The sequence below is a fragment of the Pseudomonas morbosilactucae genome (genome assembly GCF_023241665.1).
In the GTDB taxonomy this organism is placed as follows: Bacteria; Pseudomonadota; Gammaproteobacteria; order Pseudomonadales; family Pseudomonadaceae; genus Aquipseudomonas; species Aquipseudomonas morbosilactucae.
Genome location: NZ_JALQCX010000025.1, coordinates 1 through 57,671, shown reverse-complemented (window position 1 = coordinate 57,671; position 57,671 = coordinate 1). Strand labels below are relative to the sequence as shown.

Annotated in this window: 46 protein-coding genes and 3 pseudogenes (1 of these 49 running past the window's edge); 29 read left to right on the top strand and 20 right to left on the bottom strand. The window is 64.3% G+C overall.

Annotation, left to right across the window (positions count from 1 at the left end; all coding sequences use genetic code 11):
* A protein-coding gene (locus M1B35_RS14425) for a non-ribosomal peptide synthetase (protein ID WP_268262298.1) crosses the window boundary here: on the bottom strand, positions 1-10,420 show its 5' portion. The gene continues 662 nt to the left of window position 1, outside the view; 10,420 of the gene's 11,082 nt are visible here — the first part of the coding sequence; the start codon lies at positions 10,418-10,420; the stop codon falls past the left edge of the window.
* Positions 10,421-10,659: 239 nt separating this feature from the next.
* Here M1B35_RS14425 and M1B35_RS14420 point away from each other — a divergent pair, with 239 nt between their 5' ends.
* The 10 genes from M1B35_RS14420 (at position 10,660) to M1B35_RS14375 (ending at position 19,299) form a co-directional block, all read left to right on the top strand.
* Positions 10,660-11,598, top strand: a complete 939-nt coding sequence (locus tag M1B35_RS14420; RefSeq protein ID WP_268262297.1) for a siderophore-interacting protein — start codon at positions 10,660-10,662, stop codon at positions 11,596-11,598.
* Positions 11,599-11,830: 232 nt separating this feature from the next.
* Positions 11,831-13,039 carry a PepSY-associated TM helix domain-containing protein gene (locus tag M1B35_RS14415; RefSeq protein WP_268262296.1) on the top strand — a complete coding sequence of 403 codons (1,209 nt, stop codon included), beginning with the start codon at positions 11,831-11,833 and terminating at the stop codon, positions 13,037-13,039.
* Complete coding sequence (locus M1B35_RS14410; protein ID WP_268262295.1) at positions 13,036-13,578, top strand: thiamine pyrophosphate-binding protein; 543 nt, start codon at positions 13,036-13,038, stop codon at positions 13,576-13,578. Before M1B35_RS14415 ends, M1B35_RS14410 begins: the two co-directional genes overlap by 4 nt.
* Before the next feature lie 77 nt (positions 13,579-13,655).
* A complete protein-coding gene (locus tag M1B35_RS14405) occupies positions 13,656-13,922 on the top strand; it encodes a hypothetical protein (RefSeq protein ID WP_268262300.1) in 267 nt (88 codons plus the stop codon).
* Positions 13,919-14,494, top strand: a complete 576-nt coding sequence (locus M1B35_RS14400; protein WP_268262294.1) for a DUF6162 family protein — start codon at positions 13,919-13,921, stop codon at positions 14,492-14,494. Before M1B35_RS14405 ends, M1B35_RS14400 begins: the two co-directional genes overlap by 4 nt.
* 34 nt (positions 14,495-14,528) lie before the next feature.
* Positions 14,529-15,455: a metal ABC transporter substrate-binding protein gene (locus M1B35_RS14395; protein WP_268262293.1), complete on the top strand. Its 927-nt coding sequence runs from the start codon at positions 14,529-14,531 to the stop codon at positions 15,453-15,455.
* Positions 15,452-16,210 (top strand): metal ABC transporter ATP-binding protein, encoded by a 759-nt coding sequence (locus M1B35_RS14390; RefSeq protein WP_268262292.1) that lies wholly within the window; start codon positions 15,452-15,454, stop codon positions 16,208-16,210. Before M1B35_RS14395 ends, M1B35_RS14390 begins: the two co-directional genes overlap by 4 nt.
* On the top strand, positions 16,207-17,106 hold the full coding sequence (locus M1B35_RS14385; RefSeq protein WP_268262291.1) for a metal ABC transporter permease: 900 nt from the start codon (positions 16,207-16,209) through the stop codon (positions 17,104-17,106). Before M1B35_RS14390 ends, M1B35_RS14385 begins: the two co-directional genes overlap by 4 nt.
* Positions 17,107-18,009, top strand: coding sequence for a metal ABC transporter solute-binding protein, Zn/Mn family (locus M1B35_RS14380; RefSeq protein ID WP_268262290.1), 903 nt, complete (start codon positions 17,107-17,109; stop codon positions 18,007-18,009). It abuts the gene before it with no gap.
* Between the two features lie 156 nt (positions 18,010-18,165).
* Entirely contained in the window at positions 18,166-19,299 is a 1,134-nt protein-coding gene (locus M1B35_RS14375) for a cupin-like domain-containing protein (RefSeq protein ID WP_268262289.1), read from the top strand.
* A gap of 65 nt (positions 19,300-19,364) precedes the next feature.
* Here M1B35_RS14375 and M1B35_RS14370 read toward each other — a convergent pair whose 3' ends face one another.
* Together M1B35_RS14370 and M1B35_RS14365 are read right to left on the bottom strand one after the other, a co-directional pair.
* Positions 19,365-20,105, bottom strand: coding sequence for a thioesterase II family protein (locus M1B35_RS14370; RefSeq protein ID WP_268262288.1), 741 nt, complete (start codon positions 20,103-20,105; stop codon positions 19,365-19,367).
* A 54-nt stretch (positions 20,106-20,159) separates the two neighbouring features.
* Positions 20,160-21,353 (bottom strand): MFS transporter, encoded by a 1,194-nt coding sequence (locus M1B35_RS14365; protein WP_268262287.1) that lies wholly within the window; start codon positions 21,351-21,353, stop codon positions 20,160-20,162.
* Positions 21,354-21,491: 138 nt separating this feature from the next.
* Here M1B35_RS14365 and M1B35_RS14360 point away from each other — a divergent pair, with 138 nt between their 5' ends.
* The 6 genes from M1B35_RS14360 to M1B35_RS14335 all read left to right on the top strand — a co-directional run bounded on the left by M1B35_RS14360 (position 21,492) and on the right by M1B35_RS14335 (position 29,286).
* Positions 21,492-22,103, top strand: coding sequence for a TetR/AcrR family transcriptional regulator (locus M1B35_RS14360; protein WP_268262286.1), 612 nt, complete (start codon positions 21,492-21,494; stop codon positions 22,101-22,103).
* Between the two features lie 101 nt (positions 22,104-22,204).
* Positions 22,205-23,005 (top strand): glucose 1-dehydrogenase, encoded by an 801-nt coding sequence (locus tag M1B35_RS14355; RefSeq protein ID WP_268262285.1) that lies wholly within the window; start codon positions 22,205-22,207, stop codon positions 23,003-23,005.
* Positions 22,998-24,824 (top strand): glycoside hydrolase family 15 protein, encoded by a 1,827-nt coding sequence (locus M1B35_RS14350; RefSeq protein WP_268262284.1) that lies wholly within the window; start codon positions 22,998-23,000, stop codon positions 24,822-24,824. The genes M1B35_RS14355 and M1B35_RS14350 overlap by 8 nt, the downstream gene beginning before the upstream one ends.
* A gap of 105 nt (positions 24,825-24,929) precedes the next feature.
* Positions 24,930-25,403, top strand: coding sequence for a hypothetical protein (locus M1B35_RS14345; RefSeq protein ID WP_268262283.1), 474 nt, complete (start codon positions 24,930-24,932; stop codon positions 25,401-25,403).
* A 22-nt stretch (positions 25,404-25,425) separates the two neighbouring features.
* On the top strand, positions 25,426-26,838 hold the full coding sequence (locus M1B35_RS14340) for a TIGR01777 family oxidoreductase (protein WP_279653816.1): 1,413 nt from the start codon (positions 25,426-25,428) through the stop codon (positions 26,836-26,838).
* Between the two features lie 9 nt (positions 26,839-26,847).
* Entirely contained in the window at positions 26,848-29,286 is a 2,439-nt protein-coding gene (locus M1B35_RS14335; protein WP_268262281.1) for a PEP-utilizing enzyme, read from the top strand.
* A gap of 18 nt (positions 29,287-29,304) precedes the next feature.
* On the opposite strand, the pseudogene M1B35_RS14330 reads toward M1B35_RS14335, so the two are convergent.
* Positions 29,305-30,296, bottom strand: a pseudogene (locus M1B35_RS14330) (GlxA family transcriptional regulator).
* A gap of 114 nt (positions 30,297-30,410) precedes the next feature.
* On the opposite strand from M1B35_RS14330, the gene inhA reads away from it, so the two are divergent.
* On the top strand, positions 30,411-31,100 hold the full coding sequence (gene inhA / locus M1B35_RS14325; protein WP_123335072.1) for an isonitrile hydratase: 690 nt from the start codon (positions 30,411-30,413) through the stop codon (positions 31,098-31,100).
* A gap of 26 nt (positions 31,101-31,126) precedes the next feature.
* Here inhA and M1B35_RS14320 read toward each other — a convergent pair whose 3' ends face one another.
* Positions 31,127-31,471 carry an antibiotic biosynthesis monooxygenase family protein gene (locus M1B35_RS14320; RefSeq protein WP_268262280.1) on the bottom strand — a complete coding sequence of 115 codons (345 nt, stop codon included), beginning with the start codon at positions 31,469-31,471 and terminating at the stop codon, positions 31,127-31,129.
* A gap of 26 nt (positions 31,472-31,497) precedes the next feature.
* A complete protein-coding gene (locus M1B35_RS14315; protein WP_268262279.1) occupies positions 31,498-32,127 on the bottom strand; it encodes a LysE family translocator in 630 nt (209 codons plus the stop codon).
* Positions 32,128-32,215: 88 nt separating this feature from the next.
* Here M1B35_RS14315 and M1B35_RS14310 point away from each other — a divergent pair, with 88 nt between their 5' ends.
* Complete coding sequence (locus tag M1B35_RS14310; protein WP_268262278.1) at positions 32,216-33,541, top strand: aminotransferase-like domain-containing protein; 1,326 nt, start codon at positions 32,216-32,218, stop codon at positions 33,539-33,541.
* Between the two features lie 395 nt (positions 33,542-33,936).
* Here the strand turns inward: M1B35_RS14310 and M1B35_RS14305 are convergent, their stop codons facing one another.
* From M1B35_RS14305 to M1B35_RS14285, 5 genes are all read right to left on the bottom strand, one after another.
* Positions 33,937-34,236, bottom strand: coding sequence for an ArsR/SmtB family transcription factor (locus M1B35_RS14305; protein ID WP_259740433.1), 300 nt, complete (start codon positions 34,234-34,236; stop codon positions 33,937-33,939).
* Entirely contained in the window at positions 34,223-34,681 is a 459-nt protein-coding gene (locus M1B35_RS14300) for an SRPBCC family protein (RefSeq protein ID WP_123335065.1), read from the bottom strand. The genes M1B35_RS14305 and M1B35_RS14300 overlap by 14 nt, the downstream gene beginning before the upstream one ends.
* Positions 34,682-34,764: 83 nt before the next feature.
* Positions 34,765-37,257: a TonB-dependent siderophore receptor gene (locus M1B35_RS14295; protein WP_123335063.1), complete on the bottom strand. Its 2,493-nt coding sequence runs from the start codon at positions 37,255-37,257 to the stop codon at positions 34,765-34,767.
* 103 nt (positions 37,258-37,360) lie between these two features.
* Positions 37,361-38,293: a FecR domain-containing protein gene (locus M1B35_RS14290; RefSeq protein ID WP_123335061.1), complete on the bottom strand. Its 933-nt coding sequence runs from the start codon at positions 38,291-38,293 to the stop codon at positions 37,361-37,363.
* Positions 38,293-38,826 (bottom strand): sigma-70 family RNA polymerase sigma factor, encoded by a 534-nt coding sequence (locus M1B35_RS14285; RefSeq protein WP_123335059.1) that lies wholly within the window; start codon positions 38,824-38,826, stop codon positions 38,293-38,295. The genes M1B35_RS14290 and M1B35_RS14285 overlap by 1 nt, the downstream gene beginning before the upstream one ends.
* Positions 38,827-38,974: 148 nt before the next feature.
* On the opposite strand from M1B35_RS14285, the gene M1B35_RS14280 reads away from it, so the two are divergent.
* From M1B35_RS14280 to M1B35_RS14270, 3 genes are read left to right on the top strand one after another with little or no spacing between them, the layout of a single operon-like run.
* A complete protein-coding gene (locus M1B35_RS14280) occupies positions 38,975-39,895 on the top strand; it encodes an ADP-ribosylglycohydrolase family protein (RefSeq protein ID WP_268262277.1) in 921 nt (306 codons plus the stop codon).
* Positions 39,892-40,302: a GFA family protein gene (locus M1B35_RS14275; protein WP_268262276.1), complete on the top strand. Its 411-nt coding sequence runs from the start codon at positions 39,892-39,894 to the stop codon at positions 40,300-40,302. Before M1B35_RS14280 ends, M1B35_RS14275 begins: the two co-directional genes overlap by 4 nt.
* Before the next feature lie 46 nt (positions 40,303-40,348).
* On the top strand, positions 40,349-40,750 hold the full coding sequence (locus M1B35_RS14270; protein WP_268262275.1) for a lysozyme inhibitor LprI family protein: 402 nt from the start codon (positions 40,349-40,351) through the stop codon (positions 40,748-40,750).
* A gap of 84 nt (positions 40,751-40,834) precedes the next feature.
* Here the strand turns inward: M1B35_RS14270 and peaD are convergent, their stop codons facing one another.
* The 4 genes from peaD to peaA all read right to left on the bottom strand — a co-directional run bounded on the left by peaD (position 40,835) and on the right by peaA (position 45,428).
* Complete coding sequence (gene peaD / locus M1B35_RS14265) at positions 40,835-41,968, bottom strand: quinohemoprotein amine dehydrogenase subunit beta (RefSeq protein WP_268262274.1); 1,134 nt, start codon at positions 41,966-41,968, stop codon at positions 40,835-40,837.
* Between the two features lie 40 nt (positions 41,969-42,008).
* Positions 42,009-42,332, bottom strand: a complete 324-nt coding sequence (gene qhpC, locus M1B35_RS14260) for a quinohemoprotein amine dehydrogenase subunit gamma (protein ID WP_123335048.1) — start codon at positions 42,330-42,332, stop codon at positions 42,009-42,011.
* 1 nt (position 42,333) lies between these two features.
* Positions 42,334-43,764, bottom strand: coding sequence for a quinohemoprotein amine dehydrogenase maturation protein (gene peaB / locus M1B35_RS14255; protein WP_123335046.1), 1,431 nt, complete (start codon positions 43,762-43,764; stop codon positions 42,334-42,336).
* A gap of 80 nt (positions 43,765-43,844) precedes the next feature.
* Positions 43,845-45,428: a quinohemoprotein amine dehydrogenase subunit alpha gene (gene peaA, locus M1B35_RS14250; RefSeq protein WP_268262273.1), complete on the bottom strand. Its 1,584-nt coding sequence runs from the start codon at positions 45,426-45,428 to the stop codon at positions 43,845-43,847.
* Between the two features lie 453 nt (positions 45,429-45,881).
* On the opposite strand from peaA, the gene M1B35_RS14245 reads away from it, so the two are divergent.
* From M1B35_RS14245 to M1B35_RS14235, 3 genes are all read left to right on the top strand, one after another.
* Positions 45,882-47,015, top strand: coding sequence for a WG repeat-containing protein (locus tag M1B35_RS14245; RefSeq protein WP_268262272.1), 1,134 nt, complete (start codon positions 45,882-45,884; stop codon positions 47,013-47,015).
* 53 nt (positions 47,016-47,068) lie between these two features.
* Complete coding sequence (locus tag M1B35_RS14240) at positions 47,069-47,530, top strand: hypothetical protein (protein ID WP_268262271.1); 462 nt, start codon at positions 47,069-47,071, stop codon at positions 47,528-47,530.
* Positions 47,531-47,632: 102 nt separating this feature from the next.
* Entirely contained in the window at positions 47,633-48,301 is a 669-nt protein-coding gene (locus M1B35_RS14235; protein WP_268262270.1) for an HAD family hydrolase, read from the top strand.
* Positions 48,302-48,344: 43 nt separating this feature from the next.
* Here the strand turns inward: M1B35_RS14235 and M1B35_RS14230 are convergent, their stop codons facing one another.
* Positions 48,345-48,857, bottom strand: coding sequence for a DUF4265 domain-containing protein (locus M1B35_RS14230; RefSeq protein WP_268262269.1), 513 nt, complete (start codon positions 48,855-48,857; stop codon positions 48,345-48,347).
* A gap of 390 nt (positions 48,858-49,247) precedes the next feature.
* On the opposite strand from M1B35_RS14230, the gene M1B35_RS14225 reads away from it, so the two are divergent.
* The 4 genes and pseudogenes from M1B35_RS14225 to M1B35_RS32230 all read left to right on the top strand — a co-directional run.
* On the top strand, positions 49,248-50,372 hold the full coding sequence (locus M1B35_RS14225) for an alkene reductase (protein WP_268262268.1): 1,125 nt from the start codon (positions 49,248-49,250) through the stop codon (positions 50,370-50,372).
* 113 nt (positions 50,373-50,485) lie between these two features.
* Positions 50,486-50,791 (top strand): ArsR/SmtB family transcription factor, encoded by a 306-nt coding sequence (locus M1B35_RS14220; RefSeq protein ID WP_123335036.1) that lies wholly within the window; start codon positions 50,486-50,488, stop codon positions 50,789-50,791.
* Between the two features lie 301 nt (positions 50,792-51,092).
* A pseudogene (locus M1B35_RS32235) lies at positions 51,093-51,377 on the top strand (PAS domain-containing protein); the annotation flags it as partial.
* 351 nt (positions 51,378-51,728) lie between these two features.
* Positions 51,729-52,673 (top strand): annotated as a pseudogene (locus tag M1B35_RS32230) (methyl-accepting chemotaxis protein); the annotation flags it as partial.
* 69 nt (positions 52,674-52,742) lie between these two features.
* Here M1B35_RS32230 and M1B35_RS14210 read toward each other — a convergent pair.
* Positions 52,743-53,186, bottom strand: coding sequence for a hemerythrin domain-containing protein (locus M1B35_RS14210; RefSeq protein WP_123336067.1), 444 nt, complete (start codon positions 53,184-53,186; stop codon positions 52,743-52,745).
* 195 nt (positions 53,187-53,381) lie between these two features.
* On the opposite strand from M1B35_RS14210, the gene M1B35_RS14205 reads away from it, so the two are divergent.
* A complete protein-coding gene (locus M1B35_RS14205) occupies positions 53,382-54,149 on the top strand; it encodes an AraC family transcriptional regulator (protein ID WP_123335031.1) in 768 nt (255 codons plus the stop codon).
* A gap of 4 nt (positions 54,150-54,153) precedes the next feature.
* Here M1B35_RS14205 and M1B35_RS14200 read toward each other — a convergent pair whose 3' ends face one another.
* Genes M1B35_RS14200 through M1B35_RS14190 form a run of 3 tightly spaced genes read right to left on the bottom strand, consistent with a single transcriptional unit; the run spans position 54,154 to position 57,543 of the window.
* Positions 54,154-55,716, bottom strand: a complete 1,563-nt coding sequence (locus M1B35_RS14200; RefSeq protein WP_123335029.1) for a DHA2 family efflux MFS transporter permease subunit — start codon at positions 55,714-55,716, stop codon at positions 54,154-54,156.
* Positions 55,709-56,779 (bottom strand): HlyD family secretion protein, encoded by a 1,071-nt coding sequence (locus M1B35_RS14195; protein ID WP_268262266.1) that lies wholly within the window; start codon positions 56,777-56,779, stop codon positions 55,709-55,711. The genes M1B35_RS14200 and M1B35_RS14195 overlap by 8 nt, the downstream gene beginning before the upstream one ends.
* Positions 56,780-56,811: 32 nt before the next feature.
* Positions 56,812-57,543, bottom strand: coding sequence for a TolC family protein (locus M1B35_RS14190; RefSeq protein ID WP_268262265.1), 732 nt, complete (start codon positions 57,541-57,543; stop codon positions 56,812-56,814).
* Between the last annotated feature and the right edge of the window lie 128 nt (positions 57,544-57,671).

Sequence of the window (57,671 nt, the reverse complement as noted above, 5' to 3'; positions counted from 1 at the left end):
CCAGACTACCGTCGGCAAGACGCCGCACCAGGTCACCAGTGCGATACAACCTGGCACCTCGATTACTGAAAGGATCGGCGACAAAACGCTCGGCACTCAGCCCCGGTCGGTCGAGGTAGCCACGAGCCAAACCCGTGCCGCCCAGGTACAACTCGCCCGGCATGCCCTCCGGCAACAGATTCAGGTCGCTGCCCAGCACATAAGCCAGACGATCGCCCTCGCAACGACCAATCGGCGCGTAAGGCGTCGGACACGTATCCAAAGGGCCGGTTTTCCACAACAGCGGCGTAACCACACTTTCTGTCGGGCCGTATCCGTTGATCATGATCTGTGGACGCAGGGCCTGGCGCACCAGCTCGAAACTGGCCCGTGGCATGGCATCCCCGCCGAAGCTGTAGAGCCTGACGGGCGGAGGGTTGCCATCCTGCTGGGCCAGCTCGGCCAGCTGGTGCAGGTACAGCGGTGGGAAACCAGCCATGGTCACGCCATGCTGGCGGATCGCGTCATAGGTTTGCCGGGCGGTCCACAGCTGGTTGTCGCGGATCAGCAAGCGTCCCCCCTGGCTCAGGGTGGTCAACCAGCGCTCATGGGCGCCGTCAAAGGCGAACGACAGGAAGTGCAGCTCACAATCAGCCGCCGTCATTTCATAGCTCAGGGCTGTCGCACGGCAATGCATGGCCAGGGGACCATGGCTGACTGCAACGCCTTTAGGCTGGCCCGTGGAACCCGAGGTGTAGATGACATAAGCCAGGTTGTCGGCGTCCAGGACCGGAGCCGGGTTGCGACTGGAACCCTCGGCCAGACTGTCGAGCATCAGGGTCGGCAAGCCTTGGGGCAACTGCAGGCGAGGCAACACGGCTTGCTGGGTCAAGAGCAGCGCCATGCCGCTGTCGGCCATCATGTAGCTCAGGCGCTCTTCGGGATAATCCGGGTCCAGCGGCACATAGGTGCCACCGGCCTTGAGCACGGCCAGCAGGGCCACAATCACTTCCAGGCTGCGAGGGAAGGCCACACCTACACGGACGTCCGGGCCTACACCCTGCTCCATCAGGCGCTCGGCCAGGGAGTTGGCGCTGGCGTTGAGTTGACCGTAGGTCAAGTGCTCGCCGGCAAACAACAGCGCCACGGCCTCCGGTGCCTCGGCCACTCGACGCTCGATCAGCCGGTGCACCGGCTCCTCGGCCACGGCGGCAACGGCCACCGGGCTGCCGAGCAGGGCCAGGCGTTCGGAGGTGCCCAGCATGGCCAACTCGCCCAAGGCCGTGTGCGGCGCAGCGTGAGTCAGGCTCTCCAGCAGTTGGGCGAAATGACCACTGATCTGCTCGACGGCGGCGGCACTGAAATACTCGTGCCCGTAGCCGTAATGCAACTCCAGGGTCTCCCCCAGCGCCACTGCCAAGGTCAGTGGGTAATGGGTCTGTTCGTGGTTGACCACCGAGCTGAAGTGCAACGCCTCGGGCGCTCCCCGCTCCAGAGCCTCGGACATCGGGTAGTTCTCGAACACCAGGATGTTGTCGAACAGCGCTTCCCCGCCCTGCCCGGCCCAACGCTGGATTTCAAACAAGGGCGTGTGTTCATGCTCGCGCAAAGCCAGGTTCTGCGACTGCACCTGTTGCAGCCAGGCGCTGACCGACAGGACCGGATCAGGCGTGGCCACGATCGGCAGCGTGTTGATGAACAGCCCGATCTGTTGCTCGATGCCCTTCAGGTCGGCCGGACGTCCTGCCACGGTGGCGCCAAACGCCACGGTGGCTTGACCGGTGTAACGCTGCAACAGCAGCAGCCAGGCCGCCTGGACCAAGGTATTGACAGTGATTTTCTGCTCACGGGCGAACTCGGCAAAATGCCGGGTACGCTGGGCATCGAAGCCTTGATGAAGAACGCTGCGGCCTTCGTGATCAGATGCCGACGGCAGATGGGCCAGCGCCAGGGACAGCCGGGTCGGTGCCTCGAAGGTCGCCAGTTGCCCCTGCCAGAAGGCCTGGTCCGCTTGCTGATCCTGCCCCTGGAGCCAGGCTATATAGTCGCGATAGCGGCTGAGCTGGGCCGCCGGGCCGTGGCCGCTGTAACGCTGCAGCACTTCGCCCAGCAACTGCGAGTTGCTCCAGCCGTCCATCAGGATGTGATGGTTGGTGTAGATCAGGTGGTGGCTGTCGTCCCCGGTCTGGATCAGCACCAGCCGCAGCAGCGGCGCACGGGCCAGGTCGAAAGCGGTCTCGCGCTCAATGCGATCCTGCTGCTCCAAGGCTTGGGCCAGATCACTGCGATGGCGCCAGTCCATGACCTGAAACGGCAACTCGACCTGCTTGAACACCACTTGCACTGGCTGCTCCAGCGAGCCCTGCCAGATAAAACCGGTGCGCAAGATGTCGTGGGCGTCCAGGGTTGCCTGCCAGGCACCACGGAAACGCTCGACGTCCAGGCCGCTGACCTCCAGGCGCATCTGGTTGATGTAATCCCCGGTCGCCTGTTGGTAGAGGGAATGAAACAGCATGCCCTGCTGCATCGGCGACAGCGGGTAAAGGTCCGCCACATCCCGGGCGGCCAACGGCAGTTGGTCCAGTTGCGCCTGGTCCAGCGAGACCAACGGGAAATCGCTTGGGGTCAGGCTGGCGTTTTCCTCCCGGCAGCAATGCTCGATCAGCGCTTGCAACTCGGCACTGTAGTCATCCGCCAGACGCTGGACGGTGGCCACGTCGAAGCGCTCCAGGCTAAAGGTCCAGCCCAGGGTGAATACCTCATCGTAGACCTGGCCATTGAGGGTCAGCCAGTTGCCCAGGGGTGCTTGCGGGTCCTGGTTGGCGCCGGCACCCAGTCCGCTCGGCACGAACAGGCCCGACGGGGTGTTGTCGAAACTGCCATCGAACTGCCCGAGGTAGTTGAAGGTAATACGCGGTGCCGGCAGGGCCTTGAGGGCCTGCTGTACAGGGGTCTCCCCCAGATAACGCAAAACGCCGAAGCCCAGCCCTTTGTTGGGGATCGCACGCAACTGCTCCTTGACGGCCTTGATCGACGCCTCTGGGCTGGCGTTGGCGGTCAACTTGAGCGGGAACAGGCTGGTGAACCAACCCAGGGTCCGGGTCAGGTCGACGTTATCGAACAACTCTTCGCGACCATGGCCTTCCAGCTGGATCAGCACCGAATCATTACCCGACCAACGCGCGATCACTCGCGCCAGGGCCGTGAGCAACAGATCGTTGACCTGTGTGCGATAGGCCGCAGGCGCCTGCTGCAGCAGTTGACGGGTCAGGCTGCTGCTCAACTGCGACTGCACAGTCCGAGCGTGACAGTGCAGGTCCCGGTCCTGGGCACGATCACAGGGCAGTGAATCACTCACGTCCTGCAACTGCGCCATCCAGAAGTCCTGCTCCTGGGCCATCTGCGAACTGTGGGCATAACCTTCAAGCTGCTCGGCCCAGTGTTTGAAGGCACTGGTCTTGGCCGGCAGCGCCAGGGCTTGCCCTTGCTGCAATTGACGATAGGCGGTTTGCAGGTCTTCCAGCAGCACCCGCCAGGAGACGCCGTCCACCACCAAGTGATGGATAACCAGCAACACGTGCTGGCTGCCATCGGCCATCTGCGCCAGCACTGCACGCATCAACGGGCCATGCTTCAGGTCAAGGCTGCGTTGGGCCTCCTCACCCAGGGCCTCGAACTCCGCAGGATCGGCCACCTCCACCTGCCACAACAACGACGCGCCTGGCGACGCTGCGGGGGCCAGGAAAACCCCACGCCAGCTGTCGCCCTCAGGTTGAAAGCTCAGACGCAGGGCATCATGTTGCTGCACCACCGCCGACAAAGCTTTTTCCAGCAGTTCAGCCTCGACAGGAACCAGCGCCTTGAGCGCCACCGACTGGTTCCAGTGATGCCGTGCCACGCTGTTTTCCGCGAAGAACGCTTGCTGCACCGGCAACAGCGGCATGCTGCCACTGACCGGCCCCTGATCGATCTGCACCCCCTGCTCGCCTTCGCTGGCCACGCTCGCCAAGCCCTGCACGGTCTGATACTGGAACAGGTCCTTGGGGGTGAAGTGGATGCCTGCCTGCCGAGCGCGACTGACCACTTGAATGGAAATGATCGAGTCACCGCCCAGTTCGAAGAAGTTATCGGTGACGCCCACCTGCTCCAGTCGCAATACCTGCTGCCAGACCTGAGCGATACGCTGCTCCAGGTCCGAACGCGGCGCCACATAGGCCAGTTGCAGCTCACTGATGTCCGGCTCGGGCAAGGCCTTGCGATCCAACTTGCCATTGATGTTCAGCGGCAACTGCTCAAGGAACAGCAGGTGCGCGGGAACCATGTACGCCGGCAACCGCTGCTTGAGCTGCTGCTTGAGCGCTTCACGCAACGCGGCCTGGGCCTCTCGCTCGGGCAAGTAACGGGCGACCACATAGGCCACCAGTTGCAGGCCGGCGGCACCGGGCTGGGCCAGGACCACTGCTTCGACCACCTCAGGCAGGTCACGCAGGCAGGTTTCGACCTCACCCAACTCAATGCGGAACCCACGAATTTTCACCTGCTGGTCGATCCGCGCCAGGTACTCGACGCTGCCGTCTCGCCCATAACGACACAGGTCACCGGTGCGATACAGGCGGCCACCGACCTCGCCGAACGGGTCCGGCACAAAGCGCTGGGCGGTCAAGGCGGGTTGGTGCAGATAACCGCGCGCCAGGCCTTGCCCTCCCACCAACAACTCGCCGGACACACCCTCGGGTAGCGCTTCAAGAAAACTGTCCAGCACATACCCCTGGCGCTGACCAACCGGCCGGCCGATCGGCGCATAGCCGCTGCCGTCATCCGCCGTCGGGCACGGCCAGATCAACGGGCTGACCACTGCCTCGGTCGGGCCGTAGGCATTGAACAGCTGTGCAGGCCGAACCTGTTTCAAGTTGCGCAGCAGACTGCGGTCCCAGGCTTCGCCGCCCAGGATGCACACCCGCACCGAGATCGATCGTCCAAGGGCCTGCAAGGCCTGATCGACCTGGACCAGATAGGCCGGCGGCAGGTCAATCACGCTGACGGCGTGCTGTTCAAGCTGATCCAGCAACTGCTCCACCGACCATTTCGGTACATCACCCAACACCAGGCGAGCACCACGAATCAGTGGCAGGAACAGCTGTTCGGCGGCCGCATCGAAACTGCTGGAGGCGAACTGCAGCGAGCAATCGCTGGCCTGGATGCCATACAGGTCGGCAGCGGCCTGGCAATGCATGGCCAAGGCGCCGTGACTGACCGCCACCCCCTTGGGTGCGCCGGTGGAGCCGGAGGTGTAGATCACGTAAGCCAGGCCGGATGGCAGCGCCGGGCTGACGAACTCCGGCACCGAGCTGTCCGACACCTCGAGGTCGTCCACCAGAAGCACGTCCACCGTCGGTCCGCAAAGCTCGACCACCGATTGCCCGCGCTCGCTCAGCAACAACTGCAGGCCACTGTCTTCGATCATGTAGGCCAGACGCTCGGCAGGGTACTCAGGGTCCAACGGCACGTAGGCGGCGCCGCTCTTGAGAATCGCCAACACCCCGATCACCCATTCGAAGCCCCGCCCCAGGGCGACCCCCACCAGCCGCTCCGGTCCTGCACCCGCGTTTTGCAGACGCTGGGCCAACCGATTGGCGCGCTGCTCCAGCTCGGCATAGGTCAGTTGTTCACGTCCCAGCACCAAGGCCGGGGCCTGAGGCGTCAAACGGGCTTGAGCCTCGAAAAGACGGTGGACACAGGTATCGCCAGCGTCTGCGGCATACGCTGGATTGCGCGCGACCAGCACCCCATGCCGTTCGGCCACATCGAGCAACGGCAACTGGGCCACGGGCTGCCCGGGATCCTTGACGATGCCTTCGACCAGGTTCAACCAATGCCGCGCCATACGCTCGGCAGTGGCGGTTTCGAACAGCTCGGCCGAGTACATCAGCGAGACATTCAGCCCCTGATTGGTTTCCAGGGTTTCCAGGGTCAGGTCGAACTGCGCCGCGCCGCCCTCAAGAGGAATTTCCCGGGCTTGCAGGCCGGGCAGGCTGTCGCTGGTCACGGCCGTGCCGCGGGTCGACAAATGGTTGTACATGACCTGGAACAGCGGGCTCTGATTCAACGTGCGCTGAGGGTTGAGCACCTCCACCAGCTTGTCGAACGGCAGGTCCTGATGGGCCTGGGCCGCCAGTGCGGTGTCGCGCATCTGTTGCAACGCCTGGCGCACCGGCAGGTGACCGTCGACCTGCGCGCGGAACACCAGGGTGTTGACGAAAAAGCCGATCAGGCCTTCCAGCTCTTCACCGCTGCGGTTACTCACCGGGATCCCGACGCGGACATCGTCCTGGCCGCTGTAACGCGCCAGCCACAAGGAGAAACTGCCCAGGAAGAACTGGAACAGGGTCATGTTCTGCTGTTTGAGCAACGCCCTGACAGACTGTTCCAGGGCCGGTGGCAGGCTAAAGTCGATACGCCCTTCGCGGTGCGCCGCGTGAGCGGGTCGCGGCAGGTCGGTGGGCAGGCTCAGGACCGGGTGCTCATGGCCCAGTTGGCCGACCCAATAGTCGATCTGGCGCTGCATCTCTCCTTGCGCCAGGGTCTCGCGTTGCCATTGGGCATAGTCAGCGTACTGCACCGGCAAGGCACTCAGGGTCGGCGCCTGCCCGGCATTGAAACTGCGGTACAACGACACGAATTCGTGGGCCAGCACACCCATGGACCAGCCGTCGGAGACGATGTGGTGCAACGTCAGCACCAGCACATGCTCCTGCTCGGCCAGTTGCAGCAACTTGACCCTCAGCAGTGGGCCGTGGGTCAGGTCGAACAGTGCCTGGGTTTCCGCGTGTATCGCACCAGACAGGGCTGCCGAGGCAATGCTTTCAAGGGCCAGTGGCACGCGATGGGGCGGGTTGACCACCTGCAGCAGTGCATCCCCGGACTCGATAAAGGTGGTGCGCAGGGTTTCATGGCGCGCCACCAAGGCATCAAAGGTGCCCTGCAAGGCGGCCAGGTCCAGCGCGCCCAGCAAGCGCACGGCAATCGGCGTGTTATAGGCCGCGGTTTCCGGGTTCAACTTCCAAAACAGCCATTGCCGTTGCTGGGCATAAGAGGCCAGCAGCGGCTGGTCCCGGGGCAGGGATACAACGCCCAAGCCAAGGTTGCCGCGGTTTTGGGACTGGACATGGGCCGCCAGTTCTTCAAGGTTGCGGGTCTCGAACAGGCTGCGCAGTGCAATCTCCACAGACAGCAAGCGCCGGATACGAGAAATCACCTGGGTGGCCAGCAACGAATGACCACCGAGGGCAAAGAAATTGTCATCCAGACCGACCTGCTCCACCTGGAGCACCTCAGCCCAGATCTGCGCCAATTGCTGCTCGACGCTGCTGATCGGCGCGCGGTACTGTCGGCCACTGTCCGTCGCCTCTAGCGGCGGCAAGGCCCGCACATCGAGCTTGCCATTAAGGGTCAACGGCAGGCTTGGCAGCACCAGGAAGTGCGCCGGCACCATGTAGTCGGGCAAGCTGCGCGCCAGGTGCTCACGCAAGGCATTCAGGCTCTGCGCAGGCTCCTCGCCGGCGGCCAGCGCCACATAGGCCACCAGTTGCTTGTCGGTACCGGCGCTGTGGACCTGCACCGTGGCCTCGCGCACGCTGGCATGGGCCAGGAGGCTGGCGGTGATTTCCCCCAGCTCAATGCGATAACCGCGAATCTTGACCTGATGATCGATACGTCCGGCGAACTCGATCGCGCCGCTGTCCTGGTAACGACTCAGGTCGGCGGTGCGGTACATCCGTGACCCGGCCGGGCCAAAAGGGTTCGGCACAAAACGCTCGGCCGTCAGCCCCGGGCGCTGATGGTAACCCCGGGCAACACCGGCTCCAGCCAAGTGCAACTCGCCGTAATTACCCACCGCCACCGGTTGCATCGAAGCATCCAGGATGTAGGCGCTGACATTGCCCAGCGGACGGCCCAGGGGCACGCTCACACCGAAGCGGGCCGGACTGTCTATCACGTGCGCCAGGGCGCCGACGGTGGTTTCAGTGGGGCCATAGTGGTTGACCACGCGGCACTGGGGCGCGGCCTGCGCGATACGCCGCAGCAATTCACTGGAGCAGGCTTCGCCTCCCAGCACCAGGCAGCGCTTGGGCAGCACTTGCCCGGCCCACTCATCCGCCAGCAAGGCCTCGATATGGGAGGGGACGATTTTCAGCACATCGATCTCATGGCGATCCATGTACTGGCCGAAACGCGCCGCATCCAGTGAGGTATCCAGAGGCACCACGTGCAAAGTGCGCCCGGAACACAGCGCACCGAACAAGGTGGTGTGGCCGAGGTCGGCGGCGATGGTCGATACCACGACCATGCTGCGCGCGCCCTCCAATGGCAACCGCTCCAGCACCGCCTGCACGTAGTTGACCAGCGCTCCATGACTGATGGTCACGCCCTTGGCAGCCCCGGTTGAACCGGAGGTGTAGATCACATAGGCCAGGTTGTCCGGCGACAGGACCACGGGCTGCAGCAGAGGGCTGGGCGCCCGGCTGTCATCCAGGTACTCATCCAGCACCAAGGTCTGCACCGAAGCCATGGACGGCAGGCGCTGCAACAGGTGAGCCTGAGTCAGCAGCCAGGCGATGCCACTGTCTTGCGCCATGTACGCCAAGCGCTCAGGCGGGTATTCCGGGTCGAAGGGCACGTAGGCGCCACCGGCCTTGAGCACCGCCAACAGGCCGACCACCATTTCCAGGCTGCGCTCCACTGCGATGCCAACCAGCACGTCCGGACCGACGCCTTGTGCCTGCAGGACGGCTGCCAAGCGTTCGGCCCGCTCGTTCAACTGCTGGTAAGTCAACGACTGCTCGCCGAACACCAGAGCGGTGGTGAGCGGCGACTGCTCGCCCCAGGCTTCGATAAGACCGTGAATGCTGTCCTGATGGGGGTAACTCACCGCCCCCTGACTACCCTGCGAAATCACTTGCTGGCGCTCGCCCGCGTCAAGCATCTGCAGCTCGCCCAGACGCTGCCGAGGATCATCGACCAACCCGGCGAGCAGGTTCAGCCAATGGCCAGCCATGCGTTCGATGGTGGCTGCGCTGAACAACTCACTGGCGTAGGTAAAGGCGGCAAACAGGCGCCCCTCACGCTCGAAGGTGTCCAGCGTCAGGTCGAACTGTGCGTGCCGGGTGCGCCACTGCAGTGACGCCATACTCAGCCCGGAACGGGTCCGTAGATTGCTCACCTCGGCCACGCCGGACTGGTGGTTGTAGAGCACTTGGAACAGAGGATTGCGCCCCAGGTTGCGCTCGACTTGCAACGCCTCCACCAGGCGCTCGAACGGCAAGTCCTGATGGGCCTGGGCACCCAAGGTGGCTTCACGCACCGCCGCCAGCAACTGGCTGCCGGTGAGTTGCGGGTCGAGCTGGGTACGCATGACCTGGGTATTGACGAAGAAACCGATCAGGCCTTCGACTTCACGCCGGTTGCGGTTGGCGATCGGCACACCGATGCGCACATCGTCCTGGCCGCTGTAACGATGCAACAAGAGGGTGAAACCGGCGAGCAGCACCATGAACAGGCTGGCGCCCTGGCTGCGTGCAAACGCACGCAGGGACTCGACCCGACCCGCTTCCAGCTCGAACTCATGACGAACCCCTTCGTGGTTCGACACCGCCGGCCGCGGGTAATCCGTCGGCAAGGCCAGGACCGGATGCTCCTCGCCCAGTTGTGCCTGCCAGTAGTCCAACTGACGTTGTTGCTCGCCAGCCTCAAGCCAACTGCGCTGCCACAACGCGTAATCGCCGTACTGGATAGGCAAGGGTTGCAACGTCGCCAGCTCGCCCTGGCAATGGCCATCGTAAAAAGCACTGAACTCTTCGATCAGCACCCCCATCGACCAGCCATCGGAGACCATGTGGTGAAGGGTCAGCAACAGGACGTGCTCGGTCTCACCAAGCTTCAGCAGCCCGACCCGCAGCAGCGGCCCGGTGGAAAGATCGAAGGGACGACGAGCCTGGGCCTGAGCGGCCTCCCGCACCTGGGTTTCCCGCTGCTCGGCGGTCAGCGAGCAGAGGTCCTGGCGCTCGACGATCAGCGGCTGCTCTGCGGGCAGGCGGTACACATGGCCGTCTTCATCCTGGCGAAAAACCGTGCGCAAGGTTTCATGACGCGCGACCAGGCTAGCGAACGCCTGTTCCAGCGCCGCCTCGTCCAACGCTCCCTGCAGACGCACCGCGCTGGGCAGGTTGTAGGCGCCACTCTGGGGATCAAGCTGCCAGAGAAACCACATGCGTTGCTGGGCATAGGAAAGCGCTTGCCGATCAGTGCCTTCAACGCCGGACGGGATGGGAAACAGTGAAAAATCGACCCCTTCCTTCTCTAGAGCCTTCAAGAACAGCCGGCGCTTTTCCAGCGGCAATCCTATGAATCGGCGGGCGAGTTTCAAGGAATCTTCAGCATTCATCGTGTTTCATCCGTACATGTTGGCTATCGGGCATTACCCGGCTATCCCTACAAAACGGATGGAGCAACTGAAAAATTAACCCCCAGATCCCTGATTTACAGCGTCTCGGCACGCGGCTGGCAGGAGTGAAAAGACCGCCCGCACCCGGTTAATTTTCCCCCCAGGCGGCTCGTCTAACTCACAAGCCCATCTGCATGCAGGCCTCGCCCATGTCCGCTCTGTCACTTGCCCACTCTTTAATGACAAGCCTGAACAAACTGGTCACTCCCGGCTTGAAGAAACGCACGGCCTATCGCTTGTTCAACGTCGAGCTCAAGCAGCGCATCCCTCTCAGCCCCTCCATGACCCGACTGGTGTTCACCGGCCCAGACGTGCAGGAAATGAATACCCTGGCTGCCGACCAGCGGATCAAGCTGTTTTTCCCCAGCCCCGATGGTTCGGCCAGCGATCTGCCCGACTACGATTGGCACGCGGCGCGACGTGCACTGCCGGTGGAAAAACGGCCAGCCATGCGCACCTACACGATTCGCCAACTGCGCGCCGAACAGGCCGAAGTGGATGTGGACTTTGTCTTGCACGGAGTCAATGGCCCGGCGTCCGCCTGGGCAACCCAGGCCAGGGTTGGCGACCGGCTGCAATTGGTGGCGCCAGACCGCAACTACGCCGGCAGCACGGGCGGCTACGAGTGGCAGCCGCCGGAGGGCATGCGCCAGGTGCTGCTGATCGGCGACGAGACCGCCCTGCCTGCTATCGCCGGCATTCTTGAACAGCTTGCCGATCAGCCCGATCCACCGGAGGTGCAAGCCTTTATCGAAGTACCCCATGAAGCTGATTGCCTGCCGCTGCGCTGTGGTCCCACCACCCAACTGCACTGGTTGCCACGGGACCTGTTACGGCAGCACCACGGCGAAGGGATGCTGCATGCCGTCCGGGAGCTGGCCAAGCTGCCTGCGGCCACAGTCGGCAGCAAGAAAAACAAAGCCCTGGAGAACGTCGATATCGAGCGCGACATCCTCTGGGAGCGCGCCAGCCAGGCCAATGGCGAGTTCTATGTCTGGGTCGCCGGCGAGTCGGCGGCTGTGATCTCCATCCGCCGCCACCTGATCAACGAGCGCGGCCTGGACCGTCGCGCCATCACCCTCATGGGCTACTGGCGACTGGGGCGCTCGCTGGAGTGAGCCCCTGCTCGGACGCTGACCCGCAGGGAGCGACATCGGCGCATACCGAAACATTTACTATCAATTGAGTGTTCGGGTTTTTTGCATCTCATTCGTCTTTAGAAGTACACGTAGCTTTTTTTGCCTCCGGAAGGCGTGCTTCCCTCAAGACCATGGCCACCTCACGGTGCCTGTGGTCTTGGCATTTCGGCTGGTACGCGCCGTCTTCCCCCGAATTTAAAGACTCCAATCCATGTCAAAAAAGTCTCGCTCGAAACTCTGGTTCCTGGTCCATAGCTGGCTGGCACTGCCGATTTGGTTCTTTGTCCTGATTGTCTGTTTCACCGGCACCCTGGCGGTGGTCAGCCAGGAGATCGTATGGCTGGCCAACCCCGATGTCAGGGCGCCCAAGCCTTCGGATGACGCGCCCCTGCTCACGTTCGAAGAGGCGATTGCGGCGGTCCATAAGACCGACCCGAGCATTATCGTCAGGTCCATCAGCCGGCCCGACGAGTCGCACTTTGCCCTCGTGGCGCGCGTGGTCTACCCCGATGGCCGTTCGCCGTCGATTTATCTGAATCCCTACACCGGGGCGATCCAGGGTGTCAGCCCGCAATTCAGCTTCGAGGACTTCACCCGCGCCCTTCACGGCTGGTGGCTGGTGCCCTTTACCAATGGCTATAGCTGGGGCTGGTATCTGGTGTCCCTACTCGGCTTGCCGATGCTGGCGTCCCTGGTCACCGGCCTGGTGGTCTACAAACGTTTCTGGAAAGGCTTTTTCAAGCCGACCCTGCGCTTCAACCACGGCGCACGGATTTTCTGGGGCGACTTTCACCGTTTGAGCGGCATCTGGTCGATCTGGTTTATCGCGGTCATTTCCATCACCGGGACCTGGTTCCTGATCCAGGCAATACTCGCCGACAATCAGATCACCATCTCCACCGAGCCGGTCCTGACCTCGGTGGCCCGTGAGGAAGTGCCGTTGTCCGTCAATGGAGAGCCGGTCAAGACCGTCGGTATCGATGAGGCGATTCGCATTGCCACCCAGAAAGTACCGGGGCTGGAAGCCAGCTTCGTCAGCCTGCCCCTGAACGCTTACAGTCATCTGTCGGTGGGCGGGCGCGGCTGGTACCCGCTGATGTTCCAGACCGCCGACGTCAACCCCTACACCGGGAATATCGATGCCTCGCGGCTGTTGTCCGATCGCTCGACGCTGGAGTTCGTCACCGAGTCCATGCGCCCCCTGCACACCGGCGACTTCGGTGGCCTGTGGATCAAGCTGATCTGGGCATTTTTCGGCCTGGTGCTGAGCATGATGGTGCTCAGCGGCCTGCTGATCTGGAGCAAAAGGACCGCCCTCGCCACTTTGCACGCCCTCAAGCGTGACAACAAAAAGGCCGCAGCCAAGGCCGCCACCCAAGATCACGACCTGAGCGGAAAAGCGCTGGAGAGCAACTCATGAGCAAGGCCATCAGCCAACAACCTGCCTCTACGCTGAGCAAGCTTTGGTACAAATGGCGCTTCCACATCAACGTGCTGCTGTTGCTGATTCCCCTGGGGTTCATGCCCAAGTACCTGGCCGACGCGGCACTTTTTCGCGGTGAAAACGGCTTGGGCCAGCGTGACCTGGGTGAGTTGCAAGCCGGCCCCTGGAGCCTGCGCCTGGCCGAACTGCGCGATGAAAAACCGCGCCCCGATGGCCCGGCCGGCTTCTCGAAAACCTTCAACGCCAAGCTCTGCGATGCCTGCATCACTCAGGTGAAGGCGGTCTACCTGCGGATCGGCAAACCGCGCAGCCTGCGCGCCGCCGGAACCATCTTCTTCGGCGCACCCTACAAAATGAGCGCGTTTTTGCTTGTACCCGAACGCACCAAGCCCGATGCCGATCTATGGGTCACCCTGGAAGGCTGGGACGGTTCCATGCACCAGACGTCCATCCCCCTGACCCAGGCATCCCCCGCGACCATCGCCTGGCTCAAAGAAAAAGGAGGCAAGCCATGATTTCGCCCAAAAGTCCCAACTTCCTGCGCACTTGGGGTGCTGGCACCCTGCTGCTGGCTTGCGCCGGCTTCAGCCAGATGGCGCTGGCCCACAACCCGATGTGTGAGTGCAAGGAAATCGACGGCGAGCATATCCAGTGCAAGGGCGGTTTTTCCGATGGCAGTGGCGCACCGGGGGTGACCCTGGATGTTATCGGCTATGACGAAAGCATTCTGGTGCCGGGCAAGCTGGGGGCGGATTCGACCCTGACCTTCAAGAAGCCCAGCGCCGAGTTCTATGTACTGTTCGACGCCGGCCCCGGCCATGTCGTGGAAATCGACCAAGCCGATATCGAGGCCCCATGAGCCTGCCAACCACAACCCAAGTCATCCGCCCAGCCGGGGCCGGGCACGAAACCCTCTACGTTCTGCTGTTCTGCCTGCTGGTTCTGCTTGCCGCCGGTTCGGTGGTCGCCCTGCACGGCGAAACCCAAGAGGTAACCCCTGTCGAAAGTCATCAACTGGATGCCCGGCGTGACCTCAGCGCCGGGGAGCAAGGCATTTACGCCGACCTGCGAGTGACCCTGGACGAGATCCATCTGCTGCAGCAGGAACAACAAACCCTGCCCTCTCCTGAGCAACTTGCCGAAGAGGGTTTTGCGCCGTTCGCCCAGGACGCCAGTTCGGTCAGCCGGGGCAACCATCGCTGGCAATTGGTCGGGAGCACTGCCTACCTGGGCCTGAGCCAGGCCAATGCAACGGCGGGTTCATTTCTGATGCGAGTCACCGACGCCAACAGCGCGGTGGATATCTGGCTTAACCGCAGCGCGCCACTCGCCGCCCCACAAGACCTGACCGACGCGGTCCTGATCGCCGGCGGCTGGCAACAAGTGGTCGCGCAATTCGATGCCGGGGTGACTCGCCAGCATCGGCACTGAACCCCGGACTCACCCGAGAGAAGATCATTTAGCCATGTCTATTTCATCGTTGTTCACCCGACGCCGCCTTTTGCTGGCTGGCCTGCTGACCCTGCTGATCACCCCCATGGCCAGCGCTGACCAGGCCAAGCGCCTGCGCATCGGCATCACCCTGCACCCCTATTACAGCTACGTGAGCAATATTGTCGGCGACAAGGCCGAGGTGGTGCCGCTGATTCCCGCCGGCTTCAACCCGCACGCTTATGAACCACGCGCCGACGACATCAAGCGTATCGGCTCGCTGGATGTGATCGTGCTCAACGGCGTGGGCCATGACGACTTCGCCGACCGCATGATCGAAGCCAGTGAAACCCCCGATATCAAGGTCATCGAAGCCAACGAAAACGTGCCTCTGCTGGCGGCCACCGGGGTGGCTGCGCGAGGGGCCGGCAAAGTGGTCAACCCCCACACTTTCCTGTCTATCAGCGCCTCCATTGCCCAGGTCAACAACATCGCCCGCGAACTGGGCAAGCTCGACCCGGATAACGCCAAGACCTACACCGCCAATGCTCGTGCCTACGGTAAACGCCTGCGCCAGATACGCGCCGACGCCCTGGCCAAGCTGACCCAAGCGCCCAATGCCGACCTGCGAGTGGCCACGGTGCATGCCGCCTATGACTACCTGCTGCGGGAGTTCGGCCTAGAAGTGACCGCCGTGGTGGAGCCGGCCCACGGTATCGAACCCAGCCCCAGCCAGTTGAAGAAGACCATCGACCAGTTGCGCGAACTGGACGTGAAAGTGATCTTTTCCGAATTGGACTTCCCCTCCACTTACGTTGAAACCATCCAGCGCGAGTCTGGGGTGAAGCTCTACCCGCTGTCACACATTTCCTATGGCGAATACACTGCCGACAAATACGAAAAGGAAATGAACAACAACCTCAACACCGTAGTACGGGCCATCCAGGAGGCAGGTGCATGACCGTCGCAGAGAGCATCGCGGTCGCCGCCATTGGTCCGACCCTGGATTTCAATGCCGTCAGCCTGACACTGGGGCGTACCACCATTCTCGATCAAGTGACCTTCAAGGTCCGCCCGGGCCACGTGCACGCCTTGGTGGGGCCCAACGGCGGGGGCAAGAGTTCACTGATCAAGACCCTGCTCGGGCAAATGCCACACCAGGGTCGCCTGAGCCTGGAGTGGCCCGGCGCTCCCGGCGTTGTCGGCTACGTGCCCCAGGCACTGGAGTTCGACCGCGGATTGCCGATGACCGTTGACGACTTCATGGCCGCCATGTGCCAGCGTCGTCCAGCTTTTCTGGGCCTGTCGCGCCATTACGCCAAGGCCATCAGCGAAGCCCTGGAAAAGGTCGGCATGCAAGACAAGCGCAAGCGCCGCATGGGCGCGCTGTCCGGTGGCGAACGCCAACGAGTACTCCTGGCCCAAGGCTTGATTCCATCGCCTCAGTTGCTGGTACTAGACGAACCCATGTCGGCCCTCGACGAAGCCGGGATCCAGGTGTTCGAGCAGTTGCTGGGGGACTGGCAACGCAGCGGCATGACTGTGTTGTGGATCGAGCACGACCTTGAAGCGGTCAAGCGCCTGGCGGACCGGGTCACCGGCCTCAACCGCCGCGTACTGTTCGACGCCTCGCCCGCTGAAGCCCTCACACCGGAGCGCCTGCTGACGCTGTTCTCCACCCATCCGCGCAGTGCGACCGGGAGCGCCCAAGCATGACCTATGAAGCGTTTCGTCTGATGATCCAGGGCTGGGCCTCCTCCGGGTACCTGCCTTCAGCACTGGCCTACGGTTTTGTGGTCAATGCCTTGCTCGCCGGCCTGCTGATTGGCCCGGTGCTGGGCGGCCTGGGCACCTTGGTAGTGGTCAAGCGCTTTGCCTTCTTCTCCGAAGCCGTCGGTCACGCGGCCTTGACCGGGGTGGCGATCGGCATCCTGCTCGGCGAACCCTACACTGGCCCCTACGGTGCCCTGTTCGGCTACTGCCTGCTGTTCGGCGTGCTGCTCAACTACCTGCGCAACCGTACCGGCCTGGCACCGGACACCTTGATTGGCGTGTTCCTCTCGGTGTCCCTGGCCCTGGGTGCCAGCCTGCTGTTGGTGCTGGCGGGCAAGATCAACGTGCACATTCTCGAGAACGTGCTGTTTGGCTCGGTGCTGACCGTCAATGGCAATGACCTGCTGGTGCTGCTAGTGGTCGGCGCGCTGGTCATGGGCCTCAGCCTGCCGCTGTACAACCGCATCATGCTCGCCAGCTTCAACCCGCAACTGGCTGCGGTGCGGGGCGTGGCGGTGAAAACCCTCGATTACCTGTTCGTGGTCCTGGTGACCCTGATCACCGTCGCGGCAGTCAAGGTCATCGGCGCCATACTGGTCGGTGCACTGCTGGTGATCCCCGCCGCCGCCGCCCGCTTGCTGAGCCAATCGCTCAAGGGTTTCTTCTGGATATCGGTGGCCATTGCCACCGTCAGCACCCTGAGCGGCATCCTGCTACCGATCGTCTTCGACCTGCCGGTGCCGTCCGGCGCGGCGATCATTCTCATGGCCGGTATCGCCTTCGCCCTCGCGGCCGTCGCCCGCGGCACCGTGCCCAGCCTCAAAGGGAACATTGGATAAATGCCTACTGTACGTAGCTTGACCCTGGCCCTGGCCCTGACCGGCCTGTTCAGTGCCTCGTTGTCGGCGGCCGACGCGAACCCGCAAGTTCGCGTGCTGGCCAGCCTGCCAATCACCTATGGCCTGAGTGACATGCTGCTCAAGGGCAGCGACGTGAAGCTCGAGCGCGCGGCCGCAGCCAACCTGCCCGGCAGCCGCCAGAGCGCCTACTTCAGCGGACGCGGAGCCGAGGCCCTGCAAAAGCTGGCGGTCAACGCCGACGCGGTGGTCGGTCTGCGCTCCGTCTGGAGCGATGACCCGCTCTACCCCATGGCCCGGCGCAGCAATATACGCATCGTCGAAATCGATGCGGCACGCCCGGTAGACGGTGGCTTGCCGGGTATCGCCGTACAGCCCGGCAAAGTCGCCGACAGCCTCAACAGCCAGCCGTGGCTGGCGAGCAACAACATGGGGAGGATGGCGGATGTGATCGCCGCCGACCTGGTACGCCTGGCCCCCAAGGCCAAGCCCAGCATCGAGACCAACCTGGCACGTTTCAAACAGCGCTTGCTCAAGCTCAGCGCAGACAGCGAGGCACGCCTGGGCCAAGCGGACAACCTCAGCGTGGTCAGCTTGTCCGATCATTTCGCCTACTTGATTGGCGGCCTCAACCTGGAGCTGATCCAGGTCGATGCACGGGCGGACGACCAATGGACGCCAGAGGCACTGAAGCAACTGAGCCAGACCCTCAAGGACAGCGAAGTAAAACTGGTGCTCGACCATCGCCAACCGGCAGATAACGTCAAAGCCGCCATCGCCGAATCCGGTAGCACGCTGGTGGTCCTGGACACCGATGGCAGCGACCCGCTGGCGGGCCTGGAAGGCTCCATCAAGCAGATCCTCGACACTCTCGCCCCACTGTAAAAATCTTTGGCACCGGAGCGCCACCCTTGGCGCTCCCGGCCATCGCCCCTTGCACCCGACAGACCTTCGATGCCCAGACGTGGCCGATAACGGTAAATTTACCTCGCAAAAACTCGTTCCCTCTCCAGGCCTACACCACAATCAAGAGGGATCGCCGTGGACCTGCACACCATTCTGTCCAAGCTGTTTGCCAATGCCGGTGCGGTCGGCATCGAAGGTGTTTTTCAGTTCGTGTTCGCACCGCAGTTGGCCTTCTGGTCCGAGGTCAAGGCCGAAACCGTCACCGCGGCTGGCCGTCACGCCGCGCCCGATGTGACCATCTCGGTGGCTCAGCAGGATTTTCTCGGGATCATGACCGGCAGCGTCAACGTCGAAGAACTGTTTGCCAGCGGGCGACTGAAGATCGACGGCAACATGGGCCTGGCGACGCTCTTGCCGCAGATCATCGACAGCGCGCGCCGAGGCGGCGACAAGGTCGAAAAAGTCGACATGAACAAGCGCTACCCAACGCCGCCGCGCTTCAGTGAGCAGGTGTCCGCCGCCCAGCCGGCGCTGCACAGCGTCGAGCGGCGTTCACGCCAGAGCCTGTCCCTCAGCGAGTTCCGCGATCATTACCTGCCTGGCGGCATTCCCCTGGTCATCAGCGATGCGTTGCAGGACTGGCCGCTGTTCAACATGAGCCGTGAAGAATCTCTGGTGCATTTCGCCGAGCTGCAGGGCATCACCCGCCACGGCGACTACGTGAAGAAGACCTTTTCCACCGAGCGGGATTTCCGCTCCACGTCCATGGCGGACTTCATTGCGTCTCTGGAACAGCCGGCAGCGAAGAATGCGGACGGCTCGCCGCCGGCCTATATGGGCAACAACATCGTTCCCGCTCAGTTGCTGGAACAGATCCAGTTCCCACCCTATTTCGACCGTTCCCAGTTCATTTCGCCGCGGATCTGGATCGGCCCCAAGGGCACGCTGACCCCATTGCACCGTGATGACACCGACAATCTGTTCGCCCAGGTCTGGGGGCAAAAACGCTTCACCCTCGCCGCGCCCCATCACCGTGAAGCCCTGGGCACCTGGTCCACCGCGCCCAAGGGCGGCCTGGATGGCTGCGATGTCAATCCCGATGCCCCGGACTACCAGCGCTTCCCAGCCTCGCAGCACGTGCCGTTCGTGCGGGTGGTGCTGGAGGCTGGCGACTTGCTGTTCCTGCCTGAAGGCTGGTTCCACCAAGTGGAGTCGGTGTCCACCTCGCTGTCGGTGAATTTCTGGGTCGATTCCGGGCGCGGCTGGTAAGTCGCCAACACGCGGGCACAAAAAAACCAACGCTCGGCGTTGGTTTTTTCATTCCGGCAAAGGCGTCAGATCGCCAGTGCCGAAGGTCGAGCATGCCGCCGCCGATGAGGCTCCAGATGATCCTTGAGCATGCGCAGCACCTTGGCTTCGTGCTCATGGATGAAGAAATGCCCGCCGGCCAGCATGTCCACGGAGAAGCTGCCGCGGGTTTCCTGGCTCCAGGCGATCAGTTGCTCGGTGGTGGCGCGGTCGGCCTTGCCTCCCAACACGTGCACCGGGCAATTCAGCGGGGCGCGTTGCGCCGGGCGGAAGCCGCCGCACAGGAGGAAGTCGGCGCGCAGTACAGGCAGGGTCATGCTCATGAGTTCCTGGTTGGCCAGGATCTCTTCCGAGGTGCCGTTGAGGGTGCGCAGTTGTTCGATCAACTCGGCGTCGGTCTTGGGTTCGGCCAGGTCGCGGTCGTATTCGCTGCGCATGCTCGGAGCGGCGGTGCCGGAAGCGAACAGTGCCACCGGCTCGTGCTGGCCCAGTTGGCGCAGGGCATGGGCCATTTCACAGGCCAGCAAGGCCCCCAGGCTATGGCCGAACAAGGCGTAAGGCCCGCGTAGCGCTGGGGCGTGTTCGGCGGCCAGTTGCCGGGCCAGGGCGCGGATATCGGTCTGCAACGGCTCGCCAAAACGCGCCCCGCGCCCGGGCAGTTCCACCGGTTGCAATTTCAGCCACTCGGGCAGCTTGCGCCGCCAGCGGCTGTAGACCATGGCGCTGGCCCCGGAATAGGGCAGGCAAAGAAGTGTCAGTTGGGTCACTGCACTTACCTCAATCAGTTATGTGTATGGAGAACGGATTGCGACCAACGCAAATTAGTCGGGCTGCGCCGGGCGCCGGCTCAAGCGCCGACAACTCTGCACGGCCGTCCACAACACAACGGCACCCGCCGCCAATGCCACCCAGAAACCGCTGCGGGCGCCATGGTGGTCGGCGAGCCAGCCGGAGCTGGCGGCGCCGATGGCCACGCCGATGCTCAGGCCGGTGACCAGCCAGGTCAGGCCTTCGGTGAGTTTGGCCGGGGGCACGATGTTTTCCACCAGGGCCATGGCCACGATCAGGGTCGGGGCGAAGAACAGGCCGGCAACGAACACTGCCAGGGACAAGCCGAGGATGTTGCTCACGATCAGCAACGGCAAGGTGGTGACGGCGGTGGCGATGCCGCCGTACATAAACAGCCGGGGCAACGGGATGTTCGGTTTCCAAGCACCAAAGGCGATGCCAGCCAGGCATGAACCGATGGCGTACACCGAGAGCACAATGCTCGCCGCCGCCGGTTGGCCCTGCTGTTGGGCGAAGGCCACGCTGACCACATCCACCACACCAGCGGTGGTGCCCATGGCGACCATCAGCAACACCAATAGGCGCAGTTCCACCGAGCGAATGATTGAGCCCTGGTGCTGCGGCTCATGGGGATGCACCGCCGGTTCGGTGGCACGTTGCAGCACCAGGGCGGTGACGCCGATGGCCAGGGCGAGCAGTGCGACCAAGGGCCCGGCCTCGGGGAAGAACCCGACGCTCAGGCCCACCGAGAGCGGCGGGCCGATGATAAAGCACAGCTCATCGAGCACCGACTCCAGGGCATAGGCGGTCTGCAATTGCGGCTGGCCGCGGTAAACCTCGGTCCAGCGTGCGCGGACCATGGCCGACATGCTCGGCATGCAGCCAGCCAGAGCGGCGAACAGAAACAACGTCCAAATAGGTGCCTGCAACCGGGTGCACAACAGCAAGGCCAGCAACGCCCCGCCACCGACACCGGCGGCCAGCGGCAGCACCCGGCCCTGGCCAAAGCGGTCGACCATGCGCGAGACCTGGGGCGCACAAAACGCCGTGGCCAGGGCGAAGGTGGCCGCCACGGCACCGGCCAGGCCATAACCGCCCTTGAGCTGGGACAGCATGGTGATGATGCCGATACCGGTCATGGAGATCGGCATGCGCGCGATCATCCCGGCGATGACAAAGGCGCGAGTGCCCGGGGCGCGGAACAGCTCGCGATAAGGGTTAACCATGAAGTCTCAACCTCGGCAGGGGGCCTGCAACTTGCCATAAATAGCCGTTGCAGTAAAAATACATACGCGCGTATGTGAGAAATAATGCAAACATACGCGCCGTATGTCAATTCACCTCTGCCCTGATGAGAACCCGCCATGAGCTCACGCCCTCGCGCCGAAATGATCGAAGCCACCCGTGCCAAGTTGCTGGCCAGTGCGCGCCAGGCCTTTGGCAGCCTGGGTTATGCGCACACCTCGATGGACGACCTGACGGCCGAAGCCGGCCTGACGCGAGGGGCGCTTTATCACCATTTCGGTGACAAGAAAGGCTTGCTGGCGGCGGTGGTGGCGCAGATCGACGGCGAGATGGACCAACGCCTGATGGCGATTTCCAGCCAAGTGGCGGACCCCTGGGAGGCTTTCTGCCAACGCTGTCGTGCCTACCTGCACATGGCGCTGGAGCCGGAAATCCAGCGCATCGTGCTGCAGGATGCGCGGGCGGTACTCGCCGACAGCAAGGCGGGAGAAGAACAGTGCATCGAGACCCTGGGCGCCTTACTCAGCCAATTGATGCAGGCGCAGGTGGTCGAAGCCGCAGCGCCCATGGCCCTGGCACGCCTGATCAACGGCAGCCTGGTGGAGGCGGCGCTGTGGATCGCCAATGCCGAGCAGCCGGCGCAAAAACTCGAAGAGAGCCTGGGCGGCCTGCAACTGCTCCTGCGCGGGCTGCGCCGTGAAGATGCCCCGCCATCAACAGCCCGTCACTAAAACACCCATCCCTGAAAAACCTGCGGATTGACCCCGTCCGCTGAACTCCCGGCGCCCTTTATCAGTCAGCTAATCACGCTCCCTGATTTGAGGATCGCCCCATGCGTCTCTCTCTTGATCAACAAGTGGCCCTGGTCACCGGCGCCAGTTCCGGCATCGGTGAAGCCGCGGCCAAGGCTCTGGCCGCCGCAGGTGCCTCGGTGGTGCTCAACTACCACAGCCAGCCCGAACCTGCGGAAAAACTCGCCGCCGACATCAATGCCTGCGGTGGCCGGGCGATTGCCATCGGCGCCGACGTGTCCCAGGAAGAAGAGGTCGAGCGGCTGTTCGCCAAGACCTTGGAGGCCTTCGGCTTCCTCGACATCCTGGTGGCCAATTCCGGCCTGCAGAAAGACGCGCCGATCCTGGACATGACCCTGGAAGACTGGAGCCAGGTGATCAACGTCAACCTCACCGGCCAGTTCCTCTGCGCCCGGGCCGCCCTGCGCATCTTCACCGAGCAGGGCATCCGCAATGGCGTCTCCAAGGCGGCGGGCAAGATCATTCACATGAGCTCCGTGCACCAGTTGATTCCCTGGGCCGGGCACGTCAATTACGCGGCGTCCAAGGGCGGGGTGGAGATGCTGATGCGCAGCCTGGCCCAGGAAGTCAGCGGGCTGGGTATCCGGGTCAACGGCATTGCCCCGGGGGCGATCCGCACCGCCATCAACCGCGACGCCACCGAGGGCGATGCGGCACAGGCGTTGCTCAAGCTGATCCCCTATGGGCGCATCGGCGACGCCAAGGACGTGGCTAACGCCGTGGTCTGGCTGGCCTCCGACGCCTCCGACTACGTGGTCGGCAGCACCCTGTTCATCGACGGCGGCATGAGCCTCTACCCGGAGTTTCGCGACAATGGTTGAACGGCCTCAGGAACGTCAAAGCCCGATCGACGCCCACGGCATCATCGGCGACCTGCGCACCGCTGCCCTGGTCAATGACCAAGGCAGCGTGGACTTTTTCTGCTGGCCGGAATTCGACAGCCCGACAATTTTCGGCGCCCTGCTCGACACCCCCGAGGCCGGCATCTTCCAGCTCAAGCCGGACTTGCCCGACGCCCGCCGCCAGCAGATCTACCTGCCCGACAGCAACGTGCTGCAGACCCGCTGGCTGAGCGAACAGGCCGTGGTGGAAGTCACCGACCTGCTGCCCGTGGGTGACAGCGAAGACGACCTGCCGCTGCTGATCCGACGGCTGCGGGTGGTCAGTGGCAGCGCCTCCATTCACCTGCGTTGCGCGGTGCGCCACGACTACGCGCGCAGTGCCAGCCAGGCCCGCAGCGACCAGGGTTCGGTGTGTTTCGAGGCCGAGGGCCAACCGGGCCTGCGCCTGGTGGGCAGCCAGGCGCTGCACATCGACCAGCACAGCGCGGTGGCCGAGTTCGTCCTGCACCAGGGGCAAAGCGCCGAGTTCATCCTGGGCGGCATCGACGACCCCAGGGTCATTACCGGCTGCAGCGAACTGGCCCTGGAGCGCACGCTGAAGTTCTGGCACGACTGGATCGGCCAATCCAATTACCGTGGACGCTGGCGGGAAATGGTCAACCGCTCGGCCCTGGCCCTGAAGCTGCTGACCTCGCGCAAGCACGGGGCGATTCTCGCTGCCGCCACCTTCGGCCTGCCGGAAACCCCGGGCGGCGAACGCAACTGGGACTACCGCTACACCTGGATCCGCGATGCCTCGTTCACCGTCTACGCCTTTATGCGCCTGGGCTTTGTCGACGAAGCCAACGCCTACATGCGCTGGCTGCGAGGACGGGTCAGCGACGGCTGCGGGCAACCGAGCAAACTGAACATCCTCTACGCCATCGACGGGCGCCAGGAGTTGAACGAGAGCCAACTCGAACACTGGTCCGGGCACGGCGGCGCAAGGCCAGTGCGGATCGGCAACCAGGCCTGGGAACAGGTGCAACTGGACATCTTCGGCGAGCTGATGGATGCGGTGTACCTGGTCAATAAATACGGCGAGGCGATCTCCCACGAGGGCTGGAAACACACCCGCGAAGTGGTGGATCAGGTGTGCGAGACCTGGCAGCAAAAAGACGTGGGCATCTGGGAAATGCGCGGCGAGCAGCATCACTTTCTGCACTCGCGGCTGATGTGTTGGGTGGCCCTGGACCGGGCCATCCGCCTGGCGTCGAAGCGCTCGCTGCCGGCGCCCTTTGCCCGTTGGGACCAGACCCGGCAAGCCATCTATGAAGACATCTGGAACAACTTCTGGGACGAGGAGCGGGGGCATTTCGTCCAGCACATCGGCGGCACGGCCCTGGATGGCTCGATGCTGCTGATGCCCCTGGTGCGTTTTGTCAGCGCCAAGGACCCGCGCTGGCTGTCGACCCTGAAGGCGATCGAAAAAAGCCTGGTGCGCGACGGCATGGTCTACCGCTACCGCAACGACGACAGCGGTATCGACGGCCTGGCCGGCACCGAGGGCGCGTTTGCCGCCTGCTCGTTCTGGTACGTCGAATGCCTGGCCCGAGCCGGCCAGGTGGACAAAGCCCACCTGGAGTTCGAGCAACTGCTGCGCTATGCCAACCCCCTGGGGTTGTACGCCGAGGAGTTCGACAGCCACGGCCGCCACCTGGGCAACACGCCCCAGGCCCTGACTCACTTGGCGCTGATCAGCGCGGCCAGCTTCCTCGACCGCCAGCTCAGCGGGGCGAAAACCACGTGGCAGCCCTAGAGGAATCACTAGAGGGATAAATCGGCGAGTCGGGCTCTAGCAGGCGCTCGCGGCAGCAAAAATCGTTACACTGCGCCGCCCCCATGGAACCTCATAGGACACGGAATGTTGCCCGTTGATTCGTCCCTGCGCCGAGCCTTGGTGCTCTGGTTGTACGCCGCCGCCCTGGGCCATCTGCTGGTCGCCGGGGTGCTGACCTGGGCCGCCGGCCACCCGCTGCTCGAGGGTTATCTGCTGAGTGTCGAACAGGCCTTCTGGAGCAGCGCGGCTCCCGCTGCGGCGCGCAGCCAGCAGGTCTGGTGGCTGAACCTGTTCGGCGCCACCCTGCAAAGTTATTCCCTGTTCCTGCTGGCCCTGGTGCACCTGGGCCATCGCCTGCGCAGCGCCACGGCCTGGGCCTGGCTGATGGCCGGGATCCTGCTGTGGGCGCCCCAGGACATGTGGATCTCCTGGCAGGCGCGGATGACGTCGCACCTGTGGCTCGACAGCCTGGCCCTGCTCACCCTGTTGCCCCCGTTGCTCTGGCTTTATCGCCATGACCGTCGCCCCTCCACTTTGAAAGGACCTCTCCGTGGCTGAACTTCCCCTGCTGCACTGGGCCATGCTGTTGTTGCTGGTCCAAGGCACCCTCGGCGCCCTGGACACGATCTATCACCACGAACTCACCGTGGCCTTGCCACAACGCCACAACGCCCGCCTGGAGCTGGCGATCCATGCGATCCGCTCAAGCTTCTACGGCGTTCTGTTTCTCGGCATGGCGCACTTCGCCTTCCACGGTGCCTGGGCCCTGGTGATCGCCGTGCTGTTTGCCCTGGAAATCGGCCTGACCCTCTGGGACTTCGTGGTCGAGGACCGTAGCCGCAAGCTGCCGGCCATCGAGCGCATCATGCACACCGTGCTGGCGGTCAACGGCGGGGCCTTTTTCGCCCTCTACGGCGTGCAGTTGGTGCAGTGGTCGAGCTTGCCCACGGCCTTGGTGGGGATCGACTTCGGCTGGCTCGGCTGGCTGCTGACCCTGTTCGCCATTGGCGTCACCGCCTCGGGCATCCGCGATGGCCTGGCCTCCCTGCGCCTGCAGCGCCAAGGCCTGCCGGGCAACCCGTTTGCCGGCGGCAAGCACCAACGGGTCCTGGTCACCGGCGGCACCGGGTTTATCGGGGAAGCCCTGGTCAACCAACTGCTGGACGCCGGCCACAGCGTCAGCGTGCTGGCCCGCGACCCGCTGCGCGCGGCCTACCTGTTCGACGGTCGTGCGCGTTGCCTGCGCGACTTGAGCAAGCTGGGCCACAGCGAGCAGTTCGACGTGATCATCAACCTGGCGGGGGCGCCCGTGGCCGGGCCACGCTGGTCGGCCAAGCGCCAGGCGCAGTTGCTGGCCAGCCGGGTCGGCACCACCGAAGCGCTGCTGGCCTGGTTGAAGAACGCCGAGCACAAGCCGGCGCTGTGGATCCAGGCCTCGGCCATCGGCTTCTACGGTGTGCGCGATGCCAGCCAGACCCTGGACGAAAGCGCCAGCCGTGGCGAGGGTTTCATGGCCGAGCTGTGTGCCCGCTGGGAGGCCTCGGCACAACCCGCCACGGCGTTCGGCGTGCGCCAGGTGGTGCTGCGCCTGGGCGTGGTGTTCGGCCCTGGCGGCGCCCTGATGCCGCTGCTGATTCCGTTCCGCCTGGGCTTCGGCGGGCGCATGGGTGACGGCCAGCAGATCATGAGCTGGGTGCACCGCGACGACGTGATCCAGGTGATTGCCCGGGCCATGAGCGACCCGAGCCTGTCGGGCACCTACAACCTGGTGGCGCCCGATGCCGTGAGCCAGGCCACCTTCGCCGAAACCGCGGGCGCGGTGCTCAAGCGCCCGGTCTGGCTGCACGTGCCGGCGGCGCCAGTGCGGGCCCTGGCCGGGGAAATGGCCGAGCTGTTTTTCGACGGCCAGCGCGTGGTGCCCCAGCGTTTGCTGCAAGCCGGCTACACCTTCCGCTACCCGACCCTGGACGGCGCCTTGCGCGACCTGGCCTGAGGACTGTTGATGAGCAAGCCCCTTCTCTACCTGCTGGCGGGCAACGGCAGCGCCGCCGACTGGTGGGACGATGCCCTGCCGCACTTCCAGCGCTACCGGGTGCAGCCCCTGGAGCTGCCGGGTTTCGGCAACAACCCGTTGCCACCGTGCAGCGACCTCGGGGAATACGCCGACGCCCTGCTGGGCATGACCGACCCGGGGCATGCAATCCTGGCGGTAGGGGTCAGCGGCTTGCTGGTGCTGCATGCCTTACAGCGTCGCCCCGGGCACTTTTCCCGTAGCGTGTTGCTGGCACCGGTGGGGGCGTTCCTTTGGCAGCGGCGGCTGCCGGCGCTGATGTCGCCCCTGCCCCTGCGCCAGCTGATTCATACGTTGCTCAGCCACAAACCCCAATGGTTCGCCCACAAGTTTTCCCAACAGACCTGGACCCCAGCCCAGTACCAACGCATGGGCGCCGGTTATGCGCGTTGCCGGGCTTTTGTACCGTCCTGGGAGCAACTGCGGGCCGACACGGCGCTGCCGCTGCTGGAGTGGGTCAGCGATCCGATCGAACTGGTCTGGGGCGCTCAGGACGCGTTCCTCGGCAGCACCCAGGCCGCCGCCTGGTCGGCGATCCTGGCCCGAGCGGACCTGCGCATCAGCCTGCAGCCGGGCTGGGGCCATTACCCGTGGATCGACAATCCTGGCGAATTCGCCGCCTGGCTGGAAGGTGCCGAGCCGGGGTTTGTCGCCCACACCAAGGGCGGTCGCCTGCGCCTGGCGCAACTGGCGGGGCAGCCAGTGCCGGTGGCCCTGAACCTGGAACAGGCCAGCGACCCGCGCCTGCCGGCATTGCTCGCCAGCCAGCCTGACGCCCTGTGGGCGGTGCGTTCGTCCAGCTATGGCGAAGACCAGGCCGACGCGGCCAATGCCGGCTTGAGCACCACCTACCTGCGTGAGCCGGCGACCAACGTCGCCCACCGAGTGGCCGAGCTGAGCGCCGCCGGGGTCGAAGAAGTGGTGGTGCAACGTTTTATCGACCCGGTGCTCTCGGGCATCGCCTTTGTCCGCCACCTGGCAGTGGAGCTGGAATGGGTCGAGGGCCACCTGGAATCCCTCGCCGACGGTCACGCCAGCCCGCAACGGGCGGTGCTCTCGCGCCTGGGGCCTGCCTGGGAAGATGGACACTTTGCGACCACCCAGGGCCTGAGCGCCCAAGCCCTGTGGGACTTTCTGCAAGGGGTGCTCAAGGTCTTCCACTACGTGCCCGGGGATGTGGAGTGGGCCTGGGACGGCCAGCAACTGTGGCTGCTGCAATACCGCCCCATCAGCGACTACGGTTGGCGCCGGCACCTGACCGCGGCCAATATCGCCGAAATCTTGCCCCCTCAACCCAGCCGCTTTGTCGAGTACGGCCAGCGCCGGGCGGCGGCGAGCATCCCGGCGATCATGGCCCGCTGGGACGCCCGGGTGTTGCAGGACAATGAGCCGTTCACCGCGGTGTTCGGCGGCGCGTCCTATATCAACAACGACCTGTTCCTGGCGCGCCTGGCGGACTGGGGCATCTCTGCGGCCAGCTACGCCGGTGAAGTGGGCGGCGCCACCCCCGCCCTGCCCTGGCGCCCGCTGCGGCTGCTGCGTTCGCTGCCCCGGCTGCTGCGCATGCAACGCATTGCCCGCGGCCATCTGCTGGGCCTGGAACGGGGCCTGGAAGGCTTCGACCGCGAGTTGGAGCAACTGAAAGCCGCCGGGGCCGACGGCCAGCAACTGGCGGACTGGTTCAGCCGTTTTTATGTGTTCGTGGTCCAGGGCAACCTGTGCATCGCCACCGCCCTGGCCAGCAGCGGCGGCGCCCTGCTTGGCCGCCCGCCCACCGCCTACGGCGACCTGGACAACAGCCCCCATCGCCTGCCCTGGGAAACCGACCCCGGCACCCCGCGCCCACCTGCCTGTGAGCTGCCCCTGCAACCCCTGCCCGCCTGGCCCGCGGCCATTCGCCTGGTCCACCACCTGGGCCTGCCGGGCCTGCGCGGTTACTACCTGCAAGTGCGTGAGTGGTACCGCGACAACCTGATGCGGATTTTCTTCCGTTTGCACCACGCGGTGCCCGAAGCCGATCGCGGCCACTGGTTCGCCCCCCATGAAGACCGCCGCAGCCGCGACGGCAGCTTCTGGCAGGACGGCCGTGACGGCAGTGAGCAGGCCACCGGGTTCATGATCTACCCCGGGCAGGTGCAGGGCATTCTCGGCGAGGACATCCTCCTTGAAGACAGCCTCGACCCCGGGCGTCACGCTCACTACCAAGCGGCGCGTGCGGTGATTGCGCGGATGGGCGGGCGCCTGTCCCACGGCTCGACCTTGCTGCGCGAACTGCGCAAGCCCTCGGCGGTGTTGCCCCAGGCGGACCCGGCCTGGATCGGCCGCGAAGTGCTGTACTGCGATGGCCAATTGAGCCTGGTGCAGCCTTAGGGGCCGCGGGCTCGCCGCCTAGAACGCCTCCAGGGCACCCTCGGCGGCGAAACGTTCGCGGTAGGCCTGGGGCGTTACGCCGATGGCCCGCAGGAAGCTGCGGCGCAGGGTCTCTTCGCTGCCGAAGCCGCACTGCCCGGCAATGCGCTTGATCGGCAATGGCGTGTCCAGCAGCAGGCGCCGGGCGCTTTCCACCCGGATCAGCTCCACGGCCCGGGCGGGGTCTGCCCGGTGTCGGCGCGGTAATGGCGGACAAAGCTGCGCTCGCTCATGCCAACCTGCTGGGCCAGGGTGGCGATGTTCAGGTCCAGGGCCAGGTGTTCGGCAATCCACGCGTGCAGTTCATCGAAGCGCTGCCCCTCTTGCTGCAGGCCCAGGGTCACACTGAATTGCGACTGGCCGCCGGGACGCTTGAGGAACACCACCAGTTGCCGGGCCACGTCCAGGGCCACCGCTCGCCCCAGGTCTTGCTCCACCAGGGCCAGGGCCAGGTCGATGCCGGCGGTGACCCCGGCAGAGGTCCAGACCGGGCCGTCGTTGATAAAGATCGGATTGGGCTCCACCCGCAACTGCGGGTATTGATCGGCCAACTGCTCGCAGCGCGTCCAATGGGTGACCACTCGCCGGCCATCGAGCCAGCCGCTGGCCGCCAGCAGAAAAGCCCCGGTACACACCGACGCCACGCGGCGCGAACGCTCGGCCTGGCGTGCGACCCAGGCCACCAGTTGCGGGTCTTCGGCGGCGGCATACACGCCCCAGCCACCGGAGATGATCAGGGTATCGCTCGGCGCGTCCTCGGCCGGCAACGGCTCGGCCACCAACGCCAGCCCCGCCGAGGTCTGCAACGGACCGCCCGGCGCGGCGATCACCGTGGCCACATAGGGCGCCGGCAACCCGCGCTGGCGCAACAGGTCGTTGGCCGAAGAAAACACCTGCAAGGGGCCGGTGACATCCAGCACTTGGGCATTGGCGAAGGCCAGTACGTAAACGGTTTTAGCGGCGTTGAGCATGATTGGCGTGATTCGTGGGCAGGTTGGCGGATACGCCAGAGATTAGGGCGCTAGAGTTCAGCCGTCCACCCGCTTTTCGGGTAAGAGCCATCGGATCGACCAAGGGGAAATGCAATGACGCTGCAGATAGGTTTTCTACTGTTTCCACAGGTTCAGCAACTGGACCTGACCGGCCCTTACGACGTGCTGGCCTCCCTGCCTGACGTCAAAGTGCACCTGATCTGGAAGGACCTGGAGCCGGTGGTCGCCAGCACTGGCCTGGTCCTGCACCCCACCACCACCTATGCCGACTGCCCGCCGCTGGATGTGATCTGCGTGCCCGGCGGCTCCGGTGTCGGCCCCCTGATGGAGGATGAACCCACCCTGGACTTCATCCGCCAGCACGCCGAAGGCGCGCGCTACGTGACCTCGGTGTGCACCGGTTCCCTGGTGCTCGGCGCCGCCGGCCTGCTGCAAGGCAAGCGCGCCACCACCCACTGGGCCTACCACGAATTGCTTGCGCCCCTGGGTGCGATCCCGGTGCAGGAGCGCGTGGTGCGTGACGGCAACCTGCTGACCGGTGGCGGCATCACCGCCGGCATCGATTTCGCCCTGGTGCTGGCCGCCGAGCTGTTCGGCCAGGCCCGTGCCGAGCTGGTGCAGTTGCAGCTAGAATACGCACCGGCACCGCCGTTCAACGCCGGCCGCCCGGACACCGCCCCTGCTGCGGTGCGCGATGAGGCGCTGAGCAAGGTCGTCGAGTCCTTGAAAGTGCGCACCCAAGTCACCCAGCGCGCGGCCCAGCGCCTGGGCCTCGCGGGCTGACCGATGCCCTGCCACGTGGGCCCGGCTCAGGCCCGGCCCACGTGCCCCGCGCGACTGTTGCCGAGCAATTGGCTGATGCGCCCGTCGCCATAGGTGCGCTCCACCTTGGAAATCACCACCTGATAACCCGCGTACCAGCGCTGATATTGGCGCTTGGCGGCCAGGTGCTGCGGGTGACGGGCAAAGGCGCTGATCGAGGCTTCGTCTTCCCAGTAATAGCTGGCGTTGATCAACTGCTGATCGGCAGACACCCACGACTGGCTGCCGACAAAACCCGGCAGGCTGTGGGCAATCTCGTCGATGATCGCGCTCAGGCGCTGAAACTCCTCATCCCGTTGTCCCGGCTTATAGATGAATGCGGCGATGTACATGTTCGAACTCCCTTGTGAGTGATCCATCAAACAGGGCGGGCCATCAGCAGCAAACGCAGGGCCAGCCACAGCAACACCGCCGCCAGCAGCCAGGGCTGAACCCTGGCAAGCCCGGAACCCGTCGAAAAAAACCGCCGCAGCCCACCGCCAAACACCCCCAGCAGGGTATGAAAAACCCCGCTGACCAGGGTCAGCAGCAACCCCAGGACCAGCAGTTGCCCAGCGATGGCGCCGCGTTCCGGGTGCACGAACTGCGGCAGGAAGACCATGAAAAACAGCAGCGCCTTGGGGTTCAGCAAACTGTTGCACAGCGCCCGCACAAACACCGTGGGCAGCGGCACCCTGGGGCGGCTATCGAGGCCGACCGGGGCCTGGGACCGCAACGCCTGATACGCCAGCCAGAGCAGGTAGATCACCCCGGCGTAGCGGATCAGGTCGAAAGCCGGCGGCCAACCGGCCACCAGCGCGGTGACGCCGCTGGCAGTCAGCAGGGTCAGGAGCACGTCCGCCGCACCGATGCCCAGCCCCGAGGCCACGCCTCCGCGCCAGCCATAGGCCACGCCGTGGCTGATCACAAAGGCCATGTTCGGCCCCGGCGAGAGCAGCAACAGCAGCACCGCGCCCAGAAAAATCGAGAGGGTTGCCAGGTCCAACATGGCGGGAGCGCTCCAACAGGAAAGGCGCTAGATTAGGCCGCCAATCTGATACAAACAAAAAACTGTTCTAGATACAGCAGGCCCTGCCATGTCCCGTACCCGCTACAAAATCATCGTCGACCGCTTCGCAGGCCTGATTCGCAATGGCCACTTGGCCCCGGGCACCCAACTGCCCACGGTGCGTGCCTTGATGGCCGAGGAACGGGTGGCCCTGGCCACGGCGCTACGGGTCTACAACGAACTGGAAGCCACTGGCCTGGTGGTGGGCGAGCCGGGCCGCGGCACCTTTGTCCGCGACACCTGCCTGCCCCGGGGCATGGGCCTGGAGCAACAGCCGGCGGCCGACGGCCTGCTCGACCTGACCTTCAACTACCCGTCCCTGCCCGGCCAGGCACAAAGCCTGCGGGAAGGATTGCGCGCCATCGCCGCCTCGGGGGACCTGGATGCCCTGCTGCACTCGGCGCCCCAAGGCGGGCGCCCCCACGAGCGGCAAACGGCGGCCCGGCATTTGCGCAATCGGCAGGTACGGGTCGGCGGTGACCAGGTGCTGATCGTCAACGGTGCGCAGCAAGGCCTGGCGGTGACGGTGATGGCGCTGCTCAAGCCGGGGGAGGTGCTCGCCCTCGACGCCCTCACCTACCCGGGAATGAAAACCCTGGCCCACAGTCATCGCCTGGATTTGGAAGCCCTGCCCCAGCGTCAGGGACAAATGGACCTGGATGCCCTGGAAGCGTTGTGCCAAAGGCGGCCGGTGCGGGCCGTGTATTGCATGCCGACCCTGCACAATCCCCTGGGCACAGTGATGCCCGACGCCGACCGGCAACGCCTAGTGCACCTGGCCCGAGCCTACGATTTGCTGCTGATCGAGGACGGCGCCTACGCCTTCCTTGCCGAGCCTTCGCCCAAGCCCCTGCAAAACCTCGCTCCAGAGCGCACGATTTATGTGAGCGGCTTATCCAAGAGCGTGGCTTCGGGCTTGCGCCTGGGGTTTATCGCCGCGCCCCTGGCATTGATCCCGGCCCTGGAGCAGGCGATTCGCGTGTCCACCTGGAGCACGCCGTCGCTGACCGTGGCCCTGGGTTGCCGCTGGATTGAGTCCGGCTTGGTGGACAGCCTGGAAGAACAGAAGCGCCTGGATGCCCAGGCTCGGCAAACACTTGCACGACGAGTGCTCAAGGGCTGTGAGTACCTGGCTCACCCGAGTTCCTATTACCTCTGGCTGACACTGCCCGAAGGCCTGCGCGCCGACAGCGTGGTCGGTGCCCTGGAGCGACAGGGCGTGCGGGTGACCTCGGCCCAGCCCTTCGCCACCACCGCCCATGTGCCCCAGGCATTGCGGCTGGCCCTGGGGTCCATTGGCCTGCCATTGCTGGAACAGGCCCTGACCCAGGTTCGCCATGAAGTCACGCGGTGAATGGGCTTCACGGGGAGGGTGGCCTTACGGGCCCTATCGCTGGCAAGCCGGCGCCTACAGATGTGTTCGGGGATGCAAGAGCCTTGCCGGCGATGGTGATCTTGCGGGCCTCATCGCTGGCGAACTCGCGACAGGCTGCTTGCTCGAATCGCAGGCAAAAAAAAACCCGCCGAAGCGGGTTTTCTCCAAGACCATCGGTGACTCCCTGTCGGTGCCTCCATGCAGATGGTCGATCGTCCCTGATCCTGCAGCACTTCCTGTGCTGCAGTTGATGGAATGAAGGTTACGGGGAAAGTCCTGAGGGCAAAAGGCGATATTCTTACCGTCTGACGTAAGACATTCGCTATAGCCCTCCCCTCCGAAAACCCTTAGCCCCAGGCGCGAACCTGAGTTGTTCAGCGGCAGAAACGCTCCAGCGCATGCAGGGCCAGGATCAATTGTGTCGGCTCCAGGGCCCAGCGCCGCTCGCGCCCCTGCTTGGCGTCGCGCACCAGCCCGGCCAGGGCCAGGACTTGCAGGTGCTTGGTCACCGCCTGGCGGCTGATATCGGTGGCCTGGGTCAGTTGGCTGATGGACAAGGGCTGGCCCTCACACAGCAGCGCCACCAGGCGCAGGCGGGTGCCGTCGCCCAGGGCCGCAAAGATCAGCGCCGAGCGCTCCATGATCGCCCGTGAGGCCGGGTCAGGGTTGAGCAAGGTAGGTCTCGATGTTGTTCATCTGCTCGTCCCAGCCACGGCTGTTCATGCGAAAGGCCTTGAGCCGCCGCTGTGCCGGGATGCCATCGAAGCCCGACTCGGTGACCCGCAGCAAAGTGCCGCCCTGCAGGTCTTCGAGTTCGAATTGCACCAGGGTGGTGGGTTCGGCCGAATAGTCGGTCCCCGGGTCCACCGCATAGGGGTGCCAGCTGAACGCCAACACCTCCTCGGGCAGCCGTTGCTCGATCAACACATCCCAGACCAGGTGCTCATAGCCGGGGTAGGTAATCGGCCCGCGCGTCCGCTGGCCAGGCACAAACGCCTGACCGGCCAAGGCCACGCCAAACCAGCTGCCGAAAGTTTCGGCATTCGCCAGCGCCGCCCAAACCTCGGCACGCGGGGCCTTGAGCAAGATTTTTCGTTCAATGCGATCAGATGAGTTCATGGGTTACCTCCAGTGCTGAACACTAGTTGGCCCTGGCTCAAACGCAACCAATGAGTTGCATGACTCCGACCGTTGGGCAGGCCTTAGAAGGTCCACTTGGCATTGACCATGGCATTGCGCGGTTCGCCGTAGGAGCCAGAATTAAAGGTGCCCATGCCGTCGTAGTACTTCTCGTCGAACAGGTTGTTAACGTTCAGCCCCACCGACAGATGGTCGTCCACTTGGTAGTTGGCCAGCAGCCCGACTACTGCAAAGTCCTCCTGAGTCGCCTTGCGTGTCACATCGCCAAAGGTCCGGGTGGCGTAGATCTCGCTTTGCCAGATCAGGTTGCCGCCGACGGTCAGGCGCTGCCAATCCCCGCCCAGGCGATAGGTGGTGCCCAGCTTGAAGAGGTTCATGGGCTGGTTGGCGGAGACCCGCTGACCGTCCTTGTCGTGGGATTCACGGTAGGTGTAGCCACCGAACAGGTTCCAACCCTGGCGCAGCTCGCCGGAAATTTCAGTCTCGACGCCGCGGGTGCTGGTGCCCGCAATAGGTCGATAGATCTCACGACCGCTCACCGCATCCACACCGATCTGCTCGGGGGTGTTCTTCTGCTCCACATCGAACAGCGCAACGCTGGCGTTCAGCGCACCGTCGAAGAACTCGCCCTTGAGCCCGATCTCGTAGTTATCGCCTTCCAAGGGCGCCAGGGAGGTGTTGCTGGCCGTCTTGTAGTAGGTCTGGGGCAGGAAAATGCTGGTGTAGCTGGCGTACAGCGAATACTGCGAGTTGAGGTCGTAGATCACCCCGGCATAAGGCGTGACCACCCCGCTTTTCTTCGTTGAGTCGTCCGCCCCGGTGCTGAGGCCGGTCAGTTCGTCGCGGCTGCGGTCCTGCTGGTTCCACCAACTGACCCGGGTGCCAAGGATGATCGACAGTGGATCGAAAGGTTTCAGCCGTACGGCGCTGTAGACCCCAGACTGTCGCAGCCGCGTCAGGCTCTCCTCGGTCTTGGCCAGGTGCGGCTTGCCCACCAGCCGTCCGTCCCACTGGAAGATGTCCGGCACCAGCGGGTTCTGCCGCTCGTAGGCGGGGTTGTTGAGGTGGGTGTAGGCGGTATTGGCCCCCAGCACCAACTCATGCTGGCGCCCGCCCAGGCTGAAGGGCCCCGAGGCGTAGAGGTCGAGGCCGTCCTGGGTCTGGAAGCTGTCCAGGCGGTTGATAAACATCGCGGTGCCACTGCCGGTGACTGGGTCCGGCGCGCCGCTGCTGGCCGAGCCGACCGTGCCATGGCGATAGGCGTATTGATGGCTGTAACCGGCCTTCAGGCTCCAGTCATAGGCCAGCTTGTGCTCGACGATGGCGGCGAAATTGTAGTGGGTATTGTCCAGGTAACTCCAGCGCGCCGCCGGGTTGAAGGAGCGGGAAAAACGCGCCTGCTGGCCGTTGCTGTAGAACAGTGGCATATCACCGAAGGTCACGCCGTCGGAATTGTTGTTCTGATAATCCAGGCTCAAGCGCAGCAGGGTGTCCTCGCTCAGGTCCACGTCCAGCGCGCCGTACAGAACGCGCTTTTCCTGCTGGTACCCATCACGAAAGGACTGCTGGGTCTGGTAGGCCGCAACCATTCGCCCACGTACGTTGCCGGCGTCTGTCAGGGGCCCGGAAACGTCGACTTCGGTGCGGTACTTGTCCCAGGCACCGGCCTGGCCGGAAACATAGCCCTGGAACTGCGCAGTGGGCCGCTTGCGCACCAGGTTGATGGTGGCCGACGGCGTACCGGCGCCGCTGAGCAGGCCGGTAGCGCCGCGCAGCACCTCGACCCGGTCATACACCGCCATGTCCCGCAGGCTCTCGGTGAACTGCTGGGATTCGTTGGCGATCTGACCCGGGATGCCGTCGTACTGAAAGTTCTGGATCTGGAAACCGCGGGCGTAAAAGGTGTAGCGGTCGCTGTCTCGATGGTTGCTGGAGACGCCCGGGGTAAAGGCCAGCACGTCGTTGATGCTGGAGAGGTTCTGGTCGTCCATCAGTTGCCGGGTGACCACGCTCACCGACTGTGGCGTCTGGCGCAGGGACAACGGCAACTTGGTGGCCGTGTTGCTGGCGCCGGTGGTGTAGGAACCAGTGCCTTCGGTGGTCATGCCCAGCGCCCCGGCGGTGACCGAGGTGGGCCCCAGGGTGAGGGCCGAGCCGCTGCTGACGGGTATCAGGCCAAAGCTGCCATCGGCATTGCCCAGCGCCATCAACTCACTGCCGGCCAGCAGCCGGGCAAACCCTTGCTCGACGCTGTAAGTGCCATTAAGACCCGGGCTTTGCTTGCCGGCCGTCAACCCGGCATCGAACGACAGCACCACCCCGGCCTCCCCGGCAAAGCGGCTGAGCACACTGCCCAAGGCGCCGCCTTCAACTTGGTACTGCTTGACCTGGGCCGCCGCGCAGGCCTGGGCAGCGTCGTTGAACAGAGGCTCTAGCAGCGCATACTGCAGGGCCAGGGATGCCCCGAACACGGCCACGGCCAACGGTTTTCTGGCAAACCGGGTGCGCCCTGGAAGACGGGGGTGATCGACGGCGGTGCTAGGCCCTGGGTACATGCTGACTCCTGATAATCCGGTGGCGAGAGGGTGTGTTTCAGGAGGGAGTCGAACGAGCACCCGACAATCGACAAGGCACCGTGAATTTATTTTTTGCCCGGGCTCAGGCCGCCACCAGCCGAGTCCAGAAACGCGTGCGCTGGACAATCCGCACCGGCAGTGCCCGGGCGATGGCCGCCAGGGCCCGCTCGCTGTCATCCAGAGGATAGGCCCCAGATACGCGCAGGTGCGCCACTTGTGGATCACACCCCAGGTAGCCGTGGCGATAGCGCTGCAATTCGGCCAGCAGGTGATCCAGGCGCCAGCCGTCGACCAGCAAGCGACCCTGGCTCCACTCGCCGGCCCCGGGTTCAATGTCGCTGCGGGTCAACAGGTGCTGGCTGTCGAACGTTACAGCCTGGCCTGCGTTGACCACGGTTTCCCCTGACTGATGGCTCGGGCGCACCGCCACCGCGTGCTGCAACACGCTGAGGGTGGTCAGGCCGTCGTCCTGGCGCACGCTGAAGCGAGTACCGAGGGCGCGCAAGTCGCCCTCGGCGCTGCGCACGATAAACGGCCGTGGGTCCTGGGCCGTTTCGATGAGAATTGCCCCCGCTCGCAGGGTCAGCAGGCGCACCTCGGGGCTGTAGCGAATGTCCACGGCGCTGTCGGTGTCCAGGCTCAAGCGGCTACCGTCGGCCAGTTGCAGGGTGCGCCGCTCGCCTACCGCGGTGCGCTGGTCAGCCAGCCACACCGGCGCCTGGCGGTAGCCCGACCAGCCCAGCCAACTGGCGCCGACGCCCAGGCCCAACCCCTTGAGCACGGTACGGCGATCCAGGCGCGCCGGATCGAGAACCTTGCCCGCCAGGGTCGGCGGCAGGCTGCCCAGTTGGGCCTGCAATTGCTCCACACGCTGCCAGGCCCACTGGTGTTGCGGGTTCTGCTGATGCCAGGCGCGAAACGCCTGTTGCAACTCCGGATCACCCGGGGCGGCTGCCAGGCGGGCCAGCCAATGGGCCGCCGCGCTCAAGGCCTGACGTTGCGGGTCCGGGGCCATCACGGATTGTCCAGGGCGAAGAACAGGCACTGCTCGGTGGCTTTGGCCACGTACTTGGTCACCGAACTCACCGACACCTGCAACTGCTCGGCGATGTCCTTGTAGGGCAGGCCCTGCAATTGCGAGAGCAGAAAGGCACGCTTCACCTTGCGCCCCAGGCCGTCGAGCATGGCGTCCAGGCGCTGCAGGGTTTCCAGGAGGATCCAGCGTTCTTCCGGGGAAATTCCCAGGGCTTCAGGCTGTTCGGCCAGGGCTTGCAAGTAGGCCTGCTCCAGGGCCCGACGGCGAAAACTATCGATCATCACCCGTTTGGCGATGGTCACCAGGAAATGCCGGGGCTCGTTGAGTTGGGTCACCACGGCCTTTTGCGGGTCGGCCGTGAGCAAGCGGATAAACGTATCCTGGGCCATGTCCGCGGCCTGCTGGGAGCAACCCAAGCGAGCACGCAACCAGCCCACCAGCCAGCCGTGATGATCGCCATACAGTGCAGCAATGGGTTGATGAGGCGTGGGATAGGAAACGACCGGAGGCATAGACGTGGCGCGCTATTGAGAATGAGTCGCAATTTAATCCAATGTTCAAGGCACGGCAATACGCAACCAGCGGGCACCTGTGTGCTGTCCATTCCCCGACGGGAAAATGCTACTGTCGCAAGCCCCAGCCTGACCCCAAGGACGATTCATGCTTCTGCGCCTTTCTGACCGTTACCGTGGCAGCCTGCTTGGCCTGGCCTGCGGCGACGCCGTCGGCACCACGGTGGAGTTCAAACCCCGCGGTTCCTTTGCCCCCGTCACGGACATGCTTGGCGGCGGACCATTCAACCTCAAGGCCGGGCAGTGGACCGACGACACCTCCATGGCCCTGTGCCTGGCGGAAAGCCTGATCAACAAAGGCGCCTTCAACCCGGCGGACCAGATGGGCCGCTACCTCAACTGGTGGCAATGGGGCTACCTGAGCGCCACCGGCGAGTGCTTCGACATCGGCATCACCGTGCGCGAGGCCCTGGCCGAGTTCCAGGCCACGGGCAACGCCTACTCCGGTTCGAGCAACCCCTACACCGCTGGCAACGGCTCGCTGATGCGCCTGGCGCCGGTGGTGCTGTTCGCCTTCCCCGATGCCCAGCGTATTGCCCAATTGGCCGCCGACAGCTCGCGCACCACCCACGCCGCGCCGGAAGCCATCGAGTGCTGCCAACTGTTCGCCGCGCTGATCGCCAAGGCCTTGCACGGGGCCACCAAGGCCGAGCTGCAACGGCTGACGGACCTGAGCTTCAGCGAACCCAAGGTGGCGGCCATTGCCCAGGGCCAGTACCTGGAAAAACCCCGCGAAGCGATTGTCGGCAGCGGTTACTGCGTCGCCTCCCTGGAAGCCGCATTGTGGTGTTTCCAGCACAGCGACAGCTTCGCCGACGCGGTGCTGCAAGCCACCAACCTGGGGGATGACGCCGACACCACGGCGGCGATCGTCGGCCAACTGGCGGGCGCCTATTACGGGGTCCAGGGCATTCCCGAGGTGTGGCTGGCCAAACTGCACATGGCCGATGAGATCCAGGCCAGCGCCGATGCCTTGCTGGAACTGGCCAACGGGGAGTCGCACCCATGAAGCCCCTACAAGGCAGTTGCCTGTGCCAGGCCGTGCGCTACGAAGTCGATGGCCTGGACATGCCCATCGGCCATTGCCATTGCCGCACCTGTCGCAAGGCCCACGCCGCGGCCTTCGCCTCCACCGCCGGGGTGATGCGCGAGCATTTTCGCTGGCTCAGTGGGGAAGCAAAGCTCTCGTCCTTCGAGTCATCGCCGGGCAAGCTGCGGCACTTCTGTTCGGTGTGTGGCTCCCATCTACTGGCCGAGCGGCCGGGGCAGCCCCATGTGATCCTGCGGGTGGCGACCCTGGATGATGATCCGGGCAGCGTCCCCCACGTGCAGATCTGGACCTCCCACGCGGTGCCCTGGCTGACCCATGAAGACGTGGAAACGTGGCCTGAATGGCAGCCACCCGCCACCGGCTAATCTTCCTCACCTTTCCAACCGCCCCCCTTTCACAGAGAGATTGCTCATGCGCCCTACCCTGCTTCTCGCCCTGATGCCGCTGTTGCTGGCCCCGCTGGCCCAGGCCGACAACTGTGACAACGCGGTCACCCAAGGCGATATGAACCAGTGCGCCGCCCAGCAGTACAAAGCCGCCGACAAAGAACTCAATGCCCGTTACCAGCAGATCAACCAGCGCCTGAAAGACCAGCCCGAGATCAAGAAGCAACTGGTCGGCGCCCAGCGTGCCTGGGTTGCGTTTCGCGATGCCGAGTGCGGTTTCTCTGCATCAGGGGTGGAAGGCGGCAGCGTGTACCCGCTGGTGTACAGCAACTGCACCACGGCACTGACCAAGGCACGGGTGGAACAACTCAAGACCTACCTGAAGTGCCAGGAAGGCGACCTGAGCTGCCCGGTACCCGGACTGTAGAAGCAGGCTTGCCCGCGAAGGCGTCGGCAGGGACTTTGCCGGCCAGCCGGCGCCCACGACAGGAGCCGGTGGCGGCAGACGAAGTCAGCGCACGAAGATCTGCGCCGTGGTGATGGCCATGTCGCCGCCCGGCAGCTTGACGCTGCCAATCTGCTTCAGGCTCTCGGCGTCGAAGATCGCCACGTCATTGAAGGTCCCGGCCAGGTAGATCTTGCTGCCGTCCTTGTTGAACGAAATGCAGTAGTAGGAGTGATCCAGGGTCGCTGACTGCAGCAGTTTTTTCTGCTTGATGTCGTACTTGGCCAGGCGATTGAGCACGCCGAACATCAGGTTCGGGTCCTTGGGCGAACGCATGCCACTGAAGTAGATCTCGGTCAACGGGCCAAAGTCCGTGGTTTCGGTCTTGCCGGTCTTCAGGTCGACGCTGAACAGCCCGTACAGGTAATCGGCGGTGGCCGGGTCCTGCTTTTTGTCCTTGAACTTGGCGGTGGTGTAGAGCAGCGAGAAATCGTGGCGATAGGTCTGCTGGTTCCACACGTAGAGCACATCCGGGGCGCTGTAGTTGGGGCGTTTCCAGTGGCGGCTGGGGATCAGCACGTCGAACTTGCCGGTCTGCACATTCACTTTGTAAATGTCGGCACCGGCCACATACAGGGTGCCGTCGTCGCCGCTCTGCATGATGGTCAGCTGGCGCGGCGCCGGGAAGCTGCGCACCGGCTTGGCGTTCATCCCGGCGTCGGTGGCGTAGACGTCCAGGCGCGGCTGTTTCACCTCATAACGGTCGTTGAGCATCTGGGTCGGGTTGGCCACGGTGTACAGCTCCTTGCCGTCGTGGCTGACGGTGAAGGCAAACATCGAACGCGCCTTTTCCCCGGGCTGCTGGGTGATGCTGGCGTGGAACACCTGCTTGCAGCTGTCCAGCTCGACGCCGTAGACATCCGCATAGTGGTTATTGAGCACGTAGGCGATCTTGCGGTCCGGCGACAATTGCACGCTGCCGGGGCCAAAGGCGTCGGGCATCTTGCAGGTCTTGTAGAGGCTGTCGTTGGCCAGGTCGATCAGGTGCAGGTTGTTCGGGTAATTGGTGGTCACCATGTATTCATGGCCGGGGTTCAAGGCCCGGTTTTCAGGGGCCGGCGCTTCATCGGCCAGGACGCTGAGTGAACAGGCACCCAGGATGGCGGAAGCGGCCAGGCCGCAAGCAGTAATGGATCGCATGCTGGAATCCTTCTTCTGTTCCGTTGCTGTCTACGGGCGGTTACTTGTCTTTGGGGAACACGGTGCCGAGGTTGCGCCAGCTCTCGTTGGACGCCTGGGCATCTTTGTTCCAGTCCGGGTAGGTGCTCATCATGTCCGGCACCTGGGCCGGCCACCAGCAAGGGTCGGAGCAGCCGTAGAGGTCCGCTTCCATCGGCTGGCACAGCGACGACACACCACCAAAGGCGTCGATTTCCCAGCCTGGGTCGGTGGTCGAGGCACAACCGGCTACGGAGTTCATCGCCACCACCTCTTCGATGCGGTTGTCGGCGGCGGCCTGTTCCAGTTTCTGGGCTTTGTTGTTGATCGGCTTGAGATGCTTCATGTCAGTGGGCCTTGCGCGGAGTGATGTAACTGCTGATGAACGCAGGGTTGTGGGCCATGATCCGGCTGTAGACATCGATGCCGAAATCCACCCAGTCACGCATCAGCTCGCAATAGTGATAGGTCGGGTGCGCCGGGTCGCCGTAGCGCGCATAGCTCTCGTGGTAGCAGCCGCCGGAGCACAGATTGCGGATGCGGCAGCTCTCGCAGCCGGTGTTGCTGCGGTCCAGGCGCTGGGACAGGAAGTCGTTGAGCTCCACCTGTTTCACCCCGCTGTGGACATTGCCGAAGGTCGGCAGGGACGAGCCGGTGAAACGGTGGCAGAGGTTCAGCTCGCCCTTGTGATCCACCGCCAGCATCTTCAACCCGGCACCGCACGGCAGGGCTTTCTTGTGCCCTTCATGAATGTCGGTAATCAGTTGGTGCAGGTTGGAGAAGCCGATATTGCGATGCTCCAGGGCCGCCTCCAGGTAGCGCCCGCCCAGGCGTTTCATGCTGGCGAAGACTTCGATCAATTCCTCGCCAGAGAGGTTGAAGCTGCTGATATCGCCGGAGGTCACCGGGGCAAAGCCGACCTCGGCGAACCCCAGTTCGTTGAACAGGTGATCCCAGATGGTTTCGACGTCGGTGACGCCGGTGGTCAGGGTGACCCGAGCGCCCACCGGCCGGCTGTTGTAGCGCGACAGCAGCATCTCGGCCTTGCGCCGTACCACGTCGTAAGTGCCCTGCCCGCCCACGGTGATGCGGTTGCGGTCGTGCACGGTCTTGGGCCCGTCGATGCTCACCGACAAACCAAAACGGTGGGCGTTGAGGTAATCCACGGTTTCTTCGGTGAGCAAGGTGGCGTTGGTGGTCATGACGAACTCGACGAACTTGCCGGCCTCGCGAAAACGCTTCTCGCAGTAGTCGACCATGTACTCGATCAGCTTGCGGTTGCTCAGGGGCTCGCCACCAAAGAACACCACGGTGAAGCGTTCTTCGTCCGGGGATTCCTTGAGCAGCATTTCCACCGAGGCGATGGCGGTCTCGACCTCCATCTTCTTGCCGGCCGAGGGCTTGTCCAGGTCCTCCTTGTAGCAGTAGGTGCAACTCAGGTTGCAGCCGGTGTTGACGTTGAGCACCACGGTATTGATCGCCGTGCGCTCGACCCGGCGCACGGCGATGTCCGGGGTCAGGGGCGAGCCATCGCTGACCAGCTCCAGGGCCATCAGCTCGTGCAGGGTTTCGGTGACTTGCGCACCGTCGTAGCGGGCCGCCAGACGCTGGACCAGATCGTCCGAGGAACAGCCTGCACCACGCAGCGTGTCGATGATGCTTCCGGTCAGTTCATCGCTGGCGAACAGCGAACTGCTGGGGATATGGAACAGCATGCGGTCGGCGTCCACCTGCACTTCATGCAGGTTACGCTCCACCAGGTTCAAAATTGCGCCCATCACAACCTCCTGTGCAGCCCCCTTCTCGGGGGCCTGCGGTCATTCCTGAAAGTCTCTGTCGTGCTCTGTTCAACAGCGCCTCAGGGAATGGGTGGATTGTTCCAGCGTTGCACGGTGACGATCAGATGACCCTCGCCGGTCAGCGCCTTGCCGCCGTCCTCCACGGCCGCGATGACCTTGAGGTTGCCGGCATTATTGGTGGACATCTTGCGTTGCGGGTTGGGCCCGGCGTCGCCTGGGGTGAACACCCCGGCATCGGCCTGCATGGTGCCGGCGAACTTGACGTCTTCGTCGTCCTTGGCGCGCTCGTCGAAGGCCTCGACCTTCCACTGCGCCGGGACCACGCCGATGCGATAGGCCTTGCCATCGGCACCCTTGCCCCAGGCTTCGGCGTCAAAGCGCCCCTGGACCTTGGGCGTCGAACCGCCGCCTTCGCCAATCCGTGCCACGGAGAACGCCGGCACCACCTTGACCTCGGCAATGCGGTTGTACACCGCCAGGCTCGCGCCCTTGAGCGTGCCGACGCTGACCTCACGCACACCCGGCTTGGCATCGGCCGTCGCTTTGAGGCGGACCCGAATACGCTCGGGGCTCTGCTCCAGCACCTGGAGCACTTGCACGCCTTTGCCGAAGCTCGGCGTACCCGCAAGGCCGGTGCCCACCAGGGTCACTTCGCTTTCGCCACCGGTTTTCAAGTAGCCCGGCTGCACCGCCAGCAGACGTTGGCTGCCGTGCCTGGCTGCGACAAAGTCCAGGCCGCGCTCATCATGCTCGGCTTCGAACATGCGCCCTTGCAGTTCGTCGCCCTTGGCCGCCAGCACCTGGCGCATGACCACGCCATCCACCGTGACATTGCCGCGCCATTCGTAGCCGCTGTAGAGGATCGCACTGCCCTCGCCATTGAACGGGCTGCCGTCGGCGTACTGGCCCTTGACCGTGACCTTGAACTGGTCAGCGCCGGCGCTTGCCACGCTCATCACCCCAGCCAACTCGCCCTTGCCCGGCAGGTGCCCGCTGAAGCTCCAGTCACCCGCCAGCGCCTCGGCCTGGGGACGGGCCTGCTGCCAGGCTTTCCAGGCCGGATTGTCGAGGGGATAACGCTTGGCCAGCAACGGCACCATGTCCTTGCGGGCCAGGTCGAACCAGTCCCGATCCCGGGACAGGGCCTGGTACTCCAGGGACGGCCATTGCCCCAGGTGGAAGTTCACCAGGCGTTCCCATTCCTCGGCCGGGCGACGTTGCAGGGCAACCCGCGCCCCGGAGTGGCAGCGGCCGCACATCTGGCTGGTCTGTTCGTCGAAGTGCTCGACGGTGTTGAGCCGGCGCTCCAGGGCGTAACGCACGCCATCGGTCTCGCTGGGGGCCAGGCCCTGGGTGTCGGCCAGGTACTTGACCAGGGTGCGGCGGTCGTCATCGCTGATCTGCAAGCCGTGCATGGTCTGCATCCGCGCAATGCTCATCAGCCAGCCCTCCGGGGTCTTGCGCTGATGGCTGATGCGGCTCAGGGCGTCGCCGGCTTCAGGGGTGTGACAGCCCTGGCAGGTTTGCTTGAGGAGGGTCTGGGCGTCGCGCGCATCGGCGAAGCTGGGCGGTGCATGCAAGGTGGCACAGGCGGTCATGGCCAGCAGGCTGCCGGTCAGCCTCAAGCGGAGTTTTCTCTTCATCTAGGTCGAACCTCCCACGGTGCTTTCTTATTTTTAGTCGGTCGTTTTTATGGTTTCTGCCACGCCCGGCGAGGCCGGTCATGGAGGCAAGAGAAACGTCTGGCTTGAGCAATACACGGAGCGTGCCAGCTTATAAAAACCAACCTAATCAACAACTTGAAAATACAATCCGGCCAATAGGCGCCCACCAAGGGCTGAATGCCGTTCAATTTCGCGACACACGTCTCAGTGTGAGACGTGGGCCGGCCAAGGCGACGCGCCCGCCGCCGTGTTTGCAGTAAAGCCGGCGCCAGGCCGACCAGGGGCTTTATTGCGAAATACACCCGCCCAGCGTGATTTCAGGATGATGGCACTTGCATTTTCGGCCCAGCCTTGGACAATCGGCGCGCCTTACGCGCCGGTGCCACAAGCGCCGAGTGCCCAGAATCGTCAATGCTCAAGGAACCTCTGTTCATGGATAGACATACCACCGCCCGTATCGGCTCTTTCATCCTCTCGCTGTCGGCCCTGGCCCTGGTCGGCTGCAAGGAAGACGCCGCGCCCAAGGCCCAGGCGGTAGCCCCTGCGCCGCTGGTGGTGCCGCTGTGCGCCAACGGTGAATGCGCGGTGCTCGACCAGAACGCTGTGGTGCGGGTCAGCCCCGACAACGACTACGACGCCGTGGTGTCGATCCCTCTGCAAAGCAGCTTCCTGTTCGCCAAGGACGGCCTGTGGAACCTGGCCGGTGCCGACGGCAAGCAAATCATCAAGGCCAACTTCACCGACGACCTGCGCCTGCTGACCCCGGGTTACTTCGGCTTCGGCCAGGACGGCAAGCTGGGGGTCATGGACCAGCAGGGCAAGCAAATCCAGGCACCGCGCTTCGATGACCTGTACGTCGGCGGCAACGACGACTTCATCGTCTACGAGCTCGATGGCAAGCGCGGCATCCTCAGCCCCGAGGGCCAGGTGGTCACCGAAGCGGTGTGGGATTCCAGCGTGGTGCGCGATGACTTCACCAAGCGCGGCGGCTGGATGACCGGTGAACACGGCGACCAGAAATGGGCGCTCAACCTCAAGACCGGCGAACAGACCCAGGTAGAGTTCGACAGCATCGAGTCGGCGGGCAACCAGTACCTGGTGGTCAGCGCCGAGGGCCAGGGCAAAGGTCTGGCCGATGCCAAGGGCAAGCTGGTCACCGACCTGAGTTACCAGTGGATGGGCGTGCCGGGCGACGGCCTGGTGGCGTTTCGACAAGCCTATGACAGCCCATGCGGCTACATGGATTTCCAGGGCAAGACGGTGATCCCGGCGCAGTTTTCCACCTGCCAGGTGTTCGGCAAGAAGGGCGCGCTGGTGATGGCCAAAGGCGCTGAAGGGGAACGGGCCAAGGCCGGGCTGATCGACCGCCAGGGCCAGTGGCTGGTGCAACCGGTCTACGACTCGGCAGAGCCTGCCGGCTTCAGCCCCATGGGCATGCTCAAGCAGGTGTCGGGCTACAACCAGACCGGCGTCCTGCAAAACGCCTTCAGCGCCACCTTCGGTATCTTCGATGTGGACAACGGCGTCGAACTGTTCAAGCGACCTACACCCAGATCGGTGCGCTGAATGCCGACCTGTTCATCTTCAGCACCGCCAACAGCCCGAGAAAACAGACCACCGTGTTCGGCCAGCCGACTCAGGTCCAGACCGTGGGCGTGATGGACGCCAAGGGCAAGGTGCTGCTGGAGCCTGGGCAGTACGCCAATATCCGCCTGGACGCCAGCGGCCACTTCCTGCTGGCCTTTGAAGACACCACGTCGCTGTCGAAAGTGGCGCTCTATGACCTCAAGGGCCAACGCCTGATCCCGGCCCAGTGGCAGGAACTGGTGATCGACGAAGCCCGTGGCGCGATCTTCGGTTATGCCCTGGAAGGCCTGGGTGACGATCAGACCCGCAGCCTCAAGGCCCTGTACCGCCTGGACGGCACCACAAGCTTTGCCGTCAGCCAGTTGGAATGCGGCGCCGAGCAAGTGCTGGATGGCCAGAACAAGGTGCTGTGGCCAGCCAACGCGCAAGACTACTGCCCGCAACCCGAGACAGCCGATGAGGGTCAGGCACAGGGTGCCAGCGAACAAGGCTGAGCCCTGACACGACCGGGCCACGGTGGCGAACAAGCCTGCTAGGATGCGGGGCTTGATCGCTTCAGCCACCGGCCCGGACGTGGCCCGACAGGAACCGCCCCCATGCTCAACGCCTTGCTTTTCGACCTCGACGGCACCCTGACCGACACCGACACCCTGCACTTGTTGGCTCTGCAACAACTGCTGCTGGAGGAGGACGATCGGGTGTTCACCCAGGAAGAATTCGAAGCCCATGTCAGCGGCCAGGCCAACGCCAATATGTGTCGCTACCTGTTCCCCGAACGCACGGTGGCCGAGCACGAGACCTTTGCCGAACGCAAAGAAGTGCGCTTTCGCCAACTCTCGCCACAACTCACGCCCATGCCGGGCCTGGTACGCCTGCTGGACTTTGCCCAGGCCCAGGGCATTGGTGTGTGCGTGGTGACCAACGCGCCACGGGCCAACGCCGAACACATGCTCAGCGTGCTCGGCTTGCGCCAGCGCTTCAACACCGTACTGGTGGCCGAGGAACTGCCCCGGGCCAAGCCCGATCCCCTGCCCTACCTCACCGGCCTGGAATGCTTGCAGGCCCCGGCCACCCAGGCCCTGGCCTTTGAGGACTCGGTGCCCGGGCTGACGGCGGCGGTAAACGCAGGGATTTTCACTGTCGGCCTGGCCACTAGCCAAAGCCGGGAAACCCTGTTGCGGGCCGGCGCCCACTTGGTGGTCGACGACTTCAACGACCCGCAGCTGTGGGCGCAGATCGAACGCATGCTCGGGGCAACCGCCTGACCTGCCTGCCGGCCTTGTCCTGAGGCCGGCACCGGTTGGCCCTTTACTCGGTCAGCCACCAGTCCAGCAGGGTTTCATCTTCATCGTCGTCGAGGTTTTGGTAGATGTTGCCGTAGAACCACTGGGCGTCAGTGTCGGCAAAGAACTGGTCGAAAAAACGGCTGGTGCGCTCCAGGCCCTGTGTGGCGGGAATGCTCAGCGCCAGGTTGCCTTCGGCAACGCCATCCAGGGTGCCGTCCAGGCTCTGCGCCACCTCCAATTCCAGTCGCACCAGCGTCTCGTCGGCAAAGGTGTCGGCATACACCTGCACACAAAAATGCCCGCCGCGTTGCAGCACCACGGCGTGGGTCAGGGGGTTCTTGATGGAGACGATGTCGCCCCGCGCCAGGTTCAGCGCCAGGCCGGGCGAACTGAGCAATTCGTAGATGTAGGTGTCGACTTTGCGCGCCGGCAGTTCTTCGTACACCGGGTGGCCGTCATCGTTGTCGGCGTACACCTCGATCAGGGTATGCAGGGAAGCGCAGTACGCGCCGGGGCGGGGGTGGTTTTGATTCATAAGCTCGGATCAGGCCGTCAGCCGGGAAAGGGCGACCATCATAACGGCATCTTCGACGGCGCTGGACAGTGACAAGAGCAAGGATTGCGGTGGGTTGAACCCGGCAGGCGCTGGAAAGGCAGAAAGGGTGCTCGCCCACACTTCGGCAGTGGCACCTAAGCCGAAGTACCCCCTTTGGCTGGGCGAGCGGGAGGAAATATACGTGGCTGCCTGGGGCGCTTCTATCGGACAGGTCTGAAAGCACAAACCGAATATTCTAAAAAGGTGGTGAGCATTGTCTTCAGGCACCGCCCTTCCCGAATCTTCGCTTCAACATGCAAATATTGACATATATCAATATCTAGAAATATAGTTCGCCCCCGCTCCACTTCCTTGTCCAAGCGAATCCCCATGCCTCAGCACAGCCTGTTCACCCCCACCCAACTCGGGCCCTATACCTTGCGCAACCGCGTGGTACTGCCGCCTCTGACCCGTTCGCGCAGCTCGCAGCCGGGCAACATCGCCAATCCGTTGATGGCCACTTACTACCGGCAACGCAGCGGCGCCGGGTTCATGGTCACCGAGGGTACGCAGATCGAACCCCGCGGCCAGGGTTATGCCTGGACCCCGGGCATTCACTCCGCGGAGCAGATCCAGGGCTGGCGCCAAGTGACCGAGGCGGTGCATGCCGAAGGCGGCATCCTGTTTGCCCAGTTGTGGCACGTGGGCCGGGTTTCCCACACCTCGTTGCAACCCGATGGCCGGGCGCCCGTGGCCCCCTCGGCGATTGCCGCGAAAAACGTCAGCGTGTTTATCGAGACCGGGCCCGGTACCGGCACCCTGGCCGAGCCGTCGCCGCCCCGAGCCCTAGAGACCGAGGAAGTCGAAGAACTGGTGCAGCTGTATGCCCAAGCCGCGCGCAACGCGCTGCTCGCCGGTTTCGATGGCGTGGAGTTGCATTGCGCCAACGGCTACCTGATCAACCAGTTCATCTCCGCCCACAGTAACCAGCGCACAGACCTATACGGCGGCAGCCTGGAAAACCGCCTGCGCTTTCTGCGCGAAGTGATTGCCGCGGTGGCCGCCGTGGTCGGCCCTGAGCGCCTGGGGGTGCGTTTTGCCCCGCTGTTCAGCAGCACCGACGAGGCCCGGGTCTATCTCGGGCTGGTGGAAGAAGACCCTCACGCCACCTACCTCGAAGCGATCCAGGTACTGGAAGACGCCGGCGTGGCTTACCTGTCCATCGCCGAAGCCGACTGGGACAACGCCCCGGAACTGCCGGCGACCTTCCGCCAGGCGGTACGGGCCGCCTTCAGCGGCGCCATCATCTACGCCGGGCGCTACACCGCCGAACGCGGCAAGCAGGTACTGGACGCGGGTTGGGGGGACTTGATCGCCTTTGGCCGCCCCTTTATCGCCAACCCCGACCTGCCAAAGCGCATCGCCAACCAGTGGCCGCTCAACCCGGTGGATGAAGCCAGCCTGTACGGCGGCACCGCCATCGGTTATGTCGACTATCCGGCCTACGCCGAATAGCCGACGCACCCAGGCGCTCCCGTGCCGGGCCGGCCAGGGGGCGCCAGCTTGTTGATCAGGCGGTCATGTCTTACCATCGCGCCGTCAAAATCCACGGTGATCAGGTGTCTGCAATGAGTGTCGATGTGAGCGAAGCGCTGAAGGCACTGGATAACCCGGCCCGCCTGAACATCCTCAGCCTGCTGAAAAATCCCCGGCAGTCCTTCCCGGAACAGGAAGTCGACCCTGAGCAAGTGGGCGTCTGCGTGAGCATCATCCAGGAGCGCGTGGGCCTGTCCCAATCCACCGTGTCGCTTTACCTGACCGCCCTGCAACGGGCGCAACTGGTCACCTCCCAGCGTATCGGCCCCTGGACCTACTACAAGCGCCACGAGCAGAACATCGCGCAGTTCCAGCAGGCCTTGAACGATTTGATCTGACACGCCCGCCTTCGCTGATCGCCCCCCATTGCCATCGTCACGACATTTTCTTCACGGCGTTTTCACCTGGACTCGCCTAGATTGATAGTCACTCCTTTGCAGAATCCCATTTCAGTCCGTGTTAAGCGGGCTTTTTTTTGCCTGCAGGGTGCCCGTGGACAATGGGCGCCGGGGGTCGATGATGGCGTTTTACAGGCAGGCGATTATTGTCGGACAATAATCGCAACGCATTGTTATAAAAGGTGAATTTAAAAAACATTCACCTTTGGCAGTTGTCAGCCGATGGCTTTTCACAGGACACATGGAGCAACTGGAAATGAGAAACAATCAACCCGTCACACAGCGTGAGGTTGCGCTGTCTGCGCAACAGAAGCTCATCTCCACCACCGATGCTCATGGCGTGATCACCTACTGCAACGACGCATTCGTCGAGATCAGCGGTTTCGTCCGCGAAGACCTGATCGGCGCGCCGCAAAACATCGTCCGTCACCCGGATGTGCCCCCCGCCGTCTTCGCCCATATGTGGGCCGCCCTGAAGCAGGGGCAGCCGTGGATGGGCATCGTCAAGAACCGCTCCAAGAGCGGCGACCACTATTGGGTCAACGCTTACGTAACGCCGATCTTCGACGGCAGCCGCGTGGTGGGTTACGAGTCGGTGCGGGTCAAGCCTACCGCCGAGCAAGTGCGTCGGGCCGATGCGCTGTACAAACGCCTCAATCTGGGCCAGGCGGCCATCCCGGCATGGCATCGCTGGCAGCCGGCATTGCTCGGTTGGCTGCCGGTGCTCGGTGCGGGCCTGGCGGGCTGCCTGAGCGCCCTCTGGCTGGCCCCGCCCCTGGCCTTTGCGGTCGCCGCCGTGGTTTCACTGCCCTTGGCGCTGCTGGCCCAGCAACGGCAAAACCAGGCGCTGCAACGTGTGCTGCGCATGACCGACGCCTCCACCTCGGACGCCTTGCTAGCATTGATGTACAGCGATGAACCCGGTACTCAGGGGCGCCTGGAGACGGCGTTCGTCAGCCAGAATGCACGCCTCAAGACCTGCCTGACGCGCCTGCAGGACACCGCCGAGCAGCTCAATGAACTGGCCGGTCGCTCCGACCGCCTGGCCGGCGACAGCTCCCGTGGCCTGGAACGCCAGCGGGTGGAAACCGAACAGGTGTCGGCGGCGGTGAACCAGATGGCCGCCACCACCCAGGAAGTGGCCAGCCACGTGCAGCGCACCGCCGACGCCACCCAAGAGGCCAATCAGCTGACCCGCCGTGGCCGCGACGTGGCCCGAGATACCCGCGAGGCCATCCAGCGGCTGTCCAATGTGGTCGGGGAAACCGGCGAAACCGTGGCCCAACTGGCGCGCGACAGCAATGAAATCGGCAGTGTGGTGGATGTGATCAAAGGCATCGCCGACCAGACCAACCTGCTGGCGTTGAACGCCGCCATCGAAGCGGCCCGCGCCGGCGACATGGGCCGGGGGTTTGCCGTGGTGGCCGACGAAGTGCGGCAACTGGCCCAACGCACGGCCCAGTCCACGACCCAGATCCACAACTTGATCAGCCAGTTGCAGACCTCGTCGAACAATGCGGTGCAGAGCATGGAAGACGGCCAGCGCCAGGCGGAAGAGGGCGTGGCGCGGGTCCTGGAAGCCGATCAGGCCCTGGCCGGGATCAGCGACGCGGTGGCCCATATCACCGACATGACCACGCAGATCGCCGCCGCCACCGAAGAACAGACGGCGGTGGCCGAAGAGATCAGCCGCAACATCACCACCATCGCCCAACTGGCCGATCAGACCTCGGAACAGGCCGTGCACTCGGCCCAGGTCAGCCAGGAACTGACCCAGACCGCCGCCACCCAGTATTCCCTGGTGGAGCGTTTCAACCGCTGAAAACCCGGTTGGCCAGCCCGGGCGCCGCTGCAGGCGCCAGCGCTGGCCACTCAGGCTCAGCGCAGGAGCTTACTCCGCGGCCAACTGCTCTTCGTACTCTTTGACGTAGCCATTGGCCAACTGGTCTTTCTGTTTGTCATCGAGGATCTTGCCCGCCATCTGGAAGAACTTCTGTTCCTCTTCCTCCAAGTGGTGATGCACCTTTTCCGCGAGCTTTTTCGCGGTGGCCAGCCAGGCCGGGCTGGACATCTCGGTGTCGTCCAGGTCCTCCATCAACTCGTCCATCGCATGGTGTTCGGCAATCGCATGGCGGCTCAGGTCAACGCCATTGTCATGCTCCATCAGGGGCACGTAGAAAAACCGTTCTTCGGCGGTTTCGTGGGCCTGCAGCTCAGCCTTGAGCTGGGCATAGGCGGCCGTGCGCTCAGGGGTGTCGCCGGAGGTCTGGATCAGTGCCGCGGCATAACCGCGCTGACGTTCATGACTTTCACGCAGGGCTTCAAAAATGTTCAAGGACAGTTCTCCAAACAGGCCAATCACGGGGTTGTTCTGACTAGACACTGGCGCAAGAACGACGGTTCAACCTGATTGCACTGCCAGAAACCAAACCTTTTCCAGGTCATCAGGCGCCACTTGTCTTGAAATGGACATTTGGTTTTATGATGGCCGCCCGGTGTTTTGCCACAGGCCCCAAGGCGGTTCGTTTCCATGTCCGATGTGTTTGTCGTGTCTTCCATCAACAGCCTGGCCACCCCTGTCACCAGCATCGCGGTGGACTACCCCAACGGCCACGTGATCCCCGCCCACAGTCACCCGCGCTCGCAACTGGCCTACGCCATCGAAGGGGTGCTGGTGATCGACACCCGCTCCGGGCGTTGGGTGGTGCCGCCCAGCCGCGGCGTGTGGCTACAGGCCGGTGTGGAGCACACCGTGCGTATGCGTGGGGCGGTGCGCATGCGCAGCATCTTCGTCAATGTCGATGCCATGGGCGACCTGCCCGATAACGACTGCGTGATCGAGGTCTCGCCGTTGCTGCGCGAGCTGATCCTGGCCGCCGCCCAAGTGGCTGATGGCTACCCCGAGGACAGTCGGGACGGACGGCTGATGCGCCTGATCCTCGATGAGCTGCGCTCCTTGCCGATCCTGCCGTTCAGCCTGCCCTGGCCCGAGGAAGGGCGGATGCTGCGGGTCTGCCGGACCCTGGCCGAAGACCCCGCCGACAGCAGCACCGCCGAGCAATGGAGCGACCGGCTGGCCATGAGCGCCAAGACCTTCCATCGCCAGTTCCAGCGCCACACCGGCATCACCTTCGGCCGCTGGCGCCAGCAGGCCCGGCTGCTGATGTCCCTGGAGTGCCTGGCCCAAGGCATGCCCGTGGTGCAGGTGGCGCTGCAGCACGGCTACGACAGCCAGAGCGCCTTCGCCGCGGCCTTCAAGCGCCAGTTCGGCACCCCGCCTTCGGCGTTCTACCGCTGAGGCTTCAGGCCCGGCGCAAGAGAAACCCCGCCAGCACGCACAGCAGCATCGCCAGCCCGGCCAGCAGGAAACCATCGCTGTAGGCCAGCAACAAGGCGTCGCGGTGCACCACCTTGTCCATCAGCGCCAAAGCCTGCTGGCGCAAGGGCCCCGCAGCGCTTGAATGCAGGGCACTGGCCGTGTCCAGGTGGCGCTGGCCCAAGACATTGATCAACGCCGCCCAGCGCTCCTGGGTGGCCTGGGTAAACAGGTTCAGTGACTCGCCAATGTAATGGGCGTGCAACTTCTCTCGCTCGACCACGATCTGGCTGGACAGCGCGATGCCGATGGCGCCGCCCACATTGCGCACCATGGAGAACAACCCCGAGGCCGAGCCCAACTGCTCTTTTTCCAGCCCCTGGATCGCCATCACGCCCAATGCCACCACCACCAGCGACTGGCCAATGCCTCGCACCACCAGGGACGGTACGATCACATTCAGTGAGGCGTCAGGGTTGAGGTGCATGTTCATCAGGCAGCCGATGGCGGTGAAGGCAAAGCCGGCAATGATGATGGTGCGGGCGCTGGTCCAGCGCATCAAACGCGGCGTGGCGAACGACATGGCGAACTGCACTAGGCCGTAGGGAATCATCATCAGGCCGATTTGCCGGGCGTTGAAACCGTGGATCTCGGCAAAGTAGTTGGGCACCAGGAACACCACGCCGAACACCACCGCACCAAAGGAAAACTGCATCAGGCTGGCGATGCCGAAGTTGTAGCGGCCCAGCAGGCGCAGGTTGATCAACGGCTGCTCACGGCGCAGTTCGATGTAGACGAACGCCAGCAACCCTACGACCGCCAGCAACGCGCAGTTGACGATAAACGACGAGGCGAACCAGTCATGCCGGCCGCCCTCCTCCAGCAAAATCTGCAACGCCGCCAGGCCCACAGCCATGGTCGCGATCCCGCCCCAGTCGCCCTGGCGCAACTTCTCCAGCGCCATGGGTTGCGGGCGCACCGACCAGCCGATGGCCGCCAACAGCAATAGCCCGGGCGGCACCTGCAAATAGAAAATCCAGCGCCACGAATAGGCGTCCGTGAGCCAGCCGCCGAGGGACGGCCCGGCGGCCTGGGCGACGTTGTTGGCCACGGCAAACAGGGCCATGCCCAAGGGGTGCCTGGCCGCCGGCAATTCACTGACGATCAGTTGAAACGACAAAGGGATCAGCACGCCGCCGAACGCGCCCTGCAAGACCCGGGCGAGGATCAGGCTCTCGATGGTCGGCGCCAGGGAGCAGGCAATGGAAAACAGCACGAAGCCGGCGCTGCCGACCATCAGCACCCGGCGCATGGAAAACACCGACACCAGCCAGCCGGTCATGGGGATGATGATGATTTCCGCCACCAGGTAGGCCGTGGTGATCCACGAGCCCTCTTCGAAGGTGGCGCCCAGGGAGCCACGGACATCCGGCAGCGAGGCATTGGTCACGTGCACATTCATGCCGGCCATAAAGCAGCCCACCACGCTGCCCAGCACCGCCACCCAAGTGCGCAGGGAAATCGCCGGAACGGCCTCGGCGCTACTCATGACGGGTGTCCACGGTGACCACCACCGACATGCCCGGGCGCAACTCAGCGCGGCGCGGCTGCCCCGGGTCCAGGCGGATGCGCACCGGCATGCGCTGGACGATCTTGGTGAAATTGCCGGTGGCGTTGTCCGGTGGCAGCAGGGCGAATTGCGCGCCGGAGGCCGGGGCAAAGCTGTCCAGGGTGCCGTTGAGGACCTGGCCGTCCAGGCCGTCCACCTCGATATGCGCCGGTTGCCCGGGGCGCAGGCGGTCGACCTGGGTTTCCTTGAAGTTGGCCACCACATAGGCCTCCTCTGGCACCACCGCCAACAGCGGCGTGCCGACGTCCACGTACTGGCCCACGCGCAGGCTGCGCTGCCCGGCGATGCCGTCCACCGGGCTGCGGATCTGGGTCCGCGCCAGATCGATGCGGGCCAGTTCCAACTGGGCGCGTGCCTGGGCCACGGAAGCCTCGACTTCGTCGCGTCGGGCCTGGGCCTGTTGTTGCTCGGTGGCCAGGATCGCCACGTCCTGGCGCCGCGCCGTCCAGCCAGCCCGGGCAGCGACCAGGGCGGCCGCCGCTTGCCGGGACTGGGCCTCGGCCTGCTCCAGTTGCTGGGCGCTGCTGACGTCCTGACGGGCCAGTTGGCGTTGCCGATGGATCTGCTGCTCGGCCCGTCGCGATTCGGCCTCGGCCGCGCCAACCCCGGCCTGAGCCTGGGCAATCAGGCTTTGCTGTTGTTGCTGGCGCGCGACGAGGTTGGCGATACGGGCCTGCTGGGCACGGGTAGCGGCCTGGGCTTCTTGCAGCGCGGCTTCGGCCTGCTGCAGCCGAGCCTGATAGTCGCTGTCGTCGATCCGAGCCAGTACGGCACCGGCTTTGAGCGGCTGATTATCCTGCACCTCCACCGTCGCCAAGTAACCAGCCACACGCGGGGCAACGGTGACGATGTCGGCCCTCAAATAGGCGTTGTCAGTGGCCACCAGAAAGCGTCCGTTGAACCACCAGTGAAGGCCCCAGGCCAATGCCAGCAGCAGTAAAAGCGCCGCGCCAACATAGTTGAGGAGGCGACGTCGGGTCATGGGGCGGGCCATCGAAGGGGCGGCTTGATCGGTCATTGCATAGGCTCACGGGCAGGTCGGACGGAAGATTGAGGGGCAGGCCCGGTGGCGTCGGGCAAGGCGATGACCGGCGCATCCCGCCAACCGCCGCCCATGGCCTTGAACAGCAGCACCTGGGCGTCGATCACGCGGGCATCGGCCGCGGCCGACTGGCTGCGGGCCTCCACGTCACGGCGCAGGGCATCCAGCTCGTCCAGGGCACTGGTGGCCCCGGCCGCACGGGCCAACGCGGCGAGACGCCGGGCTTCGGCGTAATGCCTGGCCGCCTGGTGCAGGGCCTGTTGGCGTTGCAGGGCGCCCTGGTAATCACCCAGCGCCTGCTGTTGTTCTTTCAGGGCCAGCAAAATGCGCTGGTCAAAACGCGCCAGGGCCGCACTTTCCCGGGCACTGGCCTGGGCGATGCGGGCGCGGGCGGCGCTGATATTGGGAAAACTCCAGGACAGCAGCGGCCCCAGTTGCCAGACGCTGGCGCCACCGGCATCCAAGCCATCGGGATGGTGGGTGGAGCTGGAAACACCAGCGCCCAGGGCAATGCGCGGGTACAGCTCGGCCCTGGCCACGCCGATCCGCGCCGTGGCGGCCGCCAACTGACGCTCGGCCTGACGCACATCGGGGCGTCGCCGCAGCATCGCCAGCCCGTCGGTTTGGGGCAGCGGCGCCAGCATTTCAGGCGCTGCGGTGCAGGCCCGAGCCTCAGTCGGCACCTCGGCGGGCAGGCGGCCCATCCACACCGCCAGCTCGGCCAGCCCACGCTGGGCGCCGAGCCTCCAGCCCCGGCAGGCTGGCCGCCACCTCCTCCAGCAGGCCCTGGGCACGCGCCACATCAAGGGCCACGGCGGGCACCGGCGGCGCG

Coding starts and splice junctions, on each gene's coding strand:
- M1B35_RS14420 (WP_268262297.1), top strand. CDS start 10,660: ATGACAAGCCTGAACAAACTGGTCACTCCCGGCTTGAAGAAACGCACG.
- M1B35_RS14415 (WP_268262296.1), top strand. CDS start 11,831: ATGTCAAAAAAGTCTCGCTCGAAACTCTGGTTCCTGGTCCATAGCTGG.
- M1B35_RS14410 (WP_268262295.1), top strand. CDS start 13,036: ATGAGCAAGGCCATCAGCCAACAACCTGCCTCTACGCTGAGCAAGCTT.
- M1B35_RS14405 (WP_268262300.1), top strand. CDS start 13,656: ATGGCGCTGGCCCACAACCCGATGTGTGAGTGCAAGGAAATCGACGGC.
- M1B35_RS14400 (WP_268262294.1), top strand. CDS start 13,919: ATGAGCCTGCCAACCACAACCCAAGTCATCCGCCCAGCCGGGGCCGGG.
- M1B35_RS14395 (WP_268262293.1), top strand. CDS start 14,529: ATGTCTATTTCATCGTTGTTCACCCGACGCCGCCTTTTGCTGGCTGGC.
- M1B35_RS14390 (WP_268262292.1), top strand. CDS start 15,452: ATGACCGTCGCAGAGAGCATCGCGGTCGCCGCCATTGGTCCGACCCTG.
- M1B35_RS14385 (WP_268262291.1), top strand. CDS start 16,207: ATGACCTATGAAGCGTTTCGTCTGATGATCCAGGGCTGGGCCTCCTCC.
- M1B35_RS14380 (WP_268262290.1), top strand. CDS start 17,107: ATGCCTACTGTACGTAGCTTGACCCTGGCCCTGGCCCTGACCGGCCTG.
- M1B35_RS14365 (WP_268262287.1), bottom strand. CDS start 21,353: ATGGTTAACCCTTATCGCGAGCTGTTCCGCGCCCCGGGCACTCGCGCC.
- M1B35_RS14360 (WP_268262286.1), top strand. CDS start 21,492: ATGAGCTCACGCCCTCGCGCCGAAATGATCGAAGCCACCCGTGCCAAG.
- M1B35_RS14355 (WP_268262285.1), top strand. CDS start 22,205: ATGCGTCTCTCTCTTGATCAACAAGTGGCCCTGGTCACCGGCGCCAGT.
- M1B35_RS14350 (WP_268262284.1), top strand. CDS start 22,998: ATGGTTGAACGGCCTCAGGAACGTCAAAGCCCGATCGACGCCCACGGC.
- M1B35_RS14345 (WP_268262283.1), top strand. CDS start 24,930: ATGTTGCCCGTTGATTCGTCCCTGCGCCGAGCCTTGGTGCTCTGGTTG.
- M1B35_RS14340 (WP_279653816.1), top strand. CDS start 25,426: ATGCTGTTGTTGCTGGTCCAAGGCACCCTCGGCGCCCTGGACACGATC.
- M1B35_RS14335 (WP_268262281.1), top strand. CDS start 26,848: ATGAGCAAGCCCCTTCTCTACCTGCTGGCGGGCAACGGCAGCGCCGCC.
- inhA (WP_123335072.1), top strand. CDS start 30,411: ATGACGCTGCAGATAGGTTTTCTACTGTTTCCACAGGTTCAGCAACTG.
- M1B35_RS14320 (WP_268262280.1), bottom strand. CDS start 31,471: ATGTACATCGCCGCATTCATCTATAAGCCGGGACAACGGGATGAGGAG.
- M1B35_RS14315 (WP_268262279.1), bottom strand. CDS start 32,127: ATGTTGGACCTGGCAACCCTCTCGATTTTTCTGGGCGCGGTGCTGCTG.
- M1B35_RS14310 (WP_268262278.1), top strand. CDS start 32,216: ATGTCCCGTACCCGCTACAAAATCATCGTCGACCGCTTCGCAGGCCTG.
- M1B35_RS14300 (WP_123335065.1), bottom strand. CDS start 34,681: ATGAACTCATCTGATCGCATTGAACGAAAAATCTTGCTCAAGGCCCCG.
- M1B35_RS14295 (WP_123335063.1), bottom strand. CDS start 37,257: ATGTACCCAGGGCCTAGCACCGCCGTCGATCACCCCCGTCTTCCAGGG.
- M1B35_RS14290 (WP_123335061.1), bottom strand. CDS start 38,293: ATGGCCCCGGACCCGCAACGTCAGGCCTTGAGCGCGGCGGCCCATTGG.
- M1B35_RS14285 (WP_123335059.1), bottom strand. CDS start 38,826: ATGCCTCCGGTCGTTTCCTATCCCACGCCTCATCAACCCATTGCTGCA.
- M1B35_RS14280 (WP_268262277.1), top strand. CDS start 38,975: ATGCTTCTGCGCCTTTCTGACCGTTACCGTGGCAGCCTGCTTGGCCTG.
- M1B35_RS14275 (WP_268262276.1), top strand. CDS start 39,892: ATGAAGCCCCTACAAGGCAGTTGCCTGTGCCAGGCCGTGCGCTACGAA.
- M1B35_RS14270 (WP_268262275.1), top strand. CDS start 40,349: ATGCGCCCTACCCTGCTTCTCGCCCTGATGCCGCTGTTGCTGGCCCCG.
- peaD (WP_268262274.1), bottom strand. CDS start 41,968: ATGCGATCCATTACTGCTTGCGGCCTGGCCGCTTCCGCCATCCTGGGT.
- qhpC (WP_123335048.1), bottom strand. CDS start 42,332: ATGAAGCATCTCAAGCCGATCAACAACAAAGCCCAGAAACTGGAACAG.
- peaB (WP_123335046.1), bottom strand. CDS start 43,764: ATGGGCGCAATTTTGAACCTGGTGGAGCGTAACCTGCATGAAGTGCAG.
- peaA (WP_268262273.1), bottom strand. CDS start 45,428: ATGAAGAGAAAACTCCGCTTGAGGCTGACCGGCAGCCTGCTGGCCATG.
- M1B35_RS14245 (WP_268262272.1), top strand. CDS start 45,882: ATGGATAGACATACCACCGCCCGTATCGGCTCTTTCATCCTCTCGCTG.
- M1B35_RS14235 (WP_268262270.1), top strand. CDS start 47,633: ATGCTCAACGCCTTGCTTTTCGACCTCGACGGCACCCTGACCGACACC.
- M1B35_RS14230 (WP_268262269.1), bottom strand. CDS start 48,857: ATGAATCAAAACCACCCCCGCCCCGGCGCGTACTGCGCTTCCCTGCAT.
- M1B35_RS14225 (WP_268262268.1), top strand. CDS start 49,248: ATGCCTCAGCACAGCCTGTTCACCCCCACCCAACTCGGGCCCTATACC.
- M1B35_RS14220 (WP_123335036.1), top strand. CDS start 50,486: ATGAGTGTCGATGTGAGCGAAGCGCTGAAGGCACTGGATAACCCGGCC.
- M1B35_RS14205 (WP_123335031.1), top strand. CDS start 53,382: ATGTCCGATGTGTTTGTCGTGTCTTCCATCAACAGCCTGGCCACCCCT.
- M1B35_RS14200 (WP_123335029.1), bottom strand. CDS start 55,716: ATGAGTAGCGCCGAGGCCGTTCCGGCGATTTCCCTGCGCACTTGGGTG.
- M1B35_RS14195 (WP_268262266.1), bottom strand. CDS start 56,779: ATGACCCGACGTCGCCTCCTCAACTATGTTGGCGCGGCGCTTTTACTG.
- M1B35_RS14190 (WP_268262265.1), bottom strand. CDS start 57,543: ATGGGCCGCCTGCCCGCCGAGGTGCCGACTGAGGCTCGGGCCTGCACC.